At 61.4% G+C, this 54,513-nt stretch carries 57 protein-coding genes, 1 tRNA gene and 2 riboswitches (2 of these 60 only partly in view); of the genes, 21 read left to right on the forward strand and 37 right to left on the reverse strand.

The genetic code is table 11. From position 1 onward, the window contains the following. A protein-coding gene (locus tag ACSBPU_RS09025; protein WP_442597395.1) for an ATP-dependent DNA helicase crosses the window boundary here: on the reverse strand, nt 1–349 show its beginning. The gene continues 1,982 nt to the left of window position 1, outside the view; 349 of the gene's 2,331 nt are visible here — the first part of the coding sequence; the start codon lies at nt 347–349; its stop codon lies beyond the left edge, outside the window. Next, nucleotides 346–2,016 carry a VRR-NUC domain-containing protein gene (locus tag ACSBPU_RS09030; protein WP_442597397.1) on the reverse strand — a complete coding sequence of 557 codons (1,671 nt, stop codon included), beginning with the start codon at nt 2,014–2,016 and terminating at the stop codon, nt 346–348. The genes ACSBPU_RS09025 and ACSBPU_RS09030 overlap by 4 nt, the downstream gene beginning before the upstream one ends. A 271-nt stretch (nt 2,017–2,287) precedes the next feature. Between ACSBPU_RS09030 and ACSBPU_RS09035 the strand changes: the two genes are divergently transcribed. The 3 genes from ACSBPU_RS09035 (at nt 2,288) to ACSBPU_RS09045 (ending at nt 3,274) form a co-directional block, all read left to right on the forward strand. Further along, nucleotides 2,288–2,488, forward strand: a complete 201-nt coding sequence (locus ACSBPU_RS09035) for a CsbD family protein (RefSeq protein WP_180070801.1) — start codon at nt 2,288–2,290, stop codon at nt 2,486–2,488. A gap of 63 nt (nt 2,489–2,551) precedes the next feature. Then, nucleotides 2,552–2,716, forward strand: coding sequence for a DUF1328 family protein (locus ACSBPU_RS09040; protein ID WP_180070799.1), 165 nt, complete (start codon nt 2,552–2,554; stop codon nt 2,714–2,716). Nucleotides 2,717–2,845: 129 nt separating this feature from the next. Beyond that, nucleotides 2,846–3,274, forward strand: a complete 429-nt coding sequence (locus ACSBPU_RS09045) for a flagellar protein FlhE (protein ID WP_442597399.1) — start codon at nt 2,846–2,848, stop codon at nt 3,272–3,274. 22 nt (nt 3,275–3,296) lie between these two features. Here ACSBPU_RS09045 and ACSBPU_RS09050 read toward each other — a convergent pair whose 3' ends face one another. The 4 genes from ACSBPU_RS09050 to ACSBPU_RS09065 form a co-directional block, all read right to left on the reverse strand. Further along, on the reverse strand, nt 3,297–4,412 hold the full coding sequence (locus tag ACSBPU_RS09050; RefSeq protein ID WP_442597401.1) for an alpha-hydroxy acid oxidase: 1,116 nt from the start codon (nt 4,410–4,412) through the stop codon (nt 3,297–3,299). 15 nt (nt 4,413–4,427) lie between these two features. Beyond that, on the reverse strand, nt 4,428–5,108 hold the full coding sequence (locus tag ACSBPU_RS09055; protein WP_442597403.1) for a Fe2+-dependent dioxygenase: 681 nt from the start codon (nt 5,106–5,108) through the stop codon (nt 4,428–4,430). 138 nt (nt 5,109–5,246) lie between these two features. After that, on the reverse strand, nt 5,247–7,460 hold the full coding sequence (locus tag ACSBPU_RS09060) for a TonB-dependent receptor (protein ID WP_442597405.1): 2,214 nt from the start codon (nt 7,458–7,460) through the stop codon (nt 5,247–5,249). A 528-nt stretch (nt 7,461–7,988) separates the two neighbouring features. After that, complete coding sequence (locus ACSBPU_RS09065; RefSeq protein ID WP_442597407.1) at nt 7,989–9,437, reverse strand: sodium:solute symporter family protein; 1,449 nt, start codon at nt 9,435–9,437, stop codon at nt 7,989–7,991. Next, a riboswitch (TPP riboswitch) is annotated at nt 9,427–9,535 on the reverse strand. It overlaps the preceding gene by 11 nt. A gap of 158 nt (nt 9,536–9,693) precedes the next feature. Then, a riboswitch (TPP riboswitch) is annotated at nt 9,694–9,785 on the forward strand. Nucleotides 9,786–9,826: 41 nt separating this feature from the next. Here ACSBPU_RS09065 and ACSBPU_RS09070 point away from each other — a divergent pair. Both ACSBPU_RS09070 and ACSBPU_RS09075 read left to right on the forward strand, forming a co-directional pair. Further along, complete coding sequence (locus ACSBPU_RS09070) at nt 9,827–10,609, forward strand: 3-oxoacyl-ACP reductase (protein ID WP_442597409.1); 783 nt, start codon at nt 9,827–9,829, stop codon at nt 10,607–10,609. Nucleotides 10,610–10,619: 10 nt separating this feature from the next. Further along, the gene (locus tag ACSBPU_RS09075; RefSeq protein WP_442597411.1) at nt 10,620–11,933 is read left to right on the forward strand and encodes an LLM class flavin-dependent oxidoreductase; all 1,314 of its coding nucleotides are present in this window, start codon (nt 10,620–10,622) and stop codon (nt 11,931–11,933) included. Nucleotides 11,934–11,939: 6 nt separating this feature from the next. On the opposite strand, the gene ACSBPU_RS09080 is transcribed toward ACSBPU_RS09075, so the two are convergent. The 9 genes from ACSBPU_RS09080 to ACSBPU_RS09120 form a co-directional block, all read right to left on the reverse strand. After that, nucleotides 11,940–13,535 carry a Na/Pi cotransporter family protein gene (locus ACSBPU_RS09080; RefSeq protein WP_442597413.1) on the reverse strand — a complete coding sequence of 532 codons (1,596 nt, stop codon included), beginning with the start codon at nt 13,533–13,535 and terminating at the stop codon, nt 11,940–11,942. A 64-nt stretch (nt 13,536–13,599) separates the two neighbouring features. Then, nucleotides 13,600–14,787, reverse strand: a complete 1,188-nt coding sequence (locus tag ACSBPU_RS09085) for a GGDEF domain-containing protein (RefSeq protein ID WP_442597415.1) — start codon at nt 14,785–14,787, stop codon at nt 13,600–13,602. A gap of 268 nt (nt 14,788–15,055) precedes the next feature. Further along, a complete protein-coding gene (locus tag ACSBPU_RS09090; protein WP_442597417.1) occupies nt 15,056–15,517 on the reverse strand; it encodes an SgcJ/EcaC family oxidoreductase in 462 nt (153 codons plus the stop codon). A gap of 22 nt (nt 15,518–15,539) precedes the next feature. After that, nucleotides 15,540–16,745, reverse strand: coding sequence for an MFS transporter (locus tag ACSBPU_RS09095; RefSeq protein ID WP_442597419.1), 1,206 nt, complete (start codon nt 16,743–16,745; stop codon nt 15,540–15,542). A gap of 162 nt (nt 16,746–16,907) precedes the next feature. Beyond that, complete coding sequence (locus tag ACSBPU_RS09100; protein ID WP_442597421.1) at nt 16,908–18,851, reverse strand: PhoX family protein; 1,944 nt, start codon at nt 18,849–18,851, stop codon at nt 16,908–16,910. Nucleotides 18,852–19,002: 151 nt separating this feature from the next. Beyond that, nucleotides 19,003–20,757, reverse strand: a complete 1,755-nt coding sequence (locus ACSBPU_RS09105; protein WP_442597423.1) for a diguanylate cyclase domain-containing protein — start codon at nt 20,755–20,757, stop codon at nt 19,003–19,005. After that, complete coding sequence (locus ACSBPU_RS09110) at nt 20,754–21,650, reverse strand: amino acid ABC transporter substrate-binding protein (protein ID WP_442597425.1); 897 nt, start codon at nt 21,648–21,650, stop codon at nt 20,754–20,756. Before ACSBPU_RS09110 ends, ACSBPU_RS09105 begins: the two co-directional genes overlap by 4 nt. A 196-nt stretch (nt 21,651–21,846) precedes the next feature. Continuing rightward, nucleotides 21,847–22,107: a DUF2249 domain-containing protein gene (locus ACSBPU_RS09115; RefSeq protein ID WP_442597427.1), complete on the reverse strand. Its 261-nt coding sequence runs from the start codon at nt 22,105–22,107 to the stop codon at nt 21,847–21,849. A gap of 5 nt (nt 22,108–22,112) precedes the next feature. Then, nucleotides 22,113–22,418 carry a DUF2249 domain-containing protein gene (locus ACSBPU_RS09120; RefSeq protein ID WP_442597429.1) on the reverse strand — a complete coding sequence of 102 codons (306 nt, stop codon included), beginning with the start codon at nt 22,416–22,418 and terminating at the stop codon, nt 22,113–22,115. A gap of 175 nt (nt 22,419–22,593) precedes the next feature. Here ACSBPU_RS09120 and ACSBPU_RS09125 point away from each other — a divergent pair, with 175 nt between their 5' ends. Then, a complete protein-coding gene (locus ACSBPU_RS09125) occupies nt 22,594–23,307 on the forward strand; it encodes a class I SAM-dependent methyltransferase (protein ID WP_442597431.1) in 714 nt (237 codons plus the stop codon). A 15-nt stretch (nt 23,308–23,322) separates the two neighbouring features. Here the strand turns inward: ACSBPU_RS09125 and ACSBPU_RS09130 are convergent, their stop codons facing one another. Continuing rightward, nucleotides 23,323–24,504 carry a cytochrome P450 gene (locus ACSBPU_RS09130; protein WP_442597433.1) on the reverse strand — a complete coding sequence of 394 codons (1,182 nt, stop codon included), beginning with the start codon at nt 24,502–24,504 and terminating at the stop codon, nt 23,323–23,325. A 309-nt stretch (nt 24,505–24,813) separates the two neighbouring features. Between ACSBPU_RS09130 and ACSBPU_RS09135 the strand changes: the two genes are divergently transcribed. From ACSBPU_RS09135 to ACSBPU_RS09160, 6 genes are all read left to right on the forward strand, one after another. Continuing rightward, on the forward strand, nt 24,814–25,176 hold the full coding sequence (locus ACSBPU_RS09135; protein WP_442597435.1) for a c-type cytochrome: 363 nt from the start codon (nt 24,814–24,816) through the stop codon (nt 25,174–25,176). Further along, on the forward strand, nt 25,173–26,474 hold the full coding sequence (locus tag ACSBPU_RS09140) for an NAD(P)/FAD-dependent oxidoreductase (RefSeq protein ID WP_442597437.1): 1,302 nt from the start codon (nt 25,173–25,175) through the stop codon (nt 26,472–26,474). The genes ACSBPU_RS09135 and ACSBPU_RS09140 overlap by 4 nt, the downstream gene beginning before the upstream one ends. 48 nt (nt 26,475–26,522) lie before the next feature. Then, complete coding sequence (locus ACSBPU_RS09145) at nt 26,523–27,551, forward strand: YeeE/YedE family protein (RefSeq protein WP_442597439.1); 1,029 nt, start codon at nt 26,523–26,525, stop codon at nt 27,549–27,551. 53 nt (nt 27,552–27,604) lie between these two features. After that, nucleotides 27,605–28,360, forward strand: a complete 756-nt coding sequence (locus ACSBPU_RS09150) for a thiosulfate oxidation carrier protein SoxY (protein ID WP_442597441.1) — start codon at nt 27,605–27,607, stop codon at nt 28,358–28,360. A gap of 382 nt (nt 28,361–28,742) precedes the next feature. Further along, the gene (locus ACSBPU_RS09155; protein WP_442597443.1) at nt 28,743–30,362 is read left to right on the forward strand and encodes a sodium:solute symporter family protein; all 1,620 of its coding nucleotides are present in this window, start codon (nt 28,743–28,745) and stop codon (nt 30,360–30,362) included. A gap of 17 nt (nt 30,363–30,379) precedes the next feature. Beyond that, on the forward strand, nt 30,380–30,511 hold the full coding sequence (locus ACSBPU_RS09160; RefSeq protein ID WP_442597445.1) for a putative transporter small subunit: 132 nt from the start codon (nt 30,380–30,382) through the stop codon (nt 30,509–30,511). A 129-nt stretch (nt 30,512–30,640) separates the two neighbouring features. Here the strand turns inward: ACSBPU_RS09160 and ACSBPU_RS09165 are convergent, their stop codons facing one another. Then, complete coding sequence (locus ACSBPU_RS09165) at nt 30,641–31,174, reverse strand: ureidoglycolate lyase (RefSeq protein WP_442597447.1); 534 nt, start codon at nt 31,172–31,174, stop codon at nt 30,641–30,643. Nucleotides 31,175–31,239: 65 nt separating this feature from the next. On the opposite strand from ACSBPU_RS09165, the gene ACSBPU_RS09170 reads away from it, so the two are divergent. Then, nucleotides 31,240–32,184 (forward strand): YihY/virulence factor BrkB family protein, encoded by a 945-nt coding sequence (locus ACSBPU_RS09170; RefSeq protein ID WP_442597449.1) that lies wholly within the window; start codon nt 31,240–31,242, stop codon nt 32,182–32,184. Here ACSBPU_RS09170 and ACSBPU_RS09175 read toward each other — a convergent pair. Beyond that, complete coding sequence (locus tag ACSBPU_RS09175) at nt 32,127–33,728, reverse strand: alpha/beta hydrolase-fold protein (protein ID WP_442597451.1); 1,602 nt, start codon at nt 33,726–33,728, stop codon at nt 32,127–32,129. The genes ACSBPU_RS09170 and ACSBPU_RS09175 overlap by 58 nt on opposite strands. 140 nt (nt 33,729–33,868) lie before the next feature. Here ACSBPU_RS09175 and ACSBPU_RS09180 point away from each other — a divergent pair, with 140 nt between their 5' ends. From ACSBPU_RS09180 to ACSBPU_RS09190, 3 genes are read left to right on the forward strand one after another with little or no spacing between them, the layout of a single operon-like run. Beyond that, nucleotides 33,869–35,482, forward strand: a complete 1,614-nt coding sequence (locus ACSBPU_RS09180) for a L,D-transpeptidase family protein (protein WP_442597453.1) — start codon at nt 33,869–33,871, stop codon at nt 35,480–35,482. Beyond that, the gene (locus tag ACSBPU_RS09185; RefSeq protein ID WP_442597455.1) at nt 35,479–36,042 is read left to right on the forward strand and encodes a YcbK family protein; all 564 of its coding nucleotides are present in this window, start codon (nt 35,479–35,481) and stop codon (nt 36,040–36,042) included. Before ACSBPU_RS09180 ends, ACSBPU_RS09185 begins: the two co-directional genes overlap by 4 nt. Nucleotides 36,043–36,102: 60 nt before the next feature. Beyond that, nucleotides 36,103–36,639: a DUF2058 domain-containing protein gene (locus tag ACSBPU_RS09190; protein WP_442597457.1), complete on the forward strand. Its 537-nt coding sequence runs from the start codon at nt 36,103–36,105 to the stop codon at nt 36,637–36,639. 122 nt (nt 36,640–36,761) lie between these two features. Here ACSBPU_RS09190 and ACSBPU_RS09195 read toward each other — a convergent pair whose 3' ends face one another. From ACSBPU_RS09195 to ACSBPU_RS09230, 8 genes are all read right to left on the reverse strand, one after another. Then, a complete protein-coding gene (locus ACSBPU_RS09195) occupies nt 36,762–37,514 on the reverse strand; it encodes a ParA family protein (protein WP_442597459.1) in 753 nt (250 codons plus the stop codon). Next, complete coding sequence (locus ACSBPU_RS09200; RefSeq protein ID WP_442597461.1) at nt 37,511–39,025, reverse strand: CHAD domain-containing protein; 1,515 nt, start codon at nt 39,023–39,025, stop codon at nt 37,511–37,513. The genes ACSBPU_RS09195 and ACSBPU_RS09200 overlap by 4 nt, the downstream gene beginning before the upstream one ends. 16 nt (nt 39,026–39,041) lie before the next feature. Continuing rightward, on the reverse strand, nt 39,042–39,746 hold the full coding sequence (locus tag ACSBPU_RS09205) for a GGDEF domain-containing protein (RefSeq protein ID WP_442597463.1): 705 nt from the start codon (nt 39,744–39,746) through the stop codon (nt 39,042–39,044). After that, nucleotides 39,746–40,135: a DUF1987 domain-containing protein gene (locus tag ACSBPU_RS09210; RefSeq protein WP_442597465.1), complete on the reverse strand. Its 390-nt coding sequence runs from the start codon at nt 40,133–40,135 to the stop codon at nt 39,746–39,748. Before ACSBPU_RS09210 ends, ACSBPU_RS09205 begins: the two co-directional genes overlap by 1 nt. 49 nt (nt 40,136–40,184) lie before the next feature. Further along, nucleotides 40,185–40,778 (reverse strand): SiaB family protein kinase, encoded by a 594-nt coding sequence (locus ACSBPU_RS09215; protein WP_442597467.1) that lies wholly within the window; start codon nt 40,776–40,778, stop codon nt 40,185–40,187. Nucleotides 40,779–40,788: 10 nt separating this feature from the next. After that, nucleotides 40,789–42,021 carry a SpoIIE family protein phosphatase gene (locus tag ACSBPU_RS09220; RefSeq protein ID WP_442597469.1) on the reverse strand — a complete coding sequence of 411 codons (1,233 nt, stop codon included), beginning with the start codon at nt 42,019–42,021 and terminating at the stop codon, nt 40,789–40,791. Nucleotides 42,022–42,147: 126 nt separating this feature from the next. Continuing rightward, nucleotides 42,148–42,453 (reverse strand): curli-like amyloid fiber formation chaperone CsgH, encoded by a 306-nt coding sequence (csgH, locus tag ACSBPU_RS09225; protein WP_442597471.1) that lies wholly within the window; start codon nt 42,451–42,453, stop codon nt 42,148–42,150. A 71-nt stretch (nt 42,454–42,524) separates the two neighbouring features. Then, nucleotides 42,525–42,878: a hypothetical protein gene (locus ACSBPU_RS09230; RefSeq protein ID WP_442597473.1), complete on the reverse strand. Its 354-nt coding sequence runs from the start codon at nt 42,876–42,878 to the stop codon at nt 42,525–42,527. A 130-nt stretch (nt 42,879–43,008) separates the two neighbouring features. Here ACSBPU_RS09230 and ACSBPU_RS09235 point away from each other — a divergent pair, with 130 nt between their 5' ends. Next, nucleotides 43,009–43,167, forward strand: coding sequence for a DUF3309 family protein (locus ACSBPU_RS09235; protein WP_442597475.1), 159 nt, complete (start codon nt 43,009–43,011; stop codon nt 43,165–43,167). Nucleotides 43,168–43,190: 23 nt separating this feature from the next. Here the strand turns inward: ACSBPU_RS09235 and ACSBPU_RS09240 are convergent, their stop codons facing one another. Then, nucleotides 43,191–43,604, reverse strand: a complete 414-nt coding sequence (locus ACSBPU_RS09240; protein ID WP_442597477.1) for a DUF3293 domain-containing protein — start codon at nt 43,602–43,604, stop codon at nt 43,191–43,193. 54 nt (nt 43,605–43,658) lie between these two features. Between ACSBPU_RS09240 and ACSBPU_RS09245 the strand changes: the two genes are divergently transcribed. Next, complete coding sequence (locus ACSBPU_RS09245; RefSeq protein WP_442597479.1) at nt 43,659–44,225, forward strand: NUDIX domain-containing protein; 567 nt, start codon at nt 43,659–43,661, stop codon at nt 44,223–44,225. Nucleotides 44,226–44,457: 232 nt separating this feature from the next. On the opposite strand, the gene ACSBPU_RS09250 is transcribed toward ACSBPU_RS09245, so the two are convergent. After that, nucleotides 44,458–44,533: transfer RNA gene (locus ACSBPU_RS09250), tRNA-Ala, on the reverse strand. 318 nt (nt 44,534–44,851) lie between these two features. On the opposite strand from ACSBPU_RS09250, the gene ACSBPU_RS09255 reads away from it, so the two are divergent. Continuing rightward, the gene (locus ACSBPU_RS09255) at nt 44,852–45,151 is read left to right on the forward strand and encodes a hypothetical protein (RefSeq protein WP_442597481.1); all 300 of its coding nucleotides are present in this window, start codon (nt 44,852–44,854) and stop codon (nt 45,149–45,151) included. A gap of 73 nt (nt 45,152–45,224) precedes the next feature. Continuing rightward, nucleotides 45,225–46,553: an argininosuccinate synthase gene (gene argG, locus ACSBPU_RS09260; protein ID WP_442597483.1), complete on the forward strand. Its 1,329-nt coding sequence runs from the start codon at nt 45,225–45,227 to the stop codon at nt 46,551–46,553. A gap of 85 nt (nt 46,554–46,638) precedes the next feature. On the opposite strand, the gene argF is transcribed toward argG, so the two are convergent. Beyond that, complete coding sequence (gene argF, locus ACSBPU_RS09265; RefSeq protein WP_442597485.1) at nt 46,639–47,577, reverse strand: ornithine carbamoyltransferase; 939 nt, start codon at nt 47,575–47,577, stop codon at nt 46,639–46,641. A 153-nt stretch (nt 47,578–47,730) separates the two neighbouring features. Here argF and ACSBPU_RS09270 point away from each other — a divergent pair, with 153 nt between their 5' ends. Beyond that, nucleotides 47,731–48,039: a DUF3579 domain-containing protein gene (locus ACSBPU_RS09270; RefSeq protein WP_442597487.1), complete on the forward strand. Its 309-nt coding sequence runs from the start codon at nt 47,731–47,733 to the stop codon at nt 48,037–48,039. A gap of 29 nt (nt 48,040–48,068) precedes the next feature. On the opposite strand, the gene ACSBPU_RS09275 is transcribed toward ACSBPU_RS09270, so the two are convergent. From ACSBPU_RS09275 to lpxK, 8 genes are all read right to left on the reverse strand, one after another. Continuing rightward, complete coding sequence (locus tag ACSBPU_RS09275) at nt 48,069–49,028, reverse strand: 2-hydroxyacid dehydrogenase (RefSeq protein ID WP_442597489.1); 960 nt, start codon at nt 49,026–49,028, stop codon at nt 48,069–48,071. Between the two features lie 311 nt (nt 49,029–49,339). Next, entirely contained in the window at nt 49,340–49,603 is a 264-nt protein-coding gene (gene rpsT / locus ACSBPU_RS09280; RefSeq protein WP_165028917.1) for a 30S ribosomal protein S20, read from the reverse strand. A gap of 62 nt (nt 49,604–49,665) precedes the next feature. Beyond that, the gene (gene murJ, locus ACSBPU_RS09285; protein WP_442597491.1) at nt 49,666–51,222 is read right to left on the reverse strand and encodes a murein biosynthesis integral membrane protein MurJ; all 1,557 of its coding nucleotides are present in this window, start codon (nt 51,220–51,222) and stop codon (nt 49,666–49,668) included. 96 nt (nt 51,223–51,318) lie between these two features. Beyond that, nucleotides 51,319–52,077 (reverse strand): 3-hydroxyacyl-CoA dehydrogenase, encoded by a 759-nt coding sequence (locus ACSBPU_RS09290; protein WP_442597493.1) that lies wholly within the window; start codon nt 52,075–52,077, stop codon nt 51,319–51,321. Nucleotides 52,078–52,134: 57 nt separating this feature from the next. Beyond that, nucleotides 52,135–52,791 carry an adenylate kinase gene (gene adk / locus ACSBPU_RS09295; protein WP_442597495.1) on the reverse strand — a complete coding sequence of 219 codons (657 nt, stop codon included), beginning with the start codon at nt 52,789–52,791 and terminating at the stop codon, nt 52,135–52,137. 126 nt (nt 52,792–52,917) lie between these two features. Next, the gene (kdsB, locus tag ACSBPU_RS09300) at nt 52,918–53,682 is read right to left on the reverse strand and encodes a 3-deoxy-manno-octulosonate cytidylyltransferase (protein ID WP_442597497.1); all 765 of its coding nucleotides are present in this window, start codon (nt 53,680–53,682) and stop codon (nt 52,918–52,920) included. Next, complete coding sequence (locus ACSBPU_RS09305; protein ID WP_442597499.1) at nt 53,679–53,891, reverse strand: Trm112 family protein; 213 nt, start codon at nt 53,889–53,891, stop codon at nt 53,679–53,681. Before ACSBPU_RS09305 ends, kdsB begins: the two co-directional genes overlap by 4 nt. 35 nt (nt 53,892–53,926) lie before the next feature. After that, a protein-coding gene (gene lpxK, locus ACSBPU_RS09310) for a tetraacyldisaccharide 4'-kinase (protein WP_442597501.1) crosses the window boundary here: on the reverse strand, nt 53,927–54,513 show its 3' portion. It continues 496 nt past the right edge of the window; the window shows 587 of its 1,083 coding nt (coding positions 497–1,083); its start codon lies beyond the right edge, outside the window — the gene reads right to left on this strand; the stop codon is at nt 53,927–53,929.

Consider the following 54,513-nt stretch of genomic DNA (forward strand, 5'->3'; position numbering starts at 1 on the left):
GGTCGAGCCCGCGCTGTCGGCACAGCAGGTGGGCATAGGTCTTGGCCTGCGCCCAGTGCAGCGCTTTCTGGTTGTCCGGTATCGACTCCGCCCGGCCGCGGCAGGTCTTGATCTCCTCCAGCCGGTTGTCCGCGGGATCGTAGCCGTCGGCGCGTCCGCGTACTCGCAGCGTCTTGAATTCGCCGGATAGACCGATCTCGGATTCGTAGCCTACCGCCCGGCGCGTGCGGACGAGCGCGTGGCCTTCGATGCCTTCCTGAGCGGTGGCGCCCGGCGTGAAACGCAAGTCCAGGTCGCCTGTCCGGGCGCCGAACTCGCACAGTGCACGCACAGCGACGACGTGATTCACGATGCGGGACGCCGCACGTGGCAGACACTGACCGGGATACCGTGTTCGCGGCAATAGGCGATCCAGCGTCGTTGGTTGTCCTGCAGGCGGTCGCCCGGGCCTTTCACTTCTATCATGCGATAGCGCTGCTCGGCCGGCCAGAACTGGATCAGGTCGGGCAGTCCCGAGCGATTGCTGCGGATGTCTACCAGAAGGCGGGCGAACAGCCGGCTCAGATGTTCCGGAGGTATGCAGGCCAGGGCAAGCTCCATCAAGGCTTCATCCAGAGCCTGCCAATTCAGGAAGCTGCATTGCACGCCTGCCTTGTCCCGGAAGTTCTTGCGTATGGTGTCCCGATAGCGTCCGTCGTCGAGCTGAGAGAAACAGGCATCAAACAGCGCCTTCCGCCGGACATGGAAGCCGGGGCGCAACAAATCGGCCGGAGCGGCCTGAAAAGGATGGAAGAATGCGGCGGGAACCGGTGCGAAGACCGCTTCCCAGCACAGCAGGCCGAAGAGGCCATTGACCAGGCTGTTTTCCACATAGAACACCGGTGCGTCATCTTGCCATAGGTGCCGCAGGACCTCGGCCTCGACCCGGGATGGACAAGGCCCTTGTGCCAGCGTGAGATCCAGGCGTTCCACTTCGAGCCGGGCGGCAGGCTGGTCCGGCGGCATGCCGCAGTGGCGCAGCAGCCTGGGCAGCATGCGCTGCAATTGCTGGGTTTCCGCTTCGTCGGCGGGCGCAGCCAGGGCGTCGAGGGCCAGGCGCGTGGCGTCCTTGAAACGCGCCTGGCGCTCGAGCACCCGCACATGGCGGGCGCGGGCTTCGGCATGGCTGCTGCGTTCATAGCAGGACGCGGCAGCATCCCATTGATGCCGCCGCTCATGGTGCCGGCCGGCACGGAACAGCAGCCTGGCGCGCCGTGACTCCAGCCAGGGATTCTGGAAGGGAGATGCGGGTATGGCCGCCATGGCTTCGTTCACGGCATCGTCTTCGGCGTCTGTCTCCAGCAGTTCCGTACAACGATGCAGGCCCAGGTAGTCGTCGATATCCGTGCGCAGCTGGAAAGCGCGGGAGGACGGGGGGAAGTCGACCTGCTCGTACACATAAAGGCCCAGCTCTGCCAGGACGAATTCCGTCCAGTCCTGCCTGAGGTTCCCGAAGAACATCAGGCGGTACCGGTCGCAAAGATCCGTGATCTGGAGGCGATATGCCGGGCTTTCCCGTTCTGCGCCGAACCATAGCGAAACGGGTTGCGTTTCAGGGCATCGAGACAGCAGATGATCCATCTGCGCCTGTTTCGCGGCGCGCGCCAGGCCCGCCGAGGCGAGCTGGGCGCCGAAGGCGGGCGTCAATTCGGCGCGGGTGTACAAGCCGAAAAGCTCGTCGATGCGGACGGCAGGATCATGTTCGACCCAGCCGGCGGAGATGAGCGGGGCGGAGGCCGCCACAGGATCTCCGATTTCAGGATAAGCCAGCCTGTCCGCTCGGAAAAGCCGGCCTTTGCGCATGACCATGCGGACGAGCAGGGCGCGGGAAGGGCGCGGAAGACAGCCAAATTCCCGCATGAATCCATGTTCGACGGGCGACAGCAGGTCGGGATAGCGCGCACGCAGCCAGTCCAGGACGAACTCGAAATTATCCAGGTAGTAAAACGGATTGGGTAATGGGGTAGCGGGAGGCATGAAAGGCGTGTTGCACTGTATTTTTGTACAGTTTACCAGCATCGGGCGCACCTGGAAGCGGTTGCTGCCACCCCTCTTTGTTAAGCATATGTTGCGAAGCGGGCGGCTTTCGAGGCCATGCAACCGTTCTTGTTACATTTGCTCGGTTTTTGTGCGGATTACGCTTTCAAGGATCGTTTACGGTAATGCCAAGCCCGACTGATTTTATGAACGGGCAGCTTAACGAAGGCGGCGGGGCTTCTCCGGCCGCCGGAAAACAAGGAGCAAGACCATGAACAAAGATACTATCGAAGGTCAGTGGAAGCAATTGTCCGGCAAGGCGAAGGCCGTATGGGGCGATATCACCGACGATGAGTTGACCCGCATCAATGGCAATGCTCAACAGCTTGCGGGCCTGGTGCAAGAGCGCTATGGCCGTACACGCGAAGAGGCCGAGCGTGAAGTAAAGGAATTCTTCGATAAGAACCGATAGCGGCGGCATCCGAATACACGTTCCGGGCATGCTGCTTGGATAAGTCGAAAAAAGGAGAATGCCATGCTTTACTACGCCGTTGTATTTTTCGTGATTGCGATCATTGCCGCATTTCTGGGGTTCGGGGGCATCGCCGCAGGCGCCGCATCGATCGCCCAGATCCTGTTCTACATCTTCATCGTACTCGCGGTGCTCGCCATATTGAGCGGCCTGTTCCGCAAGCGATAAACAAGCCAGTGCTGCCCGGCCTCTGTGGCGGGTTGCTTGGTCCGCCGGCTCTTCCTCGGGCTCGCGGACCTTTTTTTGCGCAGCGTCGGAGTGGAGTGCGTTCCCACGGCTTCGGTTATGCTGTCATCCATGAAACACCGGACCTTACTTCAACATGCCTCGGCCGTGGCTGCGCTTGGCGCATGCATGGCCGCGCACGCGGGCGACACCGCCTGGACTCAGGAGAAGATCAGCGCCGCCATCAACCATGCGGGCCGCCCGGTCATGGTCCGGTACGCGCCGATCTCGAGCCGCCCTGGCGGCGACCCGAAACCCGGCGCGGCCATCACCGCGGTCTATGCGACACGCGAGTTCCGCGGCGGCGTATTGGTCCATAGCAAACTTTGCTGGAACGGCGCGCAGCGCTGCGTGCCGATCGTCGGCGCGGATGTGCGAAGCAAGGACTTCAACGGCCTGGATCCTGGCCAGCCTTTTTACCTCGTCCATACGGTCCAGGGCAGGGGCCCGCTAGCTCAGCCGCTTTTCATCAAGGGCAGCGTGACGGTCTGGTACCGCTAGGGCCTGTTAGCGTTGACAGGCACTAGGGCGTGCGCATCCACAGTGAGGAGGCGTCTATGTCAGCCAGCGTGGGCCTGCCGGCAAGCGCCATGGTGACCTCGAGTTCGCTGCGCAGGATATGCAGCACATGCGCGACACCGGTGGCGCCCGCCGCAGCCAGAGCGTGCATGTAGGGGCGGCCGATCAAAGTCGATGTAGCGCCCAGGGCGATGGCTTTGAACACATCGCTGCCTCGGCGGATGCCGCCGTCCAACAGGATGGGCGCTCTTTGCTTTACGGCTGCCGCGATCTCGGGCAGCACGTCCAGCGTGGCGGGCAAGGTATCCAGCGTCCGTCCGCCATGATTGGACACGATCAGGCCGGCTGCGCCGCGGTCGAGGGCGCGTAAAGCGTCGTCGGCAGTACCCACGCCCTTCACCAGCACCGGCAAGCGGCTGTGGGCGACCAGCCATTCCAGATCGGTCCAGCGCGGTGCCAGCTTGAGCAACCGACTGCCGAACAAGGTATTCGCGCCGGCCTGCGCCACATGGGCGGGGGCCTGCATGCCGCGCAGGTTGACGGATTCAATGCCGTCGGGCAAGGCGAACCGGACCCTCTGCTCGCGATTGCGTATGCCGTTCACCGGCGCGTCGACAGTCAGGACCAGAGCGCGGTATCCCGCCGTTTCAACCCTGCGCAACAGATCGAGCGTGAGGTCGCGGTCCGCTTGCAGATATAGCTGAAACCACAGCGTGGTGTGCGATGCGGAGGCGACCTCGGCGAGGTCCGTGCTGGATTGGGTGCTGAGCACCATGCCTGCCCGCATGGCCGAAGCGCCAAGCACCGTGGCGAGTTCTCCGTCGGGATGGGCGAGCTTGTGCCAGGCTACCGGAGCGAGCATGATGGGATATTCGAATCGCTGTCCCAGTATCTCGACCTGTGTGCTGGCGTTGCTAAGGTCGGCCAATACGCTTTGCCGCAGGCCCACACGTTTGAATGCCGCAAGGTTTTCCGCCAGCGTGAGTTCGTCGGCGGCGGCGCCGTCGACATATTCCCACGCGGAGACGGTCATGCGTTCACGTGCGTAACGGGCGTAATCGCCTGCCGTTGCTATGTCTGGCGGAATGCTTGCCAATGGCGGCTGGAGTGTGCGCTGCATAGACATCCAATGCGGTCACGTGTTGGACCATTCGCGTATCAGGTTATGGTATACCCCGGTCAACCGAGAGATGGACTCGTGATCGGTGGCGGCGCTCGACAGGCTTTGTATGCTGTTGTCGAGCTCCCACAGCATGGCGCGCCGATGGTCCTCGCGTATCAGGCTTTGCGTCCAGAAGAATGAGGCAAGCCTGGTGCCTTGCGTGACCGGCGTCACGCGGTGCAGGCTGGAGCCCGGATAGATGACCATATGGCCGGCCGGCAGCTTGACGCGATGGCTGCCGTAGCTGTCTTCGACGATCAGCTCGCCGCCTTCGTATTCATCCGGTTCGGAAAAAAACAAGGTAGAGGAGATATCGCTGCGCACGCGCTGGGCCGTGCCCGGCACGCCGAAAATCGCATTGTCTATATGGTTGCCATAGGTGCCGCCGCCTTCGTAGCGGTTGAAGCGGGGCGGTAAAACGCGCAACGGCAGGGCGGCGGCGATGAAGGTCTGGTTCTGGCTCAATTGCTGCAGGATCAGCTCGCCGACCTGCTGAGCGACCGGATGGTCCAGTGGCAACTGGAGGTTTTGCTTCGCGCGGGCGGCGACATGACCTGCTGTCGCGCGACCGTCGGTCCAGTCAGCGTGTTCCAGTGCGTGGCGGCATTTCCGAAGCTGCTCCGCGCTGAGCACATTGGGAATCCGGATCATCATGATGGCGTCCTTCACTGTTCGAACATGAGGCTGAAAACGGCGGAACCGCCTGTGTAGCGGTTCCGTGCGGCCTGGTCGCCGCGCGACGACCAGGCATACTGTAGCAAACTTCGTTTGCCGGTACTTTGCGTCAGCGCATCAGAACTTCGCTTCCGCGTTCAGGATGAATGTACGGCCCGCGCCCGGCACGCCGTACAGCTGGAAGCCGTCCGAGCTCGAGGTGCCGCGCGCAATGTAGAACTTGTCGAAGATATTGTTCACGTTCAGGCGCAGGGCCAGGTTCTTGTTGAGCTTGTAGCCCATCGAGGCGTTGAACAGCCAGAAGCTGGGCATCTCGGAATCGTTCGGAGAACGGCCGCCCTGGCGCGCGCCATCCGTGGTGTTTCCAGAGTAGAACTTCCGTTTGCCGACGTATTGCGCACCCAGGCCTGCGTCCCACTGAGACGTGATCTGATAGTTGGTCCACAGATTGAACGTCATCTTGGGCACGTTCTTCAAATCGCCGCCCACTTGCAGCGGATCGGCCGCATCTTCAAGGATTTCGCCGTCCAGGACGGTGAAGCCGCCGTATGCCGACCACTGGGGCGTGATGTTGCCCGCCAGCCCGATTTCGAATCCGCGCACGCGTTCCTTGGCGCCCGTCTGTGTGATCAGGCCGAACTCATCGTAGTCGGTGGGATTGTTGCGTTCGATCTGGAAGAGGGCGCTGGTAAGCGACAGCTTGTTGTCGAGCAGGTCCCATTTCGTGCCGAGCTCCCAGGTCTTGGCCTTGCCGGGCGAATAGTCGTAGCCGCCGCTGCCGCCGCCGCTGCGCGATGCCGCCGCCGCTGCCGAGGGCTGCGACGCCTGACTGTAAGAAAGATAGACGCTGCCGTACTCGACCGGCTTGTAAACCAGGCCGATGCGGCCGCTCCACAGGCCTTCTTTCTGTTGGTCGGGCAGCGTGCCGCCGGTAGCGTTGTACCATTTCACGCGGTAGCGGTCATAGCGCAGACCCGCCGCGATTTCCCAGTTCTTGTTCAAGGTGATCTGATCGTAGGCATACAGTGCCCAGTTGGTGACCTTGGCGCCGCTCTCGTCGGTATTTTCGGTATTGCGCCATGGGCCCGCATAGTAGGTGTCGGGGTCGCGTACGTCGATGACGCGTTTGCCGCTGCCCAGGAAGGGCAGGCTGCGGCTGTATGGATCCTTGCGGTAGCTTTCCTCGTAGAACTCGACGCCCGTCACCATCTGGTGGCGCACGCTGCCCGTGTTGAAGTCCAGGTTCAGGTCGGTCTGGTTGGCAATGATCTTGCCCTTGTAGGAGTTCGTGTTGTTGAGCCGGGGGGCAGCCAGAAAGCCGCTTGGATAGGTTTCCACGCCCCGGTTGTTGTAGCCCCAGAAGTCGTTGGTGTTGGCCGTGACGACGGCGCCCGGTTGCGATCCGGCGGGCACGTTGAGCAGGCGACCACCTGTGGTCAGGTAAGTGAAGCGCTTGGTTTCCGACCAGCGCGTCTGGTTGCGGACCGCCACCTTGCTGTTGAAGTCGTGCTCCAGGCGCAGCATGGCGCTGGTGGTCTCGGTTTCTTCGGTGTCGGCGTTGCGCAGCCCACCCCAGAAGTCCTCGCTGATCCCGTTCATGCGTTGGCCGTTCCGATCCAGCGGCAGGCCGAAATCAGGGGTGTTGTTATCTTTTTGGTGGAACACCGCCGCCGTCACGCGGGTCGGCGTACCCAGACCCCACGAGAACGACGGAGCGATTCCCCAGCGGTCGAAGTCCGTCGATCCGCGCCCGGCGACATCGTTCTTGTGGGTCATGGCGTTCAGGCGGAAAGCGCTGGTTTCGCCGATTTGATGGTTCAGGTCGGCGGTCTCGTGGCGGTACTTGTCGGTGCCCAGGCTCACGTTGAAATCGTAGAAGCTTCCAAGCTTCGGCGTTTTGGTGACCAGGTTGACGGATCCGCCTATGGCGGCCACGCCGGATTCGATCGAGCCCGTGCCTTTGTAGACTTCGACCTGCTCCAGGTTGAAGATATCGTTGCGCGAACTCAGCGCGCTGTCGCGAACGCCGTCAACGGTGATGCTTTGTTCGGACGAGAAGCCGCGTATCGTGAACATGTCGCCCCAGCCCGCGCCGCCTTCGCCCGATGAAAAGGTGACGCCAGGCACGTTGCCCAGTACATCCTGCAGGCTTTGCGCGTTCTGTTGCTTCAGCACTTCCGCTGGAACGATGTTGATCGTTTGCGGGGTATCGAGCAGTGGAGCCTGGAACTTGGCGGATTGAACGTCCTCTGCCTTGAAGGTGGGGACCTCGCCCTGGACCTTGACTGGCGTGAGTTCCGAAACATTCGATTGCTGGGCGTTGGCCGTCATCGGCATTGCCAATGCGCCGCAAACAGCAAAATAAAGCAGGCTTGGCCTTGACGACGAGGGGGGGTCTTCAATCTGATACATTCAGCTTCTCCGAGTAAATAATGGACACAAATCGCTCAATGGCACTGCGTGGGTATTTGGTTTTCCTGGGGAAGAAGGCGGCATGCCTTGCGAATAGGCAAGACCGGCCATGGCGGCACGCGAGCCATGCAAAACGATTGATAAGCTGAATGATATCTATTCTTATTTTTATATATGACAAATACCTAAATTTAGATCAAAAATCTCAGTTTATGTTGTTGTTGAACAACAATCATAGAGGCAAGATGAGGGAATTTAGAAAAACATGCCGTGTATTGCCGGCATGAAATAGATCGCTCACATCTATTCAGGATTTTGAAAGCCGTAAGAATATATCGGGATGTGATGGGTTTTGTCGAAGCCCGTTTGGCTGCGGGCTGCTTGCCCGCAGCCAAACGGGCTGGATTCTTGCTTACGGCAAGCAGTCAGCTTCCCCGCATCTCGGTGTTATTTTTGCTCGTCCAGGCTGCGCACTGCCGTGTTCAGGCGGCCGAAGTCGAACTCGGCCGCCGTGCGCAGCAGGCGTAGCGAAACCAGGGTGACGATGGCCGGAACGAAGACGGCAAGCAGGAAAGACTCCAGCAAATATTCCGGCCGGTCGCCCGGCGCGGGAAAGAGCGCGAGTCCGGCCAGCAGGCCGCAGGCTGTGCTCACGAAAGCGATCCGGCCGTTGTGCCTGGGATTGAAAAGGCCGAAGAACACCGGAAAGGCCGCCGCGCAGCATAGCAGGTCGGCCAACAGGAACAGATAGAGCACGCTGTATCCCTGCGCCGCGGCAATGATGACGGGGATCGCCAGCAGGAAGATCAACCAGCGCGAAAGCCGCATCAAGGTGGGCCTGGAGACATGCGGCGCGACGCGGCGAACGTCGACGGCGATCAGGCTGGAAACTGCGCTGATCACGGTGTCCGCCGTGCTCATGACCAGTGCGAGGCCCAGAGGAATGAGCGACACGGCGAACCATGCGGGCACCTGCGGCATGATGACGGCGAACAAAGCGATGGAGCTGTCGCCGCCTTGCCCGAGGCCGGTGAACGCCAGGCCGAAGAGTCCCATCATGAAGATGATGGGGCCGACCAGGACCCCGGCCAGCAGGAAGCCGCGGCGCATGCTGCGGTTATCCTGCGCGGAATAGACCCGTTGCCAATTGCCTTGGTGGAACAGGCCGGTCAGCAAGATGGCGACGAAGAAGGTCAAGCCGGCCTTGATGCCCATGGGGTCGGTCAGGCTCAGCAACTGGGGGGCATGGTCTTGCAGGCCCTGGACCGTGGGCTCTATGCCGCCGATGGCGCGCCAGCCCAGCACCAGCAGGATCAAGAGCAGGGGCACGATGACGGCCATCTGGACTTTGTCGGTCACGATGGAGGCGCGCAGCCCGCCATAGGCGGTGTAAATCAGGGTGGAGATCATGACGATCGTGGCGGTGACCCACAGCGGAACGGGCGCCAACAGTGTGACCAGCTTCGCGATTGCCGTGATTTCCGCCGTGAGCGCGATGAACATGTAGAAGAGCATGATCAGCAGTGTCAGCAGATACATGGCGCGTCCATAGCGCAGCACGACGAATTCCGTGAGCGTATGGCCTTGCGGGATAAGCTCGCGCATCCGGCGGCCCAGCGGAATCATGAGGATACGGGGCGAAACCGCACCCAGCGCATAGCCGATGACGGCCGCCAGTCCGCCCCATGTCGCCGCCTGGGCGGGAGAAAAAAGTATCCATCCGCCCAGCGACGTTGCCAGCAGGGTCAGCATGGTGGCCGTCGTGCTCTGGCTATTGCGCGCGATGACGTAGTCTTCGAGGCTGCCGCGTTCGCTTCTTGCGTACAGAACGCCTGAAATGGTGAAGGCCGCCGCAAACAGCAGCAGGCATAATATCGTGATCGATGTGCTGAACATTTTCCATCCCTACGCCGGTATGAACCGGATCAGGTTCAAAGGGTTACCGCAGCCATCTGCAGAGTCTCAGCCCGAAATGGGCTCCCCCAGGAACAAAGCGCAAAGCTTAAAGTGCCTTGAGCGCCGGGTCAAGAGGAAGGGGTCAGACCCCATGCGGGGTCTGACCCCAGCCAATTTCCCCAGGGTCAGACCCCGCATGGGGTCTGACCCCTTCCCAAAGCCTCTGTCGCCGGCGGCGCTTCTGTGCTATGGTTTGCCCCACGACACGGGGTGCCTTCAGGGGCTGAGATGAAACCCGTCGAACCTGCTCCAGCTAATACTGGCGAAGGGATGTCCATCCATGCACCGCAATCGCATGAATCACCTTCGCTTTTTTGAAAAGGTGAATCATGGCCGACAGCGGCATCGCACTTCCCATCAACGAACAGATCGTGCTGGTCACCGGCGGCGGCCGCGGATTGGGCGAACATCTGACGCGCGCCTTTCTTGCACAGGGCGCTCGCGTTGTCGTCAATTATTTGCACAGCGCAGACCAGGCGCGGGCAATGGCGCAGACCGCCCCGGACAGGGCGATCGCCCTGCAGGCCGACGTGGCCGACGCACAGGCCGTGCACGAAATGTTCGCTCAGGCGCGGCGACATTTCGGCTCGGGCGTCACCACGGTGGTCAATAACGCGCTTCCCGCCTTCGCGTTCAACGGCGACGCCCGCCCTCATGCGGACACGTTGTCCTGGGGCGCCATGAGCCAGCAATTCGAAGGCATCGTCAAGGGCGCCTTGAATACGATGCAGGCGGCGCTTCCGGACATGTCGGAGCGCGGTTTCGGTCGCATCGTCAACATAGGCACGAACCTGTTCCAGAATCCCGTCGTTCCCTACCACGATTACACGGCCGCCAAGGCCGCCTTGCTGGCCTTTACACGCACGCTTGCAAACGACCTTGGACCCAAGGGAATCACGGTGAATATGCTGTCCGGCGGGCTTTTGCGCACGACCGACGCATCCGCCGCCACTCCACCAGAGGTTTTCGACATGATCGCGGCCGGCACGCCGCTGCGCCGCGTGACCACACCCGCCGAATTTGCCGACGCGGCCCTGTTTTTCGCTTCTCCCTGGTCTCGCTCCGTGACCGGACAAAACCTGGTCGTCGACGGCGGCCTGGTCAAGAACTAAGGTGGACACCATGCAATCCACTGCGGGCCGGCGCGCCATGCACATCAATCTGTTTCTGTTCGCTTGCGGCCATCACCGGGCCGCCTGGCGCCATCCTTACTCCTCTGTGGGCAGGCTCGGGGATATCGCCTACTACGAACAATTGGCCCGCACGGCCGAGCGCGGAAAGCTGGACGCGGTGTTCTTTGCCGACGGCCAATCGGCCGACAACCTGGCGGACGGACCAAAATGGTTCCTGGAGCCATTGACAACGATCGCGGCGCTTAGCCGTGCGACCGAACGCATCGGGTTCATCAGCACGGTCTCCAGCACGTTCTACACACCATTTCATGCGGCGCGCATGCTGGCTTCGCTCGATCATCTTTCGGGCGGCCGGATCGGGTGGAATGTCGTCACCTCCATGTTTGATTCGGAGGCGCGCAACCATGGATACGAAGCCATGCCGGATCACGATTGGCGCTACCGGCGCGCCGAGGAGTTCGTGAATGTCGTCCTCGACCTGTGGGATTCCTGGACGGATGAAGCGCTGCTGCGCGACCGTCGGGGCCGTTATGCCGATCCGGACAAGGTCCATGCGATCCAGCACCAGGGCGAACATTTTCTCGTGCATGGTCCCTTGACCGTGCCGCGGCCGCCGCAGGGACATCCGGTCATGTTTCAGGCCGGCGCCTCGGGTCAGGGGCGTGACCTCGCCGCGCGCTACGCGGAGGCCATCTACGCCGTCGCCTACGATCTGCCCTCGGCGCAAGCCTACTACCGGGACATCAAGCGCCGTGTCAGGGAAGCGGGACGGCAGGATCCGGTCCCCATCATGCCGGGTCTGGTGACCTATGTGGCGTCCACTGCCGCCGAAGCCCGGCGCAAGCAGCGCGAGCTGGATGAGCTGCTTCCGTCTGAAGATGCCTTGCGCCAGCTCGGCCTTTATGTCGGGCAGGATTGCATGGGCTGGGAACTGGACGCGCCGGTTCCCGACCTGCCGGCGCTGGAGGACTTCACCGGCCCGAAAGGGCGCTACGCGACGGTCCTGCGCATCATCGAAACCGAGCAGCCGACAGTCAGGCAACTGCTGGGACGCCTGGCTGCGGGCGGGGGCCATTGCACCATGGTGGGCACGCCGGATGAAATCGCCGATGAAATGGAGCGCTGGTTCCTGAACGAGGGTGCTGATGGATTCAACCTGATGCCGCCCGCATTGCCCGACAGCCTCGATGACTTCGTCGATTCCGTCATCCCCATCCTCCAGTCCCGGGGCTTGTTTCGCCGGGAGTACGAGGCCCACAGCCTGCGAGGCCATCTGGGCTTGCGGCGGCCGGCTTCCGCGTAACGGACGTCATTTCGAATCGCCTTCGGGCTCTATATCGGCCGCGGCATAGTGGCTTATGCGCCAGACGTGGCCGGCACCGCGCTCGAGCCAGCGGAACGCGTCGGCTTTGAGCAGGGCCTCGGCGGCGCTATGCCGGCCAGGGCCGGCGTCTTGCAGGATGTCGTGTCGCACCTGCCGTGAGCGCTCCGATAGCGCCTGGGCGTCGCGGCCAACCTGATCCAGCCACCCGGGCTCGGCGCGGCCCGCCAGGCCTTCGCCCGCGAGGGCGAGCATGTCGCGGCATTGCTTCGTGGCGGGGCCGAGCGCCGGATCACCGAAGTCTGCCTGCTCGGCAACCGGCTCGTTCAAGCGGTTGCACAGCCGCATCAGGTGATCGATGGCATGCAGTTGCGCCACCCTGCGCTCGTTCAGCTTGTCGTCGCCGGCACCCGCCGGAATGCGCGTGACGAAATCGAAAGCCTGCTCCAGCGCCATACGGATGCGCGGCAGTTCGTGTTTCAGTCCGGCGGGCCTGTTCATGGCGAGGACCCGTTGGTAAGCCAGGAAGACCCGCCCGGTGATTTCCCGCAGGGCGCGATGGGAAGCGCCCAGCGCGACCTCGGGCACGTTGAGCAAGGTGGCGTCCAGATGCCGCGCAAGGTCCTCCTCGCGCTCAGGCAGCATGCGTGCGATCGATCGGGCAAATTGCGTGATGAACGGCATGAACAGCACGACGCCAAGGCCGATGAACAGGGAATGAAAAGCGGCCAGGCCAAGGGCGCCCGCCGAGAAACCCAGCTGCCGGTCTATGCTTTGAGCCGTATACAGCAAGGCTGGAAGAAGCAAGACCGCGATGAGCCCGGCCCCCAAGTTGAACAGGATGTAGGCCAGAGCCGTGCGTTTGGCGTAGATTGTTCCGCCTATCGTGGCCAGCGCGCTCGTCAGCGTGGTGCCGACGGACGCGCCCACCACGACGGCGGCAGCCTGATCGAAGTTGATTGCTCCGGCATGCAGCGCGGTCAGCGTCGTGACGATGGCGGCCGTCGACGATTGGAGTATGGCGGTCATGACGAGGCCGATGAGCATGATCAGCAGGCTGGCCCCGAATCCGCCCGAAGGCAGCCGGGCCAGGTCGAGCATGCCCGACAGCCCCTGCATGCCGTCCTGCATGGTATTGAGTCCCAGAAACAAGATGCCGAATCCGGCGATTGCGGTGCCCAGTTCGCCCCACCGTCCGGGCACCAGCAGCTTGAGCAGCGCACCGGCGCCGATGAAAGGCAGCGTATAGAAACCCAGATTGATCTTCAATCCCAGGCCCGCGACGATCCATCCGGTCGCGGTATTGCCCAGGCTTGCGCCGATCACCACGCCGATGGCTTGTGTGAATGTGATCAGGCCCGCGCTGACGAAGCCGATCAGCGTTACCGTCGTGGCGGTGGAGGATTGCGCCAGCGCGGTAATGAGGGCGCCCGAGGCAAACGCTTTCCAGGGAGTGCCGGTGAACCGGATCAAGGCCTTCTGGAGCGCGCCGCCGGCGAAGGCCACGAGGCCGCTGGACAGCAGCATCATGCCGATCAGGAACAGGCCTATGCCGCCGATGAATGGAAACAGCACATTCAGCATAATGGGAATCTACGAAGTATCGGTAAAAACGGAGGAAGTGAGAGTGTAGTGGCTAGCGGGACCGTCAGGCGCCGTTGGCGGAGCCGGGGTGCCGGCCGACATGGACGACGCGATTTCTTCCTTCGCTCTTGGCGGCGTATAGCATGCGGTCGGCGCGTTCGAGCAGCTCATCGATGGACTCGCCCGGACGCAGGACCGCGACGCCGAAACTGCCGGTGACGGAGTAGGACGCCGGCAGGCTGCTGAAAGGATGGTCCATCAGCTTGACGCGCATGCGCTCCGCCAGCTCGGTCGCGCCGGCGTAGTCCGCGTCCGGCAGCAGCACGACGAATTCTTCCCCGCCCACGCGACCGGCCACATCGCCCTTGCGGATCGCGCTCAGCACGATGCCTCCGAATTCTCGAAGGACGACGTCGCCCGCAGGATGGCCGAAGGTGTCGTTGATGCGCTTGAAATGGTCGAGATCGCACACAATGAGACTGACCGATGCGCCCTTGGGCAAGCGTGCCATCTTGGCGTGCACATGATCGTTGAAGCCGCGGCGATTCAACAGCCCGGTCAGCGGGTCGACGTCGCGTTCGCTGCGCAGGCGGTCGATCCGGTCGATCATGCTGGCCACCAGGAGCACGAGGGTCAGCAGCACCGCGAAGAACAGCATGCTGAACTGCAGCATGATCCAGAAGGCGGAGTGAGCGAATTTGTCGGCAGGACCGAGGGGGTGCACGTTTACCGTGAGCGCGGTGCGCAGGAAGAAACTGAGGGCGAACGCCAGATATACCCAGTACAGCAGAACGTTGATGCCGTTTGCGTTACGCAAGGGCTTCAGCCTGGGAGTTATGAAAAGCAAGGCCATTCCCGTGCCGAAGTTATTGATCAGGATGCGGGCGACAAGATTGCCATCCACGTAGCTGAAATAAGCGATGCCGCCGACGAGCGTGGTGAAGATGGCTGCATGCAAGCCTATTTCCAGCCCTTCGCCGATTCTTCGCAGCATGCCTTCCATGAGCATGAGCGTGCTCAGTGTGTAAAAAAGCGTCGAGACGACAGCGTTGGGCGCCGTGCCGGAGGGAATCTTGGATATCTGGGTGGCAGCGCCCAGGACAAAACAAAGATAGGCGCCGGCCAGAAAAAGCAGGTAGCGCGAGCGATGCTGATATTTCCAGAGCCACAAGAAGCTCGACGCAAATATCAGGGTCAGCGTAGGCGTGGCCAGCGTGAGAATTGCGGAAGCAAGGGAAGTGCTCTGAATCATGAAGGATTCACGTTTACATACAGTTATACGATGAAAGATCAGTTTAACGGAGTGATCACCTCATTTGCGCTTGCCGGGCAGATGCGAATGAGAGATTCTTGCACGTTTTGACACAAACGTGACGGAAACTTTGCCTTTCTTGTATCGTTTTGAAGGCGAGCGGTCAGATCGTCGGCGAGGGTCAGACCCCGCATAGGGTCTGACCCTGGACTCGGTTTCATTGGTATTGGGGTCAGACCCCGTACGGGGTCTGACCCCCGCGACCCGTTTACTGGGGCTCGGGAAGGAGCGACGAATGATGGCTGGTAATGAGCCACTTGTCGCCGGACCACCGGTAGGTATAGGTGTAGCGGGCTTTGGCTGTGCTGCCGTCGCCGAAAGCGAAGGTGTACAGGCCGGTGTCGATGGCGGTGTTGCAGCCCAGAAGGATGTTGCGCTGGTCGATTGACCCGCGCGGGCGTTGCTGAAGGAAGTACTCGAAGTAATCCATCTTGTCGGCCTTGGACAGGCGAGGGGAGTTGGACAAGGTGGGAAGAAGGACGGCGTCCGCCGCATAAAGCGTTGCAACTTTCTTCGGGTCGCCCGTTTGCAGCGTGGCGTTCCATGTGTCGAACAGGCCGGCCACTTCTTCGGTGGAGGTCTTGTGGCAGGTGGTTTCGTAGGTGTCCTTGCCAGGGCCGGCACACGCGGCGAGCGCCAGTGTGGCGGCGGTACAAAGGATGAAGCGCATGGGTGGTCTCCGGTTTCAAGCGTTATTGTTCTGCTTTGCCTGGCAGCCATCGCCAAAAGAACACTGCGGCCAACAAGCCCAGCCCGCCGATGCTGGCAATACCCGCCCCCAGTGTGGCAAGCGCGGCGACGCCTGAAAGCACCAGGGGCCCCCCGCATGCGCCAAGGTCAGTGATGAAGCGCCATATGCCCAGGAAGTGCGTGCGCCCGTTCTTGGGGGATGCGTCCGCACCGATGGTCATGATCAGCCCTGAACCTACGCCGTTGCCCAGTCCCAGAATCAGCGTGATGATGATAAATCCAATCAGGCTTGCCGACAAGGGCATGAGCAGCAACGATGCGCCCATGATGATCATCGACGGCAAGGCCACCCAGCGGCGGCCGTGCCGGTCCATGACATAGCCGGAAGGATAGAACAGCAGCATGTCTATGGCGCCCATGGCCCCGTAGACGATCGCAGTGGTTGCGGGATCGAGCCCGATGTGGCTGGCCCACAGGGGAATGATGATCTGGCGGCAGGAACGCACCGCGGCAAGCAGCATGCAGCCCGTGCCCAGCGTCAGGAACGCGCCGCGATGATCCCGGATGATGTTCCCGGCTCGAACGGCGGTTTGCTGCGTATGCGTGGCGTTGCCGGCTTTGTCCGGAGGCGTGCGAACGGTGAGGTCGGGAATGCCCAGCGACAGCCCGCCCGCCGCCGCCGAAGCAATGATGGCGATGACATAGGCGCCCGGCAGGCCCATGAAATGCATGAGTCCGGCCCCGACGAAGGGTCCCAGGAACATGCCGACGCGCATCGCGCCGCCCAGCGAGGACATCGCCCGGGCCCGCATGGTGATGGGCACGGCTTCCGTCAGGTAGGTCTGGCGCGCCAGCATGAAGATGGACTGCGATATGCCGATCATGAACACGCCTGCAGCCAGCACCCATGCCGAACTTGCCAGCACGCACAGTATCAGTGCAATGATCATCAGTCCCGCCGCCGCGGTCATGGCGCGCCGCTCGCCGTGGCGGGCGGTCAGGATGGAGGCGGGTATGTTGCTCAGCAGCGACCCGACACCGATCAGCGCGACGATAAGGCCAGATGCGGCCACCGAAGCGCCCAGGTCGCGGGCGCTGAGCGCAATGACCGGAAAGATGGCTCCTTCGGCAAGCCCGAACAGGGCGGTGGGCCCGAAGGCCGCTACGGCAATTTTCCGAAGGCTGAATGAAGGGTCGCTGGTCGCCACGATGCACAATTCTGGGCAGGTAAAGACCAGTATTCTGACATAGGTTGAAGGGGTCGGACTCCGTGCAGGGTCCGACCCCTGGCCTCATGTGGTCAATTTTGGGGTCAGACCCCGTACGGGGTCTGACCCCTTGAACCCGTACGGGGTCTGACCCCAACACCGCTAGGTGCCGATCACGCCGCCGTCGTCCTTGGTGATGATCAGGGTTGCGGAGCGCGGTATTGATGAGCCGCCGTCGGGCCAGTGGCTGTTGCCGGCTTCGCCCGGGTGCTGTACATTGATGAACAGGGTCTTGCTGTCGGGCGTAAAGGCGATGCCGGTGACTTCGCACTCTTTGGGTCCGACCAGGAAGCGGCGGATCTCCTTGCTGACGGGATCCGCACAGAGCATCTGGTTGTTGCCCTGGCCTTCATAATCGCCGCTGTTGCTGTACTTGCCGTCGGTCTGTATCCACAGGCGTCCATCGCGGTCGAATGCAAGTCCGTCGGGGCTGTTGAAAGTGTTGTCCACGGTGATGTTGCTGGATCCCGATTTCAAGTTCTTGCGGTCGGTGTACTTCACCGGATTGCCGGCCAGCACGAAAACGTCCCATTCGAAGCGCGTCGCGGCGGCGTCCGCGCCGGATTCGCGCCAGCGCAATATCTGGCCGTAGATATTCTTCTCGCGGGGATTTGCGTCGTCCGTGCCAATGCGCTTGTCATTGTTGGTCAGGGTGACGTAGACTTCGCCGCTGCCCGGATGCACGCTGACCCATTCGGGACGGTCCATCTTCGTGGCGCCGACGGCATCCGCCGCAAGACGGGTGTGGATCAGAACTTCGGCCTGGCTGGCAAAGCGCGGATCGGCGGCGAGTGTGGCGTTGGCAGCCTTGTCCAGAAGAATCCATTCGCCATCGCCCATGAAGTCGCCGCTCGTCGCACCATCGTTGAACTTCGCGACAAAGAGCTTGCCGGCATCGAGCAGCCTGGAGTTGTCGCCGTTCTCTTGGTAGGCACCGTCCGAAACGAATTTGTAGACATAGTCGTCCCGCTGATCGTCGCCCATGTAGACCACGATGCGCTTGTCGGCGGTCAGCGTATACGCGGCGTTCTCGTGCTTGATGCGGCCCAGAGCGGTACGTTTGCGCGGAACGGAGTCCGGATCGAAGGGGTCGATTTCGACTATCCAGCCATGGCGGTTGGATTCATTCGGGATTTTGGCGTAATCGAAGCGGTCGACAAACTGTTCCCAGCCATATTCGCTGCGTCCGGCGGAAAGCCCATAGCGCTTTTGCGCCGCATCGCGGCTGTCCGTGCCCGAGGCGGTGCCGAAATAATTATTGAAATTTTCCTCACAGGTCAGGTAGGTGTTCCAGGGTGTCCAACCATTCCCGCAGTTATTGAAGGTGCCCAGCACTTTCGTTCCGGTCGGGTCGTCGTGGGTCTTGAGCAGATCATGGCCGGCGGCCGGTCCCGTCAGCGCCATCGGGCTTTGCGCGGTGATGCGGCGGTTATAGCGCGAATCGAGCTTGATTTCCCATTTGCCTGTCGCGTTGCGGGCAATGTGCATGACGGAGACGCCATGGGCATTCATCGCTTTGGCCGCCTTGTCGGCAGTCAGGGCTTCGCCGTCCGCGGCACCGAACAGCCATACATAGCGGTTTTTGTCCACGGTCGTGTATTCGTGGTTCATCACGAGCAGGCCTTCGCTGCTGCTGCCGTCGATCGGAAAGAAATGTATGCCGTCGTGGTTGTCGCCCACTTGCCTGGCCTGCGCCGCCGCGTCGTCGCTCGCATCGGCTTTCCAGGAAGGGTCGCCGGCGAACAGCGGCGTGCCCCAAGGAGCGAAGACCGTTGCGGTATAGCCCGGGGCGATCTTGATCGCATCGTCCGTTGAAATGGGGATGGCCTTGAAACCGAGCAGAGAGGCCGCCGTGTTCCCCGTCGCCGCCGCGGTCGCGCTGCGCGTGCCCAGCGGGTTGGCCAGGAACATTGCGGCGGAAAGGCCGATTCCCGATTTCAGGAAGCGTCGGCGGCTCACGCTGCGCTCGACGACTTGCTGGAAATGTTCGTTGTCGGAGGTATTGGTCGGAATGTCTTCCGTGTCGAGTTCTGGATGATCGTGCATGCTGTCGCTCCGGTCTGTTGCAAGGAGCCGGCAGTATGGAGGCGATGTGTTGCACGAATGTGAATGCGCCGGCGTTAGGCCGTCACGCCAGGGGTCAGACCCCGTATGGGGTCTGACCCCGCATCCGGCGCTAACAGTGCCCCAGACGGCCTCAGGCCTGTCTGCCTTGGCCGCTAAGGGTCTTCTTCAAGTACATGTCCTTGTCCGCCTGGGCCAGCAGTGTGTCGCTGGACGTGCCGTCGTCCGGAAAGCATGCCGCGCCGATACAGGCGCCGACGGCCATGGTGTGTCCGTCATGGTATTGAAGCCGGGAGAGGCTGGCGGTCAGCTTGGCGGTAAGCGCCGTCAGATTGGGTCGTTCCCTTGAGCCTTCTACGATGATGACGAATTCGTCGCCCCCCAAACGGACGACGGTATCCGTGCGGCGCACGCAGTCCAGTAGGCGCTGTGCCGTTATCCGCAGTACCTGGTCTCCGACGGAGTGGCCATAGGTGTCGTTGATGGGCTTGAAATGATTCAGGTCTATCAGCAGTACATATCCATGCAGCGACAAGCGCTTCGCGCGCAATACGGCGCGTTCCAGCTCTTCGTCCAGCACGATCCGGTTTCCGAGACCGGTGAGCGGGTCACGGCGTGCGATCCGCATCAGGGTCTTTTCATTTTCCCGCAGCCTGTCGATGACCGTGGCAAGCTGCTGCTGGCGGTTGGCATTTTCGAGAAAGGCGCCGATCATGTCCGCCACGGTTTGCAGGAAAGTCTTTTCGCTGGCGGACCAGTCCCGGTCCTCTTCCAGGTCTTCCACGCAAATGAATCCATACCAGTGACTATGGCCCCACACGGGAAAAGCGGCCAGGCTGCGCACGCCGCGCCGCCGTAGGACTTGTTGATCCGACATCGGAAACTGAGCGATGGTACCGGCCACCGGCCGTCTTTCCTTGAACTGCCCGGCCCAGTGCGTTTCCTCGGGATGCTCCTCGAAATCGGCCGGGCTGGCGCCGGGGCCGAACGGACGCCCAGCCAGGACCGTGTAGTTCAGGTAGAACTCGCCGGCCTCGTTGATATCGTTTTCGGCCAGGTAAAGCCTGTCGGCATCCATCGTGATACGGACGCGCTCCAGCACGTCGATGAGGGGGGAGGCGTCCTGCGAGGAGGTGGCCAGCAATTCGCTCGCACACTGCGCCAGCGTCTGCTGGCGCTTGTAGCGGGAATCGAGCTCCATCATCAAGCCGCCATAGGCGGCCATGACGTCGCCCAGCTCATCGTTCTGCCTTTCAGTGGGAAGGTTCCGCAGCCGTTGGATGGTGTCGCGCGATTCGATTTCCATATTGATGGCGTTGCGAAAGCGGGCCAGCGGCTGGTCGACCACCCGGCGAAACACCAGCAAGGTTCCCACGAGAAGAACCGTGAACATGGCGACGAACAGCACCAGGTAGCGCCATAAGAGATCCACGGCAGCCGTCCAGATGGAGATTCGGCTGAAACGCGCGACCAGTTCGCCCACTTGAAAGCTGCGGCCGCCGCTGTCTTTATGGTGAATGAGCTGTCGGTAAGGCGGCGTGAGATCGGGTTGCCCGGCGTTGGATCCGGCGGCGATGGTTTGCCCGGAACAGGCGTCGAGCAGCTGAACGTCCGCAACCCCTTGCTGGTAGGCCAGTGCGTTGACGATGCCGTTCAGCGTTGCCGTGTCGCAATCCCAAAGCGGCTTGACCAAAGACCGGGCATAGACGCTCATGAGTTCGGTGCGCTCGGACTCCAGCTTGACGCGCTGGGCATGGTAGCCGATCAGCACGGTACCGGCGCCCGCCAGCAAGAACACGAGCACGAAGGGAATGAACAGGGAGCTGATGAACTGGCGGTACAGCGATCGCCTGCGCGGCTTGACGACGGAATCCTTGGCGCGGTTCATTGCGATACCTGCCTGTAGAGTAGATGTCGATAGCGGGCGGGCACCAGATCATAGCCGTAGAATGGGTTGTCTATGTCGATGATGGTGCGTTGAAGGAAGGCGCTGTCGGGCGGCGGCTTGCGGTATTGCGCCCAGATCTTGAGGAAGCTGCCATTTTCGATGAGGACGTCGAAGCCCTTTTGCAATGCCTCGTACAGCGCGTCCGCCTCGGGTTTCGGAGATACCCATGCGAAACGGAACCAGGGGTAACGCACCAGTATGTAGGGGTCCGTCGTAAGCTGTGGGTATTTTTTCCGGAAGTGCGGAAGGAAATACGTGAGGGTCTCTTCCAGGCCCAGCGGAAAGAGGTCGACGAAGCCGGCCTCCATCTGCACAGCGAATTCTCCATTGGCCCAGTTCTTGATCTCTTTCGTCGGAATGCCCGCCGCCCGGTAGATTTCGACGTCCATCCACCCCACGTTCTGTCCCATCGAGTATGCCCGCAGATCTGCCGCGGTCTTCACGTTTGCCAGCGTGTGCTCCTGGGACTCCAGCAGCAGATTGATGCGATAGCCCAGCAATCCGCGGTCGAGCGGCACGGGAATCATGCGCAGCTTGCCTTCTTTCACGAGCTTCAGGCGTGCCGGGGTCGCCGGCATCATGTCGACGTGGGTGTGGCCGGAACTGATCATATGGACATTGCGTTTTTCATTGCCCGCCGGCGCATCCACGAAGTCGGCCTGCATCCCGCCTGCCTCCATGGCGGCGCGGACCAGCGCCCGCGCATGTTGCAGATGGCCTTCGTTCTGGACCACGAAACCGGCGGCGCTTGCTGTGACGTGCAGCAGCATGCAAGCGCCGCAGGTGAACAAGACGCCGGCGCGCAGCCGAAGAAAGGCGAGCGCGAATGACATCAAAGCGGTCGGGAAGGGCGTCGACATCTGGAATGTAACCCCATGTGTCTTTATGTAATGGCTTGGCCGATTTTAAACCGGAAACAAGGGCCATAACACCCTATTGTTCATTTGTTATGAAGGGGGCGTATTTTTGATCGGTGGAGTGGGGGTCAGACCCCGTACGGGGTCTGACCCCAGGGATATCCCCGGGGCATCAAACCGACGGGTCCGAGCCCTTCCAGATCAGGATTTCGAACGCGGTATCGGAACGCACGGTGCAAGCATGCAGGAAGCCGTTCTGCCGCAGAATCCCATATAGCGGGCGAGGTTCGCGGTCGATGACCATCAGCAGGCGCTTCGAGGGCGGAAGCGTTGCGAGCGCATCCAGCACGCGCTCAAGGGGCTCCGGAGGCATGAGGCCACGGACATCCAGCACGAGGTCCATGGCGCCGGCAGGGGGCAGGCCGGTGTTCATGCGTGTCAGGCGCGGCTGTCCGCCACGATGTGAAAGTCGATCACGATTTCGCCGGGTTCGCGCGACACATACTCGATCCGGACATCGTCGCCGAAAGAGCCTTGCAGTTGCTGCAGCAGAGGCAAAGGGTCGTGATCATTGCAAAAGCGCATGGTCTCGCCGGGCTGCAAGGCCGACAGCGCGCCGAATATGGCGGCATGGCGGAAGCGCTTGGCGACGCCCCGGGCGTCGAAAGGGTAGGCGGTCTGCGAAAGAACGGGAATGGACGGTTCGGCCACGATGGATTCCTTTTTGTGGTACGTGTGAGGCATGCCTGAGCATGCGATGAGGCGTTTTGATTATAGGTAGCCGCTGGCGAAATCCATTTGGGAACCCCATGCGCAGTGTGGTTGTCCGCCTTGCGCTGGGCGGCAAATGGCCTTGCGCAGACAATTGAGGCATACTGGGCGGATCTTGTGTATTTTCCTGAAAATAAACGGTGTTTAAATGATGATGAACGGATTTGGCACCAAATTGCAGTATGTATCCATTGCGGAAGGCGAAGGTCTGGCGATACGGTCGCTGCTAGACCGGCACCAGTATCACGATCCCCACGGCGCTGCGGCACGCCTGGGCATATGTTCCGCATCCTGGCCCTTATTCGGAATGGTGTGGCCCTCCGGCGTCCAGTTGGCCGCGCAGTTGGCCCGCCGTCCGGTCTGCCATCGCGAGCGCATCCTCGAAATCGGCTGCGGGCTTGGCTTGGCCAGCCTGGTCGCGCATCGCCGCGGTGCGCGTGTTACCGCGAGCGATCGCCATCCTCTTGCCCGCCGCTTCCTCGACGACAATGCCGGCCTGAATGGCCTGGCGCCCTTGAAATACCGGCATGGCCAATGGGGCATCGCGCATCGGCCGTGTACCGAAGACACAGGCGCCGATCTCTTGTCCGCCCGGTACGATCTCATCGTGGGCAGCGACCTGCTATACGACCGCGATGCGCCGCAGGCGCTGGCCTTCTTCATCGACGACCATGCACTGCCCGATGCGAAAGTCTGGCTGGTGGACCCTGATCGCGGCCATAGGCCGGCATTTACACGGCAAATGGCGGCATATGGTTTTGAACTCGTCAGCGAAACGCGGCTGGGCCGGCGGCCGGATGGGCCGGGGCGGCGCGACTACAAGGGACGCATGCTGGTCTATCGGCGGGGAACCGCGCAGTAGCGATCCCGGCCGGTTTCATCGCTTGATGGCAATGGGCAATTGCGAATATCCGCTGCCGGGATAAAAAGCCTTGACCGGGGCCTGGCGCTTCCCAAGGGCAATAATGCGTGTGGAGGTCAACAGTTCTTCCAGCACGATGCGTAGCTCGGCGCGCGCCAGAGGCGCGCCCGGACAGACGTGTATGCCCGCGCCATACAAAAGGTTCAAGGCGGGGTCCCGGTCCAGCCGGAACTCATCCGGATCTCCAAAGACCTTTTCATCACGATTGGCGGACGCCCAGAGCAGCGCCAGGCGTTCGCCCTGCGCGATCAAGGTGCCCCCAATATCGGCATCGCGTGTCGCGATGCGGCGGTTCATGATGAGCGGAGGGTGTATCCGCAGAACTTCGTCGATGGCGGCCGGCAGCAGCGCGGGTTGCCGCCGCAGCGTTTGCTGCAGGGTTTCGTGCGTCGCCAGATAATGGGTTAGGATACCGACCGATGCGGAGATGGTGGCCAGCTCGCCCACGGTCCAGTTGCGCAGGATGCTGACGATCTCTTCTTCCGTAAGCAGGCGTCCGTGAACGGTTTCGCGCAGGAGGCGGGTGGTGGCATCGTCCGGGGCATTGTTTCCGGCGGCGCGGCGGATGGCAAGCAGGTCCTTGATGTAGCCGTCGAACTCCATGGCCACTGCACCCATGGCTGCGTCGTCGCGCGCAAGCGTTGCGTGATGATTCTTGCGCGTCCATTGCCGCAGCGGCTCGTGCAAGGAAGAAGGCCATCCAAGAAACGCGCATTGCACCTGCAAGGCAAAAACCTGGGCGAAATCTTCCATCCAGTCGACTTCGGCGTCGTTCGGCATCATGGCGACCAGGTCCGACGCGATGCGTCGACAGTGAGGCTCGAACTCCGCCACGCGCGCAGGGCTGAAATATGGGTCGATGATGCGGCGGAATTCGGTATGCTCGGGCGGATCCATGCCGTTGGGCACGGAGGGAAAGCGCGAGACGGCGCTGCTGAACGTTTCGTGATCCAGCAAGACTCGCAGGACATCGCCGTGCCGGAACACGCTGGCGTATCCGTACTGGCTTCTTGCAACAGGGCAGCGGCTGCGCATCTGGTCGAATGCGGCGATCTGATCGCTCAGCACCGCTTCCGATCGCGGATCCCAATCCGCCGTCAATACTGGTTCGTGGGGACCTGCGGATTCCGTTTCCATTCATCACCTTGCAACAGGATGCCCTTCGCTTCGTCGGGCAATGTGGCCATTATGCGGGATGCGGCGGTTAATCAAGGCTATACCACTGTTGCGCATGGGGTCGGACCCCGTACGGGGTCCGACCCCTGTTTCACAAGGCCTGGAGTCAGACCCTTTCGGGTCCGACCCCATTTTCATAAGGTCTGGGGTCAGACCCTTTCGGGTCTGACCCCTTCTGGTTATATGCAAAGTCAAAAAAGGTCTTTTGAAGAAATGAAGGGCATGGCTACCATTCCGTCCATCTATACACATAAGGTTACAGGGGGAATCATGCACATTGCTCAGAGGCTGGCATCGTCCAGCGCGCTGTGGGCCGCTACGCTGGCGGGTCTGGCGCTTTTGCCGTCCGCCGCCGTGGCTCAGTCCACGTTTGACGTATCCATCATCGCTGCGTCCTGTGCCAATTGCCATGGCACGGATGGGCGGTCGCCGGGCGGCATTCCGTCGATCGCGGGCCGGCCCGAAAGCATCCTGCGCTCGCAGCTCATCGCGTTCCGGTCCGATGCGCCGCCCGCAGGCACGACCATCATGAACAGGCTGGCAAAGGGCTACAGCGAAGAACAAATCCACGCGCTGGCCAAGCATTTTGCAGAAATTCCAGCGCAAGACAGCAAAAAGGACCCATCGAAATGAGCAGCTCCCTACAAGCATCCCGTCGCCAGTGGCTGAAGTCGGTCGGCAAGGCAACCGCCGCAGGTGCCGTCCTTCTGTCCCTTCCTTCTTATGCTCGGGCCTCGGCCGGTCGCGTCGTCGTGATCGGCGGCGGGTTCGGCGGCGCGACGGCCGCCAAATACATCAAGCGTCGCAATCCGGCCATCGAAGTAACGCTGGTGGAACCGCTGAAGCGCTACGTTACCTGTCCCTTCACCAACCTTTATTTCGGTGGCCTGCGCACATTTGAGGCCCAGGCCCATGGGTTCGATGAACTGCGCGGACTGGGCGTCGAAGTGATCCACGACTTCGCCACGGGCGTCGATGCCGGTGCGCGCAAAGTCAGCCTTGCAGGCGGTCAAACGCTCGCCTACGACAAGCTGGTGCTTTCTCCCGGCATCGATTTTCGCTGGGGAGCCATCGAGGGCTACGACGAGGCGGCATCCAGGCTGGTCCCGCATGCATGGAAGGCCGGAGCGCAGTCGACGCTGCTCAAACAGCAACTGGAAGCCATGCCCGATGGCGGGGTCTTCATTCTGGCGGCGCCGCCCAATCCTTTCCGCTGCCCTCCCGGGCCGTACGAGCGGGTCAGCATGGTCGCCCATTACTTCAAGACACATAAACCCAAATCCAAAATCATCGTCCTGGATGCAAAAGACGCTTTTTCCAAGCAAGGCCTTTTTCAGGATGGTTGGAAGCGCTTCTACGGCGACATGATCGAATGGGTTCCGATGGCCAAGGACGGCAAGGTCGTGCGGGTGGACGCCGCCAAGCGAGCGGTGGAAACCGAGTTCGGCCAGTCGCATGTAGCGGATGTGCTGAATATCGTGCCGCCTCAGAAGGCGGGTGCGATCGCCGAGCTTGCCGGCGTCACCAACGAAAGCGGCTGGGTGCCGGTCAAGCCCGACAGCTTCGAGTCCTCGCTGGTTCCCGACGTCTATGTGGTCGGCGACGCAAGCATTGCCGCACCCATGCCCAAGTCGGGATTTTGCGCGAATGCGCAGGGCAAGGTGGCCGCGGCCGCGATCGTAAGTGCCCTGGCCGGCAAAGCGCCCGCGGTGGCCTCGTTTTCCAATACCTGCTACAGCCTCATCGCACCCGACTACGGCATTTCGGTAGCCGGCGTGTACGGCGTGGAAGACGGCAAGCTTATCGAAGTCAAGGACTCCGGCGGCGTCAGCCCCAAAGAGGCGAGCGCCGAGTTCCGCAAGCTCGAGGCCGACTATGGCGTCGCGTGGTATAACGCCATTGCGCTGGACACATGGGGAACTCGCGCCTGACCACAGGACTGGCCAGGGCCCTGGGCGCACAACGGATGCAGGAAAATTATGTCGAACGTTGAACTCGTGCTCTGGGCCGGCCTTGCCATAGGCATGGCCTTCGGCGTAACGGGGCAGATCACCGGGTTCTGCCTGCACCGCGGCTTGCAGGAGCAATGGGGCCAAAGCAAGGGGTACAAGCTTCAGGCGTTCGCCGTCGCCCTGGCGGTTGCGCTGCTCGGCACACATCTCATGGTCCTAGCGGGTTGGGTCGATATCGGCCGGTCGCTCTACATGGCGCCCGCGTTTTCCTGGCTGTTGCTGCCGCTGGGCGGGCTCATGTTCGGCTATGGCATGGTGCTCTCAAACGGCTGCGGCGCGCGAGCCCTGGTGCTGCTGGGACAGGGTAATCTTCGGTCCTTCATGGTGCTGATATCCCTGGGCATTGCCGCCTATATGGCCTTGACCGGCATCATCGCGCCGCTGCGCGCGCTGCTTTCGGAGTCGAGCCTGCTGAGCCCGTCCGGCATCGCCGTGCCGGACGGCATGCCGCGACATGTCGTGGTCGCGCTGCTGACCTTGGTGCTGCTCGTCTTTGCTTTCCGCCGGGAAAGCTGGAAATACGGAAGGATCGACCTGGCGGGCGGCGCCGTGATCGGAGGCTTGGTGGTCTCGGGTTGGTGGGCGACCGGCAAGCTGGGCGCCGACGACTTCGACCCGGTGCCGCTTGCATCGCTTACCTTTGTCGCCCCCATTGGCGAGACGATCCACTACGCGATGATCGCGACGGGCGCCAGCCTGAGTTTTGGCGTCGCGATCGTGCTGGGCGTACTGGCGGGTTCGGCCCTTTCGTCCGCACTGCGGGGGCAGTATCGCCTGCAAGGCTTTGAGTCGCCGCGGCAAATGCTGCGCTATTTGTCCGGCGGCGCCCTGATGGGAATTGGCGGCGCGCTCGCGCTGGGCTGCTCCATCGGGCAGGGCCTGACAGGCTTGACCACGCTGGCATACGGATCCATGATCGCCAGTGCGGCGATCGTCGCCGGCGCGTGGCTTGCGACGCTGCGCGCCGCGCATCACTCTACATCATTTCAGGCATGACATATTTTTCAGCACCTCCTTCCGGACTCTCATCTCCATTGCGGCGCAGGGCGATGCTTGCGGCCTTGGCCGGCACGGCTGCCACTGTGATCCCGTCGGGCGCTTGGGCTCAAGAGGCGCACAAGCTCGATGCGGTGCGCAAGAAGATCGGCGATCGCCCGGTGACGGGCGAGGGCATCAAGCTGGAACTGCCACTGGTGGCCGAAGACGGATCTTCAGTGCCGCTATCGATAGAGTCCGCGCTGGCGGGACAAGGCCGCGGCATCCGGTCGCTCGACGTGTATGCGACCCGCAATCCGACACCCGAAGTCGCATCGTACGAATTCGGCGAGGATGCCGGGTTGGTCAAGCTGGCCACGCGCATCCGTCTCAGCGAATCGCAATCGGTCGTGGTCGTTGCCACCACCGAAGACGGGCGCGTGGTGGTTGCGGAGCGCGCGGTTCGTGTCACGACCAGCGGCTGCATGGCCCCGACGGGGCAGGTGGATCGCGCGGCGGAAATGCAGGCGCGTGTGCGGCTGCCCAAGGGATGGAAGCCAGGCACACCGGGCGAATTCCTGACGATGATCAATCACCCCATGGATACTGGCTTGGCGACGAACGCCAGCGGCGAGACACCGCCTTTGCGCATCATCGATGCGTTCGAGGCAACGCTTGGCGGGCGCCCGCTGATCAAGGCCAAGTACTACCGGTCGCTTGCGGCAAATCCATATTTGCGATTTACCGCAAGCCCGCCGCAAGGCGGCGACCTACGCTTTGCCTGGTTCGAAGACGCCGGCCGAAACGCGGAATTCAAGGCTAGCATTTAACTTGCGGCTGCCCTGCCGGCTTCCAGGGGTCAGACCCCGTACGGGGTCTGACCCCTGGGTCATTTACACGACCGGTGTCGGTTTGCTATCATACAGCCTTCCCGAGCGGCGCTTCCCGCGTCTTTCGGTATCAAAATTCCCGGCCTCGTCCGGGATCGTGGCTGACGAAATAGCTGTATTGCATGCGATGGTGCATAAGCAATACATGAGCCTCTGTTTCGATCATTTCAGCCTTGTTTGTCGATAGTCCCGCGGCACTTGCTTGCCGCTCTTCCGCAGCTTTCCCTGTGGTCACGGACTGACATTTATCCATCGCAAAATACCCGCCTAGCTCGGGTTACGCGTCGTGCTCGCGACGCACGCGATGTGCATTGGAGGAAGAATGAGCCAGCTGTCTCTTTCTACAGTTCTGCTATTGCTGTTCGGCTTCTACGGCCTGTCGTTTCTGATGACATTGAAGATCAGCAAAAAAAATGAAAACGCAGACGGATACATGACGTCAAACGGTGCCATAGGGTTTGGCATGTCGGCCGCCAGCATGACCGCTACCTGGGTCTGGGCGGCTTCTTTTTATGCGGCGGCCAGCTCGGGCTACAAATATGGATTGTCCGGCGCACTGCATTACGGCATGTGGGGGGCGCTGATGATTTTGTTCATCTACCCCTTCGGACGCCGGTTTCGTGAAGTGGCCCCCAATGCGCATACGCTGGCGGAAATCATGCATGCTCGCCACGGGCGATCCAGCCAGATGATACTGGCCGTCTCAAATGTCCTGGGCAGCGTGATCAGCCTCATGGTCAATTTCACGGCGGCGGGCGCTCTGGTTTCCATGCTGTCGCCGCTTTCCTTCAACCAGGGCGTGCTCATTGCGGCCTTGGGCGTGCTTTCGTACACCTTGTGGTCGGGGTTCCGTGCGTCGGTGCTGACGGACTTCGCCCAGCTCGTCGCGATGATACTGGCGGCCGTCATTATCATTCCCGTGATTTTCTTCAAGCTGGGCGGCCCCGAGCTATTCGTCAGCGGCCTGCCGCGGCTCACCAGCGACCAGGCGGATTTCTTTTCCAAGAAGGCGATACTGGAACAGGGGGCGCCATATTTCGTGGCGGTACTGGCCTATGCCATAGGCAACCAGACCATTGCGCAGCGCCTGTTCGCCGTGCGTGAAGACTTGATCAAGCCTACCTTCATCACCGCCACCATCGGCTACGGTTCCATCGTGATCGGTCTTGGCATGCTGGGCTTGCTGGCGGTGCTGGCCGGCGTGCAGCCACTGAACGGCGATCTGAACAACCTGATCCCCCAGATGGCGGCCACGTATCTGTCGCCGGTGCTGGTTTGCCTGTTTTTCATTCTGGTCGTCGGCTCGTTGTCATCGACTGCGGATTCGGACCTGGCGGCGCTTTCGTCCATCTTCATGACCGACGTCTATGGCAAGAATCTGGCTCGCGGCAAGCCTGATCCCAAAACCATGCTGTGGGTGGGCCGTGCCACGATGATCGTTGCCACCGCTTTGGGCATTATGTTCGCCACATTGAAGCTGGACATTCTTTCCATGCTGGTGTTCGTCGGCGCGTTATGGGGGGCAATCGTCTTTCCCGTCATCGTAAGCCTGTACTGGGACCGCGTCGACAATCGCGCGTTCACGCTATCCGTGCTGGCCGCTTTCGCCATGTTCGTCGCGACCCGTTTCCAGCTGGTTGATTTGAATGGCGTAATGGCCGTTCCACTGGAATTGCTTGCTTCGATAGGCGGCGGCGTCGTAATCGGCCTGATGGCTTTTGGGCTCCTGGGCAAGAAGGCCGGCTTGTTGCTGGGGGCAGTCACCATGGTCGTTCTTGCTCCTTACGCGGTGAGCTTTTTACGCGATTATCCCGTGTTGATGAGCTCGTTGGTTGCCTATGGGTCGAGCGCGGTCATATGCGTTGGCCTTAGCCTGAGAGCGCACGAAAGCTTCGATTTTGACCTGATCGGCAAACGCGTGGTTGCGTTCCACACACGTTGATAAGAGAGGATGAAGAAATGAGTATTACCGCTTTGACCGCTTATGTCCTGGTCTGGCCCATCATCGCCGCCGCCGTGCTGATCGTGCTCGTCGCCGGCGTCGCGCGCGATATGCGGAATGCGGCCAAGAACGACGACAAGCGCGTTTGACTTGAGGGGTCAGACCCCATGCGGGGTCAGACCCCATTCTGTCGTGCTCGTTTGGTTCCAGGGGATCAGACCTCGAACGGGGTCTGACCCCTTTCTTCCATTGGCGGGGTCTGACCCCCTTCCGCTCGGCTAAATCGCCAGCACGATATCCGTTACGGCCGATATGGCGGATTCCTTCATCGGATCTTCATGCTGCAAATGGCCGATGAGGTCCGCCGTGGTGGAGCGGCGGGTGAGCATCACGCCGCTTACCTCGCCATGCCGCACCCGCGTGGCGTGCCAGCAGCCCGGGCGCATGCATATGCCTTGACCGGGGATTATGCTGAATGCGGCGATGGAGGAAAGGTCCGGGCCGCCGTCGGCGCCGCTGGCCGCCACCACCTGGATGAGTTCGCCGGTGAGCGGGATGATCGCCTGCTGCGTGATCAAATGCTTTTCCAGGCTGTTCACCAACGGGCTCGCGCTGCGATAATTGACCCAAAGCACTTCGTGTTCGCCACCGGGGCCGGTATCGAACACATGCTCCTGCCAGAAGTCCGTGGCGTCATTGCGATAGCGCGGCACATCGCCGTCTTCCGGAAAGGGCTTGCCCAGCATCCAGCCGTAGTCGGAGAACGCGGTGCTGTTCAGCGGCTGGATCGCCAGCCCTGGGTTTTCTTGCATGATCAAAGAGTGCATGGTGATGGCATGATAAATGCTGGGGTCGGCAACAACAACGGGAGCTGCCGATGCGATTCAAGCAATTCTTTGATCTTATCAAGGACTCGGTCACCGCGTGGATCGATGATGATGCGCCGAGCATGGGCGCGTCGGTCGCTTTCTATACGGTTTTCTCGCTCGCCCCTTTGCTGCTGATCGTGATTGCGGTGGCGGGTGCCGTCTGGGGCGAAGACGCCGTGCGCGGCGAGATCATGAATCAAGTTAGCGAACTGGTCGGACGGGACGGTGCCCAGGGGGTGGAAACGCTATTGAAAGGTGCCGATGAGCCCAAGCAAGGCGCCATCGCCACCTTCATCAGCGTCGTGGTGCTGGTGGTCGGCGCAACGACCGTCTTCGCTGAGTTGCAGCGGGCGCTCGATCGCATCTGGAAAGTGCCGGCGCGGGAGAAAGTGTCCGGTATCTGGAATACCGTCCGCGCGCGCCTGCTTTCCTTTGGCCTTGTGCTGGGACTGGCCTTTCTACTGCTGGTCTCTTTGATCGTCAGCGCGTTTTTCGGCGCAATGGGCCGCTGGGGCGTAGGCCTGCTGCCTGGTTGGGAACTGATGCTGCAGGCCATGAACACGGTGGCGTCGATGGCGATGACGACTGTCATGTTCGCCGCCATTTTCAAATTCATGCCTCAAGTGCGCATTGCCTGGCGCGATGTATGGACCGGTGCATTCGTCACGGCGGTCCTGTTTGAAATCGGCAAGGTGCTGATCGGCCTGTATGTGGGCAAGAGCGCCTCCATCTCTTCCCTTACGGCGGCCGGCTCGCTCGTGGTCGTGCTGATCTGGGTGTACTACGCATCGCAGATTTTCCTGCTGGGGGCGGAATTCACCTGGACCTACGCCTCCAAGCATGGATCGCATGCGCGTGGCGATGAATCGGTGCAAGACGGCGTCGAGTCCGGGACTCAACGGCCGAACAAGGCCAACAACCCGTCGGAAATGGTTCCGCGCCACACCAGGTAGTCATGTCCGCCTGCATATTCGCGATGGAATACGGTTGCTCCCCGTGCCTGCAGCACATCGCGCAGATGGCGGTTGGGCCTGAGGATCCCGGCATGGCCGTCGCGCCCGTCTTCGAACAAGCCCGCCGACAGGAAGAACCGCGTGCCCAACTCCTGGCCAAGGACCACCGTCCGTGCGATGAATTCCTCGTGAGACGACGGAGTGCCCGGCGGATGCCACCAGAAGGAACCGGACATGCTCAGCGCATTGCCGAACTTCGCTGGATGGCGGAGCACGGCGCTGACGGCGGCCAGCCCGCCGTAGCTCGAACCAGCCAGCACGGTGCGCCGCGCGTCGGCTTGCAGGCCTGTGTCGCGCAAAAGGCGGGGCAGAAGCTCCAGCGCCAGGAAGTCGGCGAAGTCGGGATTTGCGGGCAGTTCCCGGCCGCGCGAAAGAGCGTCCCGGTTATGCACGAAGGCGGCCGCCACCGGCGGAATGGCGCCTGATGCGATCATGTTGTCGAGGATGCGCGGCGTCTGGACTTTGTTCAGGTATTCGTCCGCGTCGAACACGATCATCAATATATTGTCGTCGCGCTCGGGATCGAAGCCATGCGGACGGTACAGTGTGACATCGTGTTCGTTGTCCAGATACCGGCTCGCAATGGCAATACGCTCGATCCTTCCTTGTGCGCGGCCCTGGTCGCCGGCGAAGGGCTGTGGCGCCGCAGCCTCCAGCTCCGTGATCGAATGGCGGTTGTAAGCATCGGGAGCATCCGCCGGCCAGGAATGGCGGTTCAGCGGATCGGCCTGAGCCGTTGCGAGTATGGCGAGACGCCTTTCGCGCGGCGAACCGGGCGGCTCCGGAATATCGGGCGCGATGCGATACGAAAGCCGCGTGTCGGCGGGCACGATGAACGTTCTGTACCAGACGTCGCTGCCTTCCAGCCGCATCATGGGCTCATGGTCGTTGCTGGGCGCGCCCATGATTCTGGCGTTGCGGCGCGCTCCCCTGAACAGGAAAGTCATCAGCTTTTTTCCATCCGGTCCGTCTTCGATCAGGGGCGTGCCCTGTCTGGCCATTTCTTTCCAGAACGCTTCCGTGCCGGTGCCCAGTTCCAGTTGGCGCGCGAGATCGCGCAGTCTGGGGCTCGACAATGCTGTACGCGCGGCCGCCGGCCGCTCGTGCGTGCCGGGACCGTGCGTAACGGAAAGCTCGAAATCCGCATCGATTTCATCCGCAATGACTTGCAAGCGGTCGTCGCCATCATCGGCAACGAAGCGGAACTGCGCCTTCCCGCCGAAGCCCTCGACGAATCGCCGCTTGTGCTTGCCGTCCGCGCCGACCAGGTCCAGCGTCAGCGTGCCCGCGTGCACATTTATTTCCCCCTGCACATAGTCGCCCACCTGCGACTGCGGTTGGAAGAGGACGGCGCCTTGATCGTGAGGCAAAGACATCGAGACGGTCTGGCCCGGCTTGAGGAGGGAGGGGGTGACGGCAGCGGAAAGGTGGGGTGGATGCAACAGCAAAACCACCGACGCCAGCCAGAAAAAACAACGATTCATTTTATAAGGTGTTTATGAACGAGAATCATTATTATCCCAGCAAGCACGATTTCGTATCCTCGGCCTGGTGCCGCAGCCGCCGCCGGAGTCCATTCGCGCGCTTATGGGACAATGAAGACAGCCCATTCTTCGGAAACCCTATGAACAAATCCTGTTTGTCCTTCCTGCTGGGCGGTGTGCTGGCCATTTGCGCGATCTCACATCCTGCACTTGCGTTTTCCACCAACGAGGCCGCCGTGCCCACCACCGAAGCGCCCGCCATTGCGCCGATCATGGAGCCGGCTCCCATGCCTTCATGGTTCATGGGCACCATGCCGACGACTGATGCGCGGGTTGCGATCGATGTATTGGCCGACGCGGAATCGCAAGGCTTGAATCCCCGGGACTATCGGGCGGCCGAGCTCGCGCAGGCATACAAGAATGCGTCGCAAGGCGGGTCGTCGGCATCTGATTTCCTACTGCGGCTGGATGACGAGCTGACATCGGCGCTGGAACGATACCTGACCGACCTCACACACGGGCGCTTGAGCCCCGAAGTCTTGAAGCATCGGTTCAAGGCGCCGCCGCCGAGCCGGTTCGATGCGCGCGCTTATGTCATGGAAGCCCGCCGTTCGGGACGTCTTGCCGAGGCATTGAATAGCGCAGAGCCGCGGGTTCCCATGTATGCGGCGATCCGATCGGCAATGAACGCATATCGTGCCATGGGGAGTCATCCCGCATGGCAGGAACCCCTGCCGCCGCTGCCGGCGCGTTCTTTGAAGCCCGGGCAGGCCTACGATGGCCTGCCGCTGCTCGCATTGCGTCTTGCCGCGCTCGGCGACCTGTCGGTGGCGGCGCTTCCTGGAGACTTGTACGAAGGCATGCTGGTGGAAGGTATGCGGCGCTTCCAGACGCGACATGGCCTTGAGCCCGACGGCGTGCTCGGTGCCGCGACATTGGCGGCATTGAATGTCACGCCGGCGCAGCGGGTTCAGCAAATGGCATTGACTCTGGAGCGCTTGCGCTGGACGCCCTTGCTGCATGCGCCCCGCATGATCGTGGTGAATGTTCCGGAGTTCGTATTGCGCGCCTACTCGTTGCGCGGAGAGGAAATCGACCTGGGCCTGGAGATGCGGGTCGTGGTGGGACGCGCGCTGGACACGCGTACCCCGATTTTCCTGGAGGACATGCGCTCCATCGAGTTCAGCCCATACTGGAATGTGCCTTCATCGATTGCTCGGCGCGAGACCTTGCCTCGCTTGCGCCGCGATCCGGCTTATTTCACGCAGCAGGGATTCGAGTTCGTTACCCGTGATGGGGCCGTGGTCGATTCTTTGACGGGCGAGGCGATCGACGCGGTGCAAAGAGGAGACTGGCGCATCCGGCAACGGCCGGGGCCGCGCAACGCCCTGGGCGACATCAAGTTCATTCTTCCCAACGACCAGAACATCTTTCTTCACCATACGCCCGCGCCCGAGCTGTTTTCACGGGTACGGCGGGATTTCAGCCACGGCTGCATACGCATCGAGTCGCCTGTCGAGCTGGCCCGGTTCGTCTTGCAGAACAAGCCCGAATGGACGGCCGAGCGCATTCGCCAAGCCATGGCCAGGGGCAAGTCGAACACGCTGCGACTGGACGAGCCCATACCCGTCCTGATCGCCTACAGTACCGCCGTCGTCAAAGATGGTGGTAAAGTCTATTTTTTTCCAGATATATATCAGCAGGATGCGCGGCTGGAGCAGGCCCTGCGCAGCGCACGTCCGATCCAATCATGACACTCAAGACTGACTTTGCTCGCAGGCGCTTTCTGACGAGCGCCTCGGGCGCGGCCCTGCTGGGCGCTTTCCCCATGGTCTCCAGAGCCATCTCATTGGGCTCGCCGTCCGCGCGCGAACTGGCCATGGATCACACGCACACCCGGGAAAAGATCGAGCTGACATATGCGGTGGGCAGCCGGTATGTGCCGCAAGCGATGACGGATCTCAATCATTTCCTGCGCGATCATTATTCCGGCCTGATCGGCAGCATGGACCCCGGTCTTTACGACATCATGCATGCGCTGCGCATGTCGTTGAAGGCCAGGGCGCCGTACCAGATCATTTCAGGCTATCGGTCGCCGCACACGAACGAACGCCTGCGCACCACCCGTGGAGGCGGCGTGGCCAGGCACAGCCTGCACATGGACGGCAAGGCGGTCGATCTGCGCATACCGGGTGTCCCGCTCAAGGAATTGCGCGATGCGGCGCTCGAGCTCAAGGCGGGAGGCGTCGGCTATTATCCCGGCAGCGATTTCGTGCATGTGGATACGGGCGGGGTGCGGACCTGGCGCGGGTGACGGCGCCGGCAAGTCGCGACCTCAGTTTCATTGGCTCATATCGTTTATGGAGCATTTTTTATGGTGTCGTTGCAAGATCAGCTCTTGAGGGCCGGCCTGGCGGATCAGAAGAAGGCAAAACGGATCAATCAGGACAAAAGCAGGCAGAACAAAATCGATCGCCGCAGTGGCACCCAGACGGTGGACGAGACGCGCTTGGCCGCCCTGGCCACGCAGCAGAAGCACCGTGAGCAGACGCGTGAGCTCAATGCGCAGCGTGAAGAAGAAGCTCGGAGAAAGGCCATCGCCGCGCAGATTGTGCAGATGGTGCAGCAAAGCAGGCAAAGCAAAGGCGGCGGCGATATCGCCTACAATTTCACTCATGGTACGAAGATCGAGCGCATCCACGTCTCGGCGGCCGTGCGCTCGCAATTGGTGGCTGGGCAGCTCATGATCGTCAAGCTGGACGATACGACGGAGCTGGTCCCCAAGGTAGTGGCCGAAAAAATCGCCGAGCGGGATCCGTCGCTGGTGGTTCGCGTGAAGAAGCCGACTACGCAGGCCGATGAAGACGATCCCTATGCCGATTACAAGATACCGGATGACCTGATGTGGTAGGTTAGCGGTAGAAGTGAATCTTCACCGGCACATCCCATTCCCACTCCGGTATCACCGCGGAAAGTGGGACGTTTTGCAGATGGGTTGCGCCTGCTCGAAGACAGCGCCGGCCGCTTTGTCTTTCACCCCTTCGCGATTCTTCCCAGAACTTCCTCACTGAGCGCCTGATAGGCCTTGCCGGCGGGGCTGCCGGGCGCGGTGGCCATGACGGGAGCCCGATGAATGCCCATGCGCTCGACGTCGGAAGCGAACGGGATGTGCGTGCGCATGAAGCGCTTCTTGAATGCCGCGCTCATGGCATCCATGGTTTCAAGGTGGAGTTTCTTGACGTTCTGCACCATCGAGAAAAAGCCATGGATCTTCTGGGCGGGGAGCTTGTTCTTCTTGAAGAATTCCAGCAATTGCTCGAATGTGCGCTCTGAAAGCGTCGTGGGGATCACCGGTACCACGATGGCGTCGGCGGAACGGAACACGTTTTCAGAAAGCGTGGATATCGTCGGCGGGCAATCGAGCACGACCACGTCGTAATCCTTCTCCACCGTTTTGAGCGATTTCGTCAATCGAGAACGGCTGTTGCGCATCCGTGACAGGAACACGTCGAAATCCCGGAAGCTCATGTTGGCGGGCAGGATGTCCAGATTTTCGAAGTCGCTGCCGCGTATCGCGCCGGTGAATTTCTCGACGTCCTTGAAGAATGCCGTTTCCTCCAGTTTCTTCGAGGGTTTCACCCGGAAATAAAAACCCGATGCGCCTTGGGGGTCGAGGTCGCACAGCAGCGTTCGATTTCCCGCCGCGGCGATCGCGTAGGCCAGGTTGACGGACGCAGCCGTTTTCCCGACCCCTCCCTTGTTTGAATAGCAGGCGATGATCTTCATGACGGCTTGTCTCCTTCCTGAAAGAGGCGGCTGAAGGTTTGTTGCGTTTGCGGGCTGTTGAACTGGGCAAAGCTTTTCACGACTTTCGACCGTTCCTCGAGTTGGCGGGCATGCAATACGGCGGTCAACGCTCCCACGCTCTGGGCGATTTCAAGGCTGGAAGCGCCCATGCCGCCGGGGAGCCCGCGCAATGTCGCCTGCAGGCTTGCCTGCTGCACGGAGTAATCGTTGAACAGGCCAAGGTTCTGCTGCAGGCCCTTCAGTGGCTTGAGCAGGCTCTTGAACGGAGCCGGCGGAAACACCGGCTCGAAGAACTCCATGAGATAGCGCAGCTTCTTGCATTCAATGCGCAATGCGTGGACCTCGGCGTCGGGTGTGCCGGCGTCGATTCCGGAAGCGATCCTGCAGACCTTGCGATAGCGTTTCCAGATCAGGCTGCAGGCATAGTCGTGAGCCGGCAGATGCGCATTCCGTCCATGCTTCAGGTTTTGGGGCCGGACAAAGAGCGCCGCCAGGCCCGCTATTTCCTGCTTGTAGCGCCGGCTGCGCAGATAGCGCGACAGCTTGGCCTGTTCGGCCGTCCTTTGGTCGGCCAGCAAGCCGTACAGTGCGTCCAGGCCATGGTGCAGGCTTTTGGGCACAAGATCATGGCAGGCTTGCCTTTGCTGCAGCTGGACGTCCAGGTCCCGCAGGCGGTTCGTGCGAGCCATGATCGTGGCAAACGAGGATTTCAGGCGGTTTGCCTGGATATCGCTATAAATGCCCTGGAACAGGCTCAGGACGGAGCGGATCTTGCGCAAATGAACGCGGTAGTCGTGCAGGAATTCTGTGTCGTAGTCCGCAATGATGCCGTGCTCGTTCGCGCGCGCCATCGGAATATGGGTCGATATGATTCTATTTGCCGCATCGAAGGCGCTCGCGTCGACGGCAATCTTGACCCCGGGCGGTGCTTCGTCGGCAGCCGCTGCGGCAAAGAACTTGCCGTATAGCGCGTCGATGTCGAATCCGCTGCCCCCCAGTTCCTGGATGCGGCCGCGCAGCGCGTCCAGCGACGCATCGTAGCCTTTTATGCCTTGCAACTGGGCCAGCGCGGCGGAGCGTCCGCCCCGGTCGGACAGGAACAGCAAATAGGCCCGGCAATGGGTTTTTTCCTGGTCGTCGACGAGCGCCAGGACGGCGTGCTGCATCTCGCCGGACCCGATGGGCAGCAAACGGCGCAGCGGCGAAAGGTCGGACAGCGCTTGCTTGAGCGGGCCATCGGGAAGCTCGGCGACGAACCCCGCTTTGCGCTCCACGGCTTGCGATGCCAGCCTGCCTTCCGGGCCGATGAGCTCATAGGTGGCTTCGGTTTCCAGAAGCAGCCGGCTCGAGCGGCGCAATGAATGGTCGAAGTAGTCCAGCGCCGTGTAAGGCAGGACATGTTCACCGGGCGTGAGCACGAAGCCCAGCCTGCCGATGGGCTGGGTGATCAAGTGACTGATGGCCGGAACCGGCAGATGGTAGCAATCCATTATGGATTCGATTATCTCAGAAGGCGACCCGGTTGCGGCCCTGGCTCTTGGCACGATAGAGCGCTGCGTCGGTATGGGAATAGGCTACCTCGAAATCGGTGCCCGGCGCGTTCCAGCTGACGCCGAAACTGGCGGTGACCCGATGCGAGGGCAGACAGGAAAAGGCTTGCCCGGCAATGCGCTGGCGGATCGATTCCGCAATGGCCACGGAGGCTTGCAGTGCCGTGTCCGGCAGCAGTATGGTGAATTCCTCGCCCCCCACGCGGCCGATTTCGCCTCGGCCGGCCAGAGTGGCGGACAGCCGTTCGACCAGTTCGCAGATGACGGCATCGCCCGTGGGATGGCCGAACGTATCGTTGATGCGCTTGAAGAAATCGATGTCTAGTATCACCACCGAAAGCGGAACGTTCCGCAGATAGCGCTGCGCCTGGTCGAAGACGGCGCCCCGGTTCAGCGTGCCGGTCAGATTGTCGTGGCGCGCCTTGTAGTCCAGCTCGGCGCTCAAGCGCTGCAGTTTGGCATTCACGGCATTCAGCTCGGCCTCGCTGCGGTCGCCATGCCGGATCAGACGGTGGGTTTGACGCATGAGCCGATGGTAGTGTTGCACCAGCTCCTCCAGCGCCTGCCGGTATTGTCCGGCCTCAAGACCGGACGTCGCCACGACGGCCTGAGCCTGCGCCAGCGCAGCCATCTCGGCCTCGAAGAGATCCGTGTCCACCATCAGTTCTGTACCGCGTGATCCCGGAAGATCAGATCGGTGAAGTCTTCGCGTAGTTCCTGGCCGAATTCGTAAATGGTGTCGTCTTCCTCATCGTAGAACCAGTTCAGGATGACGTGTGTGCCGCTTGCCGCTTTCTCGTTCAAGGCACTGAAAAGCGAGAACAGCATCTTGGTGCTGGAGCTGTTGAAATAGGCCAGCGAAACATTCACGACAATGGGTTCTTGCGCCGTGTCGCGCTCGATGAAATGCCGCAGGGCGGCGATGATTTCGCCCCAGAACAGGGCGGCGTTCTCGGGATAGGCTTCCCCCTTGAGCGACAGTTGCCGCTCGTCGAACCGGAAGTCGACTTCGGGGGAGCTTGCGCTGGCCGGAATGAATATATTGGTCATAGTGATGCTTTCAAGATGGTGCTCGGTACAGTCGGAACGTGTCCCGTATTCAGATGGTGGCCTTCAGGTGGAAGAGGACATTCTCGCTGCCTGCTATCGGTATGAACTCGAACTCCAGTGGTTCGCTGGCGTCACGTGCCACGGTCAGCAAACCCAGGCCGGCCCCTTTGCTGTCCGGCGCGGTTTCCGCGCGCAAGGTCTGCTTGTACTCCCGCTTGATGTCATCGATGGTCAGCGTGTGCAAGTGTTCCAGTTTCTCGCGTAACTGCTCTGCAACGTCGATATGCACGGGGTTGGCGCAATGCAGATGATAGCGGCCCGCTTCCGTCGAGATGCAGATCGAGCCGTGCCGTACTTCTTTGTCGAAGTCGGCGGGGCCTTCGCAGCATGTATAGGCATCCTCCGAGTAATGGATGATGTTCTGCGTCATTTCGATGAATGCCGAGAACAGCTTGCGCCGCGTGGCGCCGCCCGCACCGACGTGCTCGATACGCATCTTCACCGCGTCGGCGACGGCCGCGATGATGTTCTGCGAGAAATAGCCTTCGTAATAGAGGATCACTTCGCGCTTGCTGGCCCACTGGCAGAATATTCGCCAATGCAGGCTGTGGTTCTCGTTGCTTCTCAAAGAGGGAAAGCTCATGGTCGACGATTCAATCAAGGCGGAAACTCAGTAGGGTAAAGTCATCCCGGCGCATCTGCGCACCCTGGTAGGCGTGGAAGTCTTCCATCAGCAGCCCCGTCAGCTCCGATATGGGCAGGGCGCGATGCCGCTGCAAGGCCAGGCGCAGCCGCTTCTTGCCGTAAGCGATATTCTTCGGCCCGCCGATCTGGTCGATCAGCCCGTCGGTGAAGCAGCACACGATCGCGCCGCGGGCAAGCTGTGTATTACGGTTCTTCCAGAACATGTCGGCCGGCGTGTCGGCATAACCGATGCCGATGCGCTCGCCTTCGATGGACTGCACGGCGTCCTGGCCGGGCAACAGGATGAACAGCGGCATCTTGGCATGGGCGCTGGTCAGTGCCAGCTTGGCGTCGTCAAACCATAGGAAGACGGCGTCCATGCCGTCGTTCGAATCGGCATGCCGCGTGGCGGAGTGCTGCCCGAGCGCCAGTTTCATGCCGCGGCTGACTTCAGACATCAGCAAGGCGGGGTCGCGAGGTCCGTATCGGTCCAGGGCATGGGTCAAGGACGAAGAAGCAATCAGCGTCAGGAAGGCGCCGGGAACGCCATGGCCTGTACAGTCCGCTATGGCGGCGAACCAGCCATCGCCATAGCGCTGGAAATGGTAGAAATCTCCCCCGATGACATCGCGAGGCTCCCACACGATGCCGACGTCGCGCAATGTGGCCTGGATGGCGGCCAGAGACTCGCTGAGCATGGCACGCTGTATGGTGCTGGCATAGTCGATGCTCTGCATCACCTGGCGGTTTTTCTCTCTCTGCAGTTCGACCAGCACGTGCATCAAGTCCAGGCCGGCGCCCACGCCCACGAACTGGCCGTCGTCCACGATCAGAAAGCCGTCGGCGAGCGTCTTGTCGCCGGATTCGACGGCGCGCGCGGCAAGCGTCTCGATGGGCATCCCGACATCGACGATCAGCGGCGATTTGTCCATGAAGGCGATGCAGCTTTTCTTTTCGTACAGCTCGCGGTAATAGGGCCGGGACATCTGCGACATGAAGATGTTGCGGCTGATCAACCCGATGGGAGAGCCATTTTCCAGCACAGGCAGGCTGACCAGTTCGCGATGGCGGCCGAATATCTCCAGCACCTCGGCATTGGTTTCATCGGAGCGGATGGCCGGCGCCTGGGTGACCAGCAATTGCGCGGTGGGGCGCTGCATGGCGGGCATTGATGCGGGCGATACGTTGAATGGGTCGGTCACGGTGACAGTCTCTGCACAGCGAAAGCACGCAGATGCGGAGGCTAGGCTTCCATGCGCTTCCGAAGGGAATGCTTAATAGTATTCACGTATCGTTACTTTTCTGTGACATTGTGACGACTTTGCCCACTACCGGGGACAATCCAGAAAGTAAGTGGCGAAGAACACGCCGCCCTCGGCCAAAGACAGTTCTATGCGGCAGATATCGGTGGGCGTTATGGCCATGCTGATCGTGCCGAGCGGTATGGCCACCTGTGCGCGAGTGGTGATGGTGCCGCTTTGGCTGATCTCGGATCTTCCGTATTTTCCTTCCTTGGTGGCGCGGACCCGGTACTGCAAGGTTTGCTGGATCGGACTTCGTATGTAGGGGGTAATGAGGCTGCCCCGCTTTTCGTCGGCTTGGAGCCACGCCTGTATATTGCCGTCGATGAACATGATGGCCCTCCAGGTAGCAATGACAGGAGCGCGCGCGCCCCTGTCGTTAAAGCCATGGTATTGGCGGTGTGTTAATGCTGCCAGACAACCGCAACGTTGGCTGGGCCGTTTTGCGTCACGGTGGAGGTGTAGTTCGAAGCGGATTGCGTGACGTAGGCCTGGTTGCCGTCCGTCGACTGGGTGACGGTCGAGGCCAGTGTCAGCCCCCGTTGGTCCACGATTGCCATATTGTTGTTATCCGACTGGGTGATGGTGGATTCCAGGTCGGACCCGTTCTGGTAGGACTGCGCAAAGTTGTCGATGCCCGATTGCGTGACGTTCGAGACATTCACGACGCCGCCCCCGCCAACCTGCGTGACATAGGCAACGTTGCTGAGGCCGGAGTCGATGATATGCGCTTCGTTGCCGGTTCCGGATTGCAGCACTTGAGCCGTACTCCAGTCTGATGCTTTTTGTTCGATCTTGAAATCAGCGGATACAAATAATCGGGCTTTCAGCGCCAAGGCACGGCGTTTGCTAACGCAATCGCGACGGATTCACCATTGGAGGCGACTCATGACCTTGGGCACAATTTTATTGATCATCGTGATACTGCTGCTGATCGGCGCTATCCCCAGTTGGCCGTATAGCAGGTCGTGGGGGTATGCCCCGAGCGGCGGCCTCGGCCTGGTGTTGATCATACTGCTCGTCCTGTTATTGATGGGCCGCATCTAGGGTTGTCGCACACGGCGCGGGGTTCAGGCCGGCTTCGTGACCAGAACGAGGCGGGGAACGGCATCTGTGCCTATGCTGACCACAGCGTTTTGCCCGTAGCGGCGGCCCAGCGACAGCACCACATCAAGCGCTAGATCAAGCACCAGATAGCCTGGTTCGGGCGGCCATTGGCCGCTCGGATCCAGGCCGGCGGCGGCGACTTTTGCCACGCCGAGGGCATCAAGCCTTTTTCCCAATTCGTCATGGCGCGCAGCATTCTCCTCGGCGGGCAAACGCCCGCTTGCCGGATTGAAAGCCGTGATGAAATGGCTATGCGCAGCCCCGCGGGCCGCATGCAATTGTTCAAGCTGCTTATTGTGTTCCCCGATCCTGAAATCCAGGATACCGTCGATCCGGTAAAGCGCGTTCGCATATGCCTGCAGCAAATCTTGGTTCATTGGTTTCATGGCGGGATATGATTCATTATTTCGACCCTACAGGATCATGATCTTATGGCGCTGCAGCGCGATTCGGACATCATCGAGACGCCGATCGATAGCGTATCGGTCTACGATGGCAGTTTTCTCAAGGTCAGGCGCGATACGGTGCGGCTGCCCAATGGCCGCCAAGGCACGCGCGAATATATCGTGCATCCTGGCGCGGTAGTCGTCATCGCCTTATTGGACGACGATCATGTCGTCATGGTGCGCCAGTATCGATACCCTGTACAGCGCGTGATCGTCGAGTTCCCCGCGGGCAAGCTGGATCCCGGCGAAACACCGCTTGCGTGTGCGCAGCGAGAACTGCTGGAAGAGACCGGATACACCGCCGGCCGCTGGACCGCTGCGGGGGAAATGCATTTGGCGGTCGGTTACTCGGACGAGATCATCCACATCTATTTCGCTACGGAGCTGACCGCCGGCGAGTCCAGTCCGGATGAAGATGAATTCCTGAATGTCGAAGTCATGGCGGTAGAGCGAGTCATCGAAGCCTGCCGCGACGGCGGCATCACCGACGCTAAATCATTAAGCTGCGCGCTGTGGCTGCAGAATGTGCGTGACGGCAAATGGCTGGTCTGATTTTGTCCTTGGCTTGAATGATTTGGCCATTATCGTTGCTATCCGATGCGGAAGGGGGCACGCGCGACAGGATCCGCTACACGATTATTTCATGAGATGGCGAAGGAGCTTCTGGCGTTCGATGACCAACGCAAAGGGCTGGAGGCAGTGCTGTAAGGCGCTTACGAGTGCCTCCTAGAAGTCGATGATCACAAACAAAAACGCCCAACCAAGAGTGGTCAGGCGTTGTGAATGGTGGAGAAGAGGAGGATCGAACTCCCGACCTCTGCATTGCGAACGCAGCGCTCTCCCAGCTGAGCTACTCCCCCATCGCAAGGCTTATTTTATCAGTTTGCAGGACGGTTTGCTTTGGTTTTGCAAGCCTGGCGGCGAGGCCGGCATGCTTGCGAACGGCCGCCGGCGCCATCGCCTACCGGACCGTCGCCGGCAGCCAACAGGGAGAGCATTCCGCATCGAAGCGTCCGCTCGGCCAACAGGTGCCGCGCATGCAGCGATCAGGGGCTTTCCGGCACCCGCTGGCTTGTGGGAATACCATATGCTGCTTGGGAGTCGTCCAATTGCATACAAGGGGTTTTGCCATGTCTATCCTGAACCGATTGCCTGGGTACAGGAAGGAGCCTCCGGGCATGGAGCGCAAGATCCTGCGGAGAATGCCGTGGGTCATTTTCTTCGGCGGCCTGTTGATTGCGTTGCCATCGATCGTCGTGCGCCTCATCGACTGGGACCGCAACCCGCTGGCGGCCCAGGCGCTTATCGAGCGCGTGGACATGTTCGCCTTCGGCACTGGCATGCTGTTTTTCAACGCGGTGTTCGCGGTCACGACGGGGGCGGTGCTGATCGTGCTGATGAAGGGCCCGGGCTATGTTGCCGACGGCTACAAGCTGAGTGACGCGGATTCGCCGCGCAGGGTTTCCGAGCGCGATTGATCCGTCGGGCGCGGCGGCCGGCCGGGATATAATGAGGGGTTATACGAATTCATTCCCAAGGCCTTAGTTCACAATGACAACCATACTTCAAGACGTACCGGTCGGCCAGAAGGTCGGCATTGCTTTTTCCGGTGGGCTGGATACCAGCGCGGCATTGCTCTGGATGCGCAACAAGGGCGCCATACCGTATGCCTATACCGCAAACCTGGGCCAGCCCGACGAGCCCGATTACGATGCGATCCCGCGCAAGGCCTTGGAGTATGGCGCCAAAGAAGCGCGCTTGGTGGATTGCCGCCCGCAGTTGGTGGCCGAGGGCATTGCGGCATTGCAGTGCGGCGCTTTCCATATCTCCACCGCCGGCGTTACCTATTTCAACACTACGCCGATCGGCCGGGCGGTCACCGGAACGATGCTGGTCGCCGCCATGAAGCAGGACGACGTCAACATCTGGGGAGACGGCAGTACGTTCAAGGGCAACGACATCGAGCGTTTCTACCGCTACGGCCTGCTGACCAATCCAGAGCTAAAGATCTACAAGCCCTGGCTGGACCAGACCTTTATCGATGAGCTGGGCGGCCGTGCGGAAATGTCCGAATACATGCGCCAAGCCGGCTTCGACTACAAGATGTCGGCCGAAAAAGCCTATTCCACCGACTCCAACATGCTGGGCGCAACCCATGAAGCCAAGGATCTCGAGCACCTGAACTCCGGCATCAAGATCGTGCAGCCCATCATGGGCGTGGCATTCTGGCGCGACGACGTCCAGATCAAGGCGGAAGAAGTCACGGTCCGCTTCGAGGAGGGCCGTCCCGTTGCCCTGAACGGCGTCGAATACTCCGACAGCGTCGAGCTCATGATGGAAGCCAATCGCATTGGCGGCCGCCATGGCCTGGGCATGAGCGACCAGATCGAGAACCGCATCATCGAAGCCAAGAGCCGCGGCATCTACGAGGCTCCGGGCATGGCCTTGCTGCATATCGCCTACGAGCGCCTGGTCACCGGCATCCACAACGAGGACACCATCGAGCAGTACCGCATCAACGGGCTGAAGCTGGGCCGCCTGCTCTATCAAGGGCGCTGGTTCGATCCGCAATCCATCATGCTGCGGGAAACCGCGCAGCGCTGGGTGGCGCGCGCGATCAGCGGGGAAGTCACGCTCGAACTGCGCCGCGGAAATGATTTCTCGATTCTCGACACGCGCTCGCCCAATCTTACGTACCATCCCGATCGCCTCACGATGGAGAAGGGCGAGTCCATGTTCTCGCCGCGCGATCGCATCGGGCAGCTCACCATGCGCAATCTCGACATCGTCGATACCCGCGACAAGCTGTTCACCTATGCCAAGTCGGGCCTGCTGGCACCCGCCGCGGGCTCGGCCCTGCCGCAACTAAAAGAAGATTGATGGCTAGGGTCAGACCCCATGCGGGGTCTGACCCTATGATGTTTCGGGGTCAGACCCCGCATGGGGTCTGACCCCATCTCGCTGCCTACATCTGCCCGAGCAGCAGGAACTCCATCAGGGCTTTCTGCACATGCAGCCGGTTTTCAGCCTCATCCCAGACTACGCTTTGCGGGCCGTCGATCACTTCGCCGGTGACTTCTTCGCCGCGGTGTGCCGGCAGGCAATGCATGAAAATGGCGGACGGGTCGGCGACCGCCATCATGTCCGCGTCTACGCACCAGTCTGCAAAAGCCTTGCGGCGCTCTTCGTTCTCGGCTTCGTACCCCATGCTCGTCCAGACGTCGGTCGTTACCAGATGGGCGCCTTGGCAGGCCTCCATGGGATCGGAGAATTCCTGCAGCACGCTGCTGGAAGGTTGCCCGATGCGTTCGGCTTCGAGCCGATAGCCGGTAGGCGCGGAGACATGCAGCCGGAAGCCGAGCAGTTCGGCCGCTTGCAGCCAGGTGTACGCCATGTTGTTGGCGTCGCCGATCCAGGCGACGGTCTTGCCTTCGATGGGGCCGCGGTGTTCGATGAAGGTGAAGATATCCGCCAGAATCTGGCAGGGATGGAACTCGTTGGTCAGGCCATTGATGACGGGCACCCGCGAATGCGCGGCAAAACGTTCGATGCGCGTTTGCTCGAAAGTGCGGATCATGATCAGGTCCACCATGCGCGAAATGACGCGCGCCGTGTCTTCGATGGGCTCGGATCGCCCGAGTTGGGAGTCCCCAGTGGTAAGATGTATGACAGAGCCGCCAAGTTGATACATGCCCGCTTCGAACGAAACCCGCGTACGCGTACTGGCCTTTTCAAATACCATGGCCAGGTTGCGGTCATGCAGCGTATGGTGCGCTTCGTATCGTTTGAACTTGCTTTTGATCAGTCGCGCGCGATCCAGGACGTACTGAATCTCGGTTTTCGATAAATCGCGAAACTGCAGAAAATGCCGTAGTGGACCTGTATGCGTCGTGGCGTCAGACATAGTAAGCCTTGTTTCAAAAGAGCCATCTTACCCTGCCGTCCGGCGGTCGGCAAAATCGCCGTGCCAAGACGGTACCGGCGGGTATCATATACAATTCGCGGCGCAGGTAAAGTTTGGTGGCCGGCACTGGCCACGGTTAGTCTGTGGAAGGTTATGACGCAACTTGTGCAGCAGTTAATTATTCATGGCATCACCCAGGATGGTCAAAGATTTCGCCCCAGCGACTGGGCCGAGCGCCTGGCAGGCGTGATGTCGCAGTTCAGGCCCGCCGGCTCGGTGGGCGGGCCTCTCACTTATTCTCCTTATGTCGTGCCGGTCGTGCTGGATGGCGTGCGCTGTGTGGTCGTCGACAAGCGCCTGCGCGAGCTGGAGCCCCTCGCTTTCAAGTTCGTGTGCAGCTTTGCCCAGGACAATGATCTCAAGGTGTCCGAACAGGAAACCGCCATCCCCAGCCGCCCTTGACCGGGCGGTTGCTTTTTACAGCCCCCGTGTTATAGCGGCGGCACAGCGGTAAGAACCGTGCCCTGAGTCGCAAAAGCCTCGACATTCTTCAGTACCAGTTCAGCCATAGCCCGCCGTGTTTCAGCGGTTGCGCTGGCGATATGGGGTACCAATACGACGTTGTCCAGGGCCTTGAGCGCATCGGGCACGCGGGGCTCGTCCTCGTAGACATCGAGTCCGGCACCGCCCAGCCTGCCGGCCACCAGGGCGTCGACCAGCGCCGCCTCATCTATGACGGAGCCCCGGGCGATGTTCACGATGATGCCCTTGGGCCCCAGTGCTTCGAGCACCTCCTTGTTGATCATATGGCGGGTGCTGGGCCCGCCGACCGTGGCGATCACGAGAAAGTCCGACCAGCGGGCCAGGTCCCGCAGCGAGGGTTCGTACACCAGGGAGGAGTCGGGGCGCGGATTGCGATTATGGTAGCGCACGTCCATGTCGAAGCCGCTGGCCCGGCGGGCGATGGCGGCCCCAATGCGTCCGAGGCCGACGATGCCCAGCTTCTTGCCACTGGCCCGGACACCGAGCGGAAAGGCCGTGTCGCCGCCCCATAGGCCGTCCCGTACATATCGATCGCCATGGCCTAGCCGTCGCGCGGCGGCCAGCAGCAGGCCGAAGGCGATGTCGGCGACGCAGTCATTCAAAATATCGGGCGTATTGCTGACTTGTATGCCTTTCTGCTGCGCGTGCTTGACGTCGATGGAATCGTAGCCGACGCCGAAGCTGCAGATGGCCCGCAGATTGGGCATGCGATCGATGAGGGCCGCAGGTGTCGTAGTGAGGGCGCTCGTCGTCATGGCGAGTATGTCGTTTTCCCGCCCCGAGATCGCCGTCTCCCGGTCGGGCGAGGTCCAAGCCTCGATGACGTCGAAGTGGGCTCTCAGCCGGTCTCCGGCCTCGGGAATCGAAAACGGCAGCAGTTGCAGAAGGGCGGGTTTTTGTATTGTCATTGGTGCCTCTGTAATGGGGGAGGATGCAAGCTGCAACTATACCCAAAAAGGGAAGAAGGGGGTCAGACCCCGAAAGCGGGCCTGCCCCTGCGCTAAAGGAGTAGGGTCAGACCCCATGCGGGGTCTGACCCTAGCGCAAAAGTACGGGGTCAGACCCAACGGGTCTGACCCCCCATGACCCCGGGCCGCCTCAGGAACCAGGGGTCAGACCCTGTACAGGGTCTGACCCCGCCACAATAGAAAAGGACGCCGAAGCGTCCTTTTCTACGCCGGACGTACGTCCGGTGATGCCGTTTAAACCATTACAGCAATCAGGCTAGTGCTTTGACAGCAGCAGCAAGGCGGCTTTTATGACGGGCAGCCTTGTTCTTGTGAATGATGTTCTTGTCGGCAACGCGATCAATAATGCTCGTTGTTTTCTGGAAAACTTCGGTAGCAGCTGCCTTGTCGCCGGCTTCGATGGCTTGGCGCACGCGTTTGATCGACGTGCGTAGCATGGAGCGCAGGCTGGAATTATGTTTGTTGCGCTCAACCGATTGGCGAGCGCGTTTACGTGCTTGGGCGGAATTGGCCATTTGCGTATCCCGTGTGTCTGATTAGACTGTAAAGTTTATTCGGCAAAGACAGCTATTCTAGCTTATCTGCCTCGGCGTGTAAAGTCTTGTAGGCGAAAACCGCATAGCAAGAGCATCGAAAAATAGACGGCGCCGCTTGCCGCGACGACTCCGGCCAGCCAGGCTGCCCGATACCCCGGGTGCGCGCCCAGGGCGATCCAGTCCAGACGATGGTCGGCATACCAGAGCAGTGCGGCCAGCGCGGCCAGCGCGGGCAGGGCGCGCAACAGGAATCGCGTCCAGCCGGCGGCTGGCGTGTACAGCCTTCGGCGCACGAGCAGAACCACCAGGCACAGCGCATTGATGCTCGCGCCCAGCCCGATCGATAGCGCCAGCCCGGCGTGCGCGAACAGAGGAACCAGCACGAGGTTGAGCAATTGCGTGACGACCAATACGAAGATGGCTATCCGGACCGGGGTGCGGATGTCCTGTTTGGCATAGAAGCCCGGCGCCAGGATCTTGATGGCCAGCAATCCGATCAGTCCGGCGGAGTACGCCATGACCGCAACACGGGTCTGCGCGACGTCATGGCCGCTGAACGCGCCATAGTTGAACAGTGTGGCGACCAGGCCGTCGGCCAGCATGGCAAGGCCCAATGCGGCGGGCAGCCCCAGCAGCAGGACCAGGCGCAAGCCCCAATCCAGCAAGGCACTGTAGCCGGCGTGGTCCTGGCGCGCGTGCGCGGCCGACAGGCTGGGCAGCAGCACGGTTCCCAGCGCAACACCCAGCAGCGCCGTCGGAAACTCCATCAGCCTGTCTGCAAAAGACAGCCAGGTCACGCTGCCCGGCGTGAGCCAGGTGGCGATATTGGTATTGATGAGCAGGGAAAGCTGGGCCACCGACACACCCAGAATGGCCGGCAGCATCTGGCGGAGGATGCGTTGAACCAGGGAATCCGCCCAGGCTTCGCGCAGGCGCAGGGAATAGCGCGGAATCACGCCCAGCCGCGCGAGCGCGGCCCATTGGACCAGCAACTGCGCCACGCCCCCTATCATGACGCCGACCGCCAGGGCGTAGATCGGGACCTCGAAGTAGGGAACCAGGAACAGACTGGCCCCTATCATCGAAACGTTGAGCAGTACGGGGGTGAACGCTGGAACCGCGAACCGGCTCCAGGTATTGAGCACGCCGGAGGCCAGGGCCACCAGGGACATGCAGACGATATAGGGAAACATCAGCCGCGTCATCCAGACGGCGGCTTCGAATTCGGTCTGGCGGGCGGCGCTGCGCAGGCCGCTGGCCATGGCGCTGACCACCCAGGGCGCGGCGACGATGCCGATAAGCGTCACCAGCATCAGCGAGAAGGTGAGCAGCAGCGCCACCCGATCCAGCAGGACGCGCACTTCTTCCGGCGAGCGGGTGTTGCGGGCCTGGCCCAGAATAGGTACGAAAGCCTGAGAAAAGGCGCCTTCCGCAAAAAGCCTGCGCAACAGGTTGGGAATGCGGAAGGCGACCCAGAACGCATCGGTCAATGGTCCGGCGCCGAAGGAACCGGCGATCAGGATGTCGCGTATCAGCCCCGTGATGCGTGAAAAGAGCGTAAAGCTGCTGACGGTGGCTGCGGACCTGAACAGGCTCATGAAGCTAAGGCCTGTGAACGCCGGAGGCGGGGCCAGACCCCGCAGGGGTGGGGTCTGGCCCCGTACGGGGTCTGACCCCAGGTTCTTGGGGACCCATCATTTTGGAGCCATGCGGATCGCGCCATCCAGGCGGATGGTTTCACCGTTGATCATTTCGTTCGTGATGATGCTTTGCACCAGCTTGGCATAGTCTTCCGGACGGCCGAGCCGGGCGGGGAAGGGAATGCTCGCCGCCAGCGAGTCCTGCACCTCTTGCGGCATGCCGAAGATCATGGGCGTGCCGAAGATGCCCGGGGCGATGGTGACGCAGCGAATGCCCGCCTTGGAGAGGTCGCGGGCGATGGGCAGCGTCATGCCGACCACGCCGCCCTTCGATGCGGAATAGGCGGCCTGGCCGATCTGGCCGTCATAGGCGGCGACCGAGGCGGTGTTGATCAGTACGCCCCGTTCTCCGGTGGGTTCGGGTTCGTTTTCGCTCATGGCGGCCGCCGCAAGCCTTATCATGTTGAAGGTGCCGATCAGGTTGATCGACACGACCTTCTGGAACAGGTCCAGCGCATGCGGGCCGTTCTTGCCCACGGTGCGCGAGGCCGGCGCAATGCCGGCGCAGCTCACCAGGCCGAACAGGGGGCCGAGCTCAAGCGCCGCGGCAACCGCCGCCTTGCCGTCCGCTTCCTGCGTGACGTCGCAGTGCACATAGACCTGCCCGAGTTCAGCGGCCAGCGCCTGGCCGGCTTCGTCCTGCAGGTCTGCCAGCACGACTCTGGCGCCTTCGGTCACCAGCATGCGCGCGGTGCCCGCGCCCAGGCCGGAAGCTCCGCCCGTTACGATGAAAACCTTGTTCTTGATATCCATTTCTTGTCTCGAAGTAAGAAACGGGCACGAGGCCCGTTGTGCTGATGCTGGAAGAGGTCAGGACTGAAGCGCCTGGAAGATGCGCTCGCGGATTTCGTCCACTTCGCCGACACCCGACAGCTGCCGGTAGGCCGGCGCGCCCGGGGCGCCGGTTTCCGCCCACTGCGAATAGTAGTCGACCAGGGGCCGAGTCTGTTCGCGGTAGACGGAAAGACGGTGTCTCACGGTTTCTTCGCGGTCGTCATCCCTTTGCACCAGAGGATCGCCGGTGAGGTCGTCGACATCGGGAGTCTTGGGCGGGTTGAACTTCACGTGGTAGCTGCGGCCGCTGGACGGATGCACGCGGCGTCCGCTCATGCGTTCGATGATGTTCTCTTCGGGAACGACGATCTCGACGACGTAGTCCAGCGTCACGTTCGCATTCTTCAGGGCGTCCGCCTGCGGAATCGTGCGCGGAAAGCCGTCGAACAGATAGCCGTTCTTGCAGTCGTCCTGCTTGAGGCGGTCGTTGACGAGGCCGATGATGATGTCGTCGGACACCAGTCCGCCCGCATCCATGATTTTCTTGGCTTCGAGGCCAAGCGGCGTTTGAGCCTTGACGGCGGCGCGCAGCATGTCACCCGTGGAAATTTGGGGGATGCCAAATTTTTCGGTGATGAACGCTGCTTGAGTACCTTTACCCGCACCGGGTGGACCGAGCAGTATCAGTCGCATGAATTCCTCCTGGAGTTCGATTTTTCTAACTTTTTCCGATTATGCCGCAATGCAGCAATTTCTGCACGGCGCTGCACGCATGAATCTGGGGCTCCGGTGCGCGGAATCGGCGATTTTGAAGTGGATTTATAACCGATTTGCGAAGACTTCGCGTATGCGGGCCAGGTCTTCCTGCGTATCCACTCCGGCGGCGGGATGGCTCGTGGTGACGTGAACAGCAATGCTATAGCCATTTTCCAGGGCGCGCAATTGCTCCAGTGACTCGAATCGCTCAAGCGCGCCGGGCTTCAGGGTGGGAAACAAGGACAGGAAACGTGCGCGGTAGGCATAGAGGCCGATGTGATGCAGGGCCGGCAAGCCGTCAGCCAGCTTTGGCTTGCCGTCGGCTAGCGCATCGCGGGCCCAGGGTATGGGCGCGCGCGAAAAATAGAGCGCCAGTTTGGCGTCGGAGCACACGACCTTGACGGCGTTGGGATTGAAAAGGACGGCGGCATCGGTGATCGGCGTCGCGCAAGTTGCGATTGCAGCGCCGGGCTCCCGCTGCAACAGCTTTGCGACGTCATCGATGTGATGAGGATCGATCAGGGGTTCATCGCCCTGCACATTGACGACGATGGTATCCGGCGCCAGGGACAGTTGCTGCACGACTTCGGCCAGCCTGTCCGTGCCGGTGGGGTGGTCGCCGCGAGTCATCAGCGCATCGAAGCCATGTCGGCGGACGGCGGCCAGCACGCGTTCGTCGTCCGTTGCGACAACGACTTGCGATGCGCCGGAGCGTGCCGCCTGTTCGGCCGTGCGGACCACCATGGGCTTGCCGCCGATGTCCAGCAAGGGTTTGTCGGGCAGTCGCGTGGAGGCTGCCCGAGCGGGAATGACGGCAACGAAGCTCATGCCTGGCCCGGCTGCTCAGTGGCGGCGGTTGTCGTCGAGGCGCCGGGGTTGAGCTCGCGTGCTTCGTTCTCGAGCATGACCGGGATGCCGTCGCGAATCGGAAAGGCCAGCTTGTCGGCGCGGCAGATCAGTTCGTGGTGGTCGCGGTCGTGCTGCAGGGGGCCTTTGCAAAGAGGGCAGACCAGTATTTCAAGCAGGCGGGATTCCATGCCGGGCTCCAGAAGTATTCGGATAAAACATGAGTTTAATCGCCCCGGCGCCGCGGGACCACCGAGGCCTTGTGGCGCGCGATCAGGCGGAGCATCTCGTGCACGTGATCCAACCAGCCCGGATCGGAGAAGCGGGGCTCGGCATGCACCACCCAGATGCGCGAGTCCTGGAAGCGGGCGCATTTCACGGCATCTTTGCCCGTGGTCAGCACGATGGGCGTGGCCAGCGCCTCGAAGGGCGATTCGGCGTAGTCGTAGTGATCGTCCAGGCTTGCCGTCTGGCTCAAGGTCAGGCCGTGGTGCCTGAGCATGGCGAAAAATCGCGCCGGTTGGCCAATGCCGGCGACGGCGCTGGCGGGCTCCTTGCCATGTTCTGCCAGCCAATCGGCCCAGTTCAAGGTTTCGCCGGATACGAGCTTTTCCGCTTTCACCGGCTCCAGGCGCATGCGGACCTGTCGGGCCGGACTATCGACGGGAGCGGGGTCAGGCTGGCCGGCGACCAGGTTGGTGACGATGACATCGACGTAGCGCAGGCGGTCGGCGGGCTCGCGCAGCGGCCCCGCCGGCAGCATGCGGCCATTGCCGATGCCCCGGGCGTCCTGGACCAGGATCTCCAGGTCGC

Origin of the sequence: Parapusillimonas sp. JC17 (assembly GCF_052180245.1) — a bacterium.
In the GTDB taxonomy this organism is placed as follows: Bacteria; Pseudomonadota; Gammaproteobacteria; order Burkholderiales; family Burkholderiaceae_B; genus Parapusillimonas.

Excerpts from the sequence above, each read along its gene's own strand:
- ACSBPU_RS09030 (WP_442597397.1), bottom strand. The coding sequence starts at position 2,016 with ATGCCTCCCGCTACCCCATTACCCAATCCGTTTTACTACCTGGATAAT.
- ACSBPU_RS09035 (WP_180070801.1), top strand. The coding sequence starts at position 2,288 with ATGAACAAAGATACTATCGAAGGTCAGTGGAAGCAATTGTCCGGCAAG.
- ACSBPU_RS09040 (WP_180070799.1), top strand. The coding sequence starts at position 2,552 with ATGCTTTACTACGCCGTTGTATTTTTCGTGATTGCGATCATTGCCGCA.
- ACSBPU_RS09045 (WP_442597399.1), top strand. The coding sequence starts at position 2,846 with ATGAAACACCGGACCTTACTTCAACATGCCTCGGCCGTGGCTGCGCTT.
- ACSBPU_RS09050 (WP_442597401.1), bottom strand. The coding sequence starts at position 4,412 with ATGCAGCGCACACTCCAGCCGCCATTGGCAAGCATTCCGCCAGACATA.
- ACSBPU_RS09055 (WP_442597403.1), bottom strand. The coding sequence starts at position 5,108 with ATGATGATCCGGATTCCCAATGTGCTCAGCGCGGAGCAGCTTCGGAAA.
- ACSBPU_RS09060 (WP_442597405.1), bottom strand. The coding sequence starts at position 7,460 with ATGACGGCCAACGCCCAGCAATCGAATGTTTCGGAACTCACGCCAGTC.
- ACSBPU_RS09065 (WP_442597407.1), bottom strand. The coding sequence starts at position 9,437 with ATGTTCAGCACATCGATCACGATATTATGCCTGCTGCTGTTTGCGGCG.
- ACSBPU_RS09070 (WP_442597409.1), top strand. The coding sequence starts at position 9,827 with ATGGCCGACAGCGGCATCGCACTTCCCATCAACGAACAGATCGTGCTG.
- ACSBPU_RS09075 (WP_442597411.1), top strand. The coding sequence starts at position 10,620 with ATGCAATCCACTGCGGGCCGGCGCGCCATGCACATCAATCTGTTTCTG.
- ACSBPU_RS09080 (WP_442597413.1), bottom strand. The coding sequence starts at position 13,535 with ATGCTGAATGTGCTGTTTCCATTCATCGGCGGCATAGGCCTGTTCCTG.
- ACSBPU_RS09085 (WP_442597415.1), bottom strand. The coding sequence starts at position 14,787 with ATGATTCAGAGCACTTCCCTTGCTTCCGCAATTCTCACGCTGGCCACG.
- ACSBPU_RS09090 (WP_442597417.1), bottom strand. The coding sequence starts at position 15,517 with ATGCGCTTCATCCTTTGTACCGCCGCCACACTGGCGCTCGCCGCGTGT.
- ACSBPU_RS09100 (WP_442597421.1), bottom strand. The coding sequence starts at position 18,851 with ATGCACGATCATCCAGAACTCGACACGGAAGACATTCCGACCAATACC.
- ACSBPU_RS09105 (WP_442597423.1), bottom strand. The coding sequence starts at position 20,757 with ATGAACCGCGCCAAGGATTCCGTCGTCAAGCCGCGCAGGCGATCGCTG.
- ACSBPU_RS09110 (WP_442597425.1), bottom strand. The coding sequence starts at position 21,650 with ATGTCATTCGCGCTCGCCTTTCTTCGGCTGCGCGCCGGCGTCTTGTTC.
- ACSBPU_RS09115 (WP_442597427.1), bottom strand. The coding sequence starts at position 22,107 with ATGAACACCGGCCTGCCCCCTGCCGGCGCCATGGACCTCGTGCTGGAT.
- ACSBPU_RS09120 (WP_442597429.1), bottom strand. The coding sequence starts at position 22,418 with ATGCCTCACACGTACCACAAAAAGGAATCCATCGTGGCCGAACCGTCC.
- ACSBPU_RS09125 (WP_442597431.1), top strand. The coding sequence starts at position 22,594 with ATGATGATGAACGGATTTGGCACCAAATTGCAGTATGTATCCATTGCG.
- ACSBPU_RS09130 (WP_442597433.1), bottom strand. The coding sequence starts at position 24,504 with ATGGAAACGGAATCCGCAGGTCCCCACGAACCAGTATTGACGGCGGAT.
- ACSBPU_RS09135 (WP_442597435.1), top strand. The coding sequence starts at position 24,814 with ATGCACATTGCTCAGAGGCTGGCATCGTCCAGCGCGCTGTGGGCCGCT.
- ACSBPU_RS09140 (WP_442597437.1), top strand. The coding sequence starts at position 25,173 with ATGAGCAGCTCCCTACAAGCATCCCGTCGCCAGTGGCTGAAGTCGGTC.
- ACSBPU_RS09145 (WP_442597439.1), top strand. The coding sequence starts at position 26,523 with ATGTCGAACGTTGAACTCGTGCTCTGGGCCGGCCTTGCCATAGGCATG.
- ACSBPU_RS09150 (WP_442597441.1), top strand. The coding sequence starts at position 27,605 with ATGCTTGCGGCCTTGGCCGGCACGGCTGCCACTGTGATCCCGTCGGGC.
- ACSBPU_RS09155 (WP_442597443.1), top strand. The coding sequence starts at position 28,743 with ATGAGCCAGCTGTCTCTTTCTACAGTTCTGCTATTGCTGTTCGGCTTC.
- ACSBPU_RS09160 (WP_442597445.1), top strand. The coding sequence starts at position 30,380 with ATGAGTATTACCGCTTTGACCGCTTATGTCCTGGTCTGGCCCATCATC.
- ACSBPU_RS09165 (WP_442597447.1), bottom strand. The coding sequence starts at position 31,174 with ATGCAAGAAAACCCAGGGCTGGCGATCCAGCCGCTGAACAGCACCGCG.
- ACSBPU_RS09170 (WP_442597449.1), top strand. The coding sequence starts at position 31,240 with ATGCGATTCAAGCAATTCTTTGATCTTATCAAGGACTCGGTCACCGCG.
- ACSBPU_RS09175 (WP_442597451.1), bottom strand. The coding sequence starts at position 33,728 with ATGAATCGTTGTTTTTTCTGGCTGGCGTCGGTGGTTTTGCTGTTGCAT.
- ACSBPU_RS09180 (WP_442597453.1), top strand. The coding sequence starts at position 33,869 with ATGAACAAATCCTGTTTGTCCTTCCTGCTGGGCGGTGTGCTGGCCATT.
- ACSBPU_RS09185 (WP_442597455.1), top strand. The coding sequence starts at position 35,479 with ATGACACTCAAGACTGACTTTGCTCGCAGGCGCTTTCTGACGAGCGCC.
- ACSBPU_RS09190 (WP_442597457.1), top strand. The coding sequence starts at position 36,103 with ATGGTGTCGTTGCAAGATCAGCTCTTGAGGGCCGGCCTGGCGGATCAG.
- ACSBPU_RS09195 (WP_442597459.1), bottom strand. The coding sequence starts at position 37,514 with ATGAAGATCATCGCCTGCTATTCAAACAAGGGAGGGGTCGGGAAAACG.
- ACSBPU_RS09200 (WP_442597461.1), bottom strand. The coding sequence starts at position 39,025 with ATGGATTGCTACCATCTGCCGGTTCCGGCCATCAGTCACTTGATCACC.
- ACSBPU_RS09205 (WP_442597463.1), bottom strand. The coding sequence starts at position 39,746 with ATGGTGGACACGGATCTCTTCGAGGCCGAGATGGCTGCGCTGGCGCAG.
- ACSBPU_RS09210 (WP_442597465.1), bottom strand. The coding sequence starts at position 40,135 with ATGACCAATATATTCATTCCGGCCAGCGCAAGCTCCCCCGAAGTCGAC.
- ACSBPU_RS09215 (WP_442597467.1), bottom strand. The coding sequence starts at position 40,778 with ATGAGCTTTCCCTCTTTGAGAAGCAACGAGAACCACAGCCTGCATTGG.
- csgH (WP_442597471.1), bottom strand. The coding sequence starts at position 42,453 with ATGTTCATCGACGGCAATATACAGGCGTGGCTCCAAGCCGACGAAAAG.
- ACSBPU_RS09235 (WP_442597475.1), top strand. The coding sequence starts at position 43,009 with ATGACCTTGGGCACAATTTTATTGATCATCGTGATACTGCTGCTGATC.
- ACSBPU_RS09240 (WP_442597477.1), bottom strand. The coding sequence starts at position 43,604 with ATGAACCAAGATTTGCTGCAGGCATATGCGAACGCGCTTTACCGGATC.
- ACSBPU_RS09245 (WP_442597479.1), top strand. The coding sequence starts at position 43,659 with ATGGCGCTGCAGCGCGATTCGGACATCATCGAGACGCCGATCGATAGC.
- ACSBPU_RS09255 (WP_442597481.1), top strand. The coding sequence starts at position 44,852 with ATGGAGCGCAAGATCCTGCGGAGAATGCCGTGGGTCATTTTCTTCGGC.
- argG (WP_442597483.1), top strand. The coding sequence starts at position 45,225 with ATGACAACCATACTTCAAGACGTACCGGTCGGCCAGAAGGTCGGCATT.
- argF (WP_442597485.1), bottom strand. The coding sequence starts at position 47,577 with ATGTCTGACGCCACGACGCATACAGGTCCACTACGGCATTTTCTGCAG.
- ACSBPU_RS09270 (WP_442597487.1), top strand. The coding sequence starts at position 47,731 with ATGACGCAACTTGTGCAGCAGTTAATTATTCATGGCATCACCCAGGAT.
- ACSBPU_RS09275 (WP_442597489.1), bottom strand. The coding sequence starts at position 49,028 with ATGACAATACAAAAACCCGCCCTTCTGCAACTGCTGCCGTTTTCGATT.
- rpsT (WP_165028917.1), bottom strand. The coding sequence starts at position 49,603 with ATGGCCAATTCCGCCCAAGCACGTAAACGCGCTCGCCAATCGGTTGAG.
- murJ (WP_442597491.1), bottom strand. The coding sequence starts at position 51,222 with ATGAGCCTGTTCAGGTCCGCAGCCACCGTCAGCAGCTTTACGCTCTTT.
- ACSBPU_RS09290 (WP_442597493.1), bottom strand. The coding sequence starts at position 52,077 with ATGGATATCAAGAACAAGGTTTTCATCGTAACGGGCGGAGCTTCCGGC.
- adk (WP_442597495.1), bottom strand. The coding sequence starts at position 52,791 with ATGCGACTGATACTGCTCGGTCCACCCGGTGCGGGTAAAGGTACTCAA.
- kdsB (WP_442597497.1), bottom strand. The coding sequence starts at position 53,682 with ATGAGCTTCGTTGCCGTCATTCCCGCTCGGGCAGCCTCCACGCGACTG.
- ACSBPU_RS09305 (WP_442597499.1), bottom strand. The coding sequence starts at position 53,891 with ATGGAATCCCGCCTGCTTGAAATACTGGTCTGCCCTCTTTGCAAAGGC.